General features: G+C 66.7%; 47 protein-coding genes (1 of these 47 running past the window's edge). 34 read left to right on the forward strand and 13 right to left on the reverse strand.

Features of this window, described 5'->3' with window-relative positions:
- The first annotated feature begins 79 nt into the window (after window positions 1-79).
- Window positions 80-4,822 (forward strand): zinc ribbon domain-containing protein, encoded by a 4,743-nt coding sequence (locus tag Rhe02_RS30950; RefSeq protein ID WP_203911951.1) that lies wholly within the window; start codon window positions 80-82, stop codon window positions 4,820-4,822.
- Here the strand turns inward: Rhe02_RS30950 and purE are convergent.
- From purE to Rhe02_RS30980, 6 genes are all read right to left on the reverse strand, one after another.
- On the reverse strand, window positions 4,819-5,286 hold the full coding sequence (purE, locus tag Rhe02_RS30955) for a 5-(carboxyamino)imidazole ribonucleotide mutase (protein WP_373320733.1): 468 nt from the start codon (window positions 5,284-5,286) through the stop codon (window positions 4,819-4,821). The genes Rhe02_RS30950 and purE overlap by 4 nt on opposite strands.
- A 23-nt stretch (window positions 5,287-5,309) precedes the next feature.
- Complete coding sequence (locus Rhe02_RS30960; protein WP_203911953.1) at window positions 5,310-6,431, reverse strand: 5-(carboxyamino)imidazole ribonucleotide synthase; 1,122 nt, start codon at window positions 6,429-6,431, stop codon at window positions 5,310-5,312.
- A 95-nt stretch (window positions 6,432-6,526) separates the two neighbouring features.
- On the reverse strand, window positions 6,527-8,701 hold the full coding sequence (locus Rhe02_RS30965; RefSeq protein ID WP_203911954.1) for a class II glutamine amidotransferase domain-containing protein: 2,175 nt from the start codon (window positions 8,699-8,701) through the stop codon (window positions 6,527-6,529).
- 29 nt (window positions 8,702-8,730) lie between these two features.
- Entirely contained in the window at window positions 8,731-10,776 is a 2,046-nt protein-coding gene (locus tag Rhe02_RS30970; RefSeq protein ID WP_203911955.1) for a thioredoxin domain-containing protein, read from the reverse strand.
- A gap of 99 nt (window positions 10,777-10,875) precedes the next feature.
- On the reverse strand, window positions 10,876-11,808 hold the full coding sequence (locus Rhe02_RS30975) for an SMP-30/gluconolactonase/LRE family protein (RefSeq protein ID WP_203911956.1): 933 nt from the start codon (window positions 11,806-11,808) through the stop codon (window positions 10,876-10,878).
- Between the two features lie 216 nt (window positions 11,809-12,024).
- Complete coding sequence (locus Rhe02_RS30980) at window positions 12,025-12,336, reverse strand: hypothetical protein (protein WP_203911957.1); 312 nt, start codon at window positions 12,334-12,336, stop codon at window positions 12,025-12,027.
- 247 nt (window positions 12,337-12,583) lie between these two features.
- Between Rhe02_RS30980 and Rhe02_RS30985 the strand changes: the two genes are divergently transcribed.
- Window positions 12,584-15,262, forward strand: a complete 2,679-nt coding sequence (locus tag Rhe02_RS30985; RefSeq protein ID WP_203911958.1) for a tetratricopeptide repeat protein — start codon at window positions 12,584-12,586, stop codon at window positions 15,260-15,262.
- Window positions 15,263-15,289: 27 nt separating this feature from the next.
- A complete protein-coding gene (locus Rhe02_RS30990; protein ID WP_203911959.1) occupies window positions 15,290-16,222 on the forward strand; it encodes an endonuclease/exonuclease/phosphatase family protein in 933 nt (310 codons plus the stop codon).
- A 4-nt stretch (window positions 16,223-16,226) separates the two neighbouring features.
- Here Rhe02_RS30990 and Rhe02_RS30995 read toward each other — a convergent pair whose 3' ends face one another.
- Complete coding sequence (locus tag Rhe02_RS30995) at window positions 16,227-16,979, reverse strand: endonuclease/exonuclease/phosphatase family protein (RefSeq protein WP_203911960.1); 753 nt, start codon at window positions 16,977-16,979, stop codon at window positions 16,227-16,229.
- 36 nt (window positions 16,980-17,015) lie between these two features.
- Between Rhe02_RS30995 and Rhe02_RS31000 the strand changes: the two genes are divergently transcribed.
- Both Rhe02_RS31000 and Rhe02_RS31005 read left to right on the forward strand, forming a co-directional pair.
- Window positions 17,016-17,693 (forward strand): hypothetical protein, encoded by a 678-nt coding sequence (locus Rhe02_RS31000; protein WP_203911961.1) that lies wholly within the window; start codon window positions 17,016-17,018, stop codon window positions 17,691-17,693.
- 78 nt (window positions 17,694-17,771) lie between these two features.
- Window positions 17,772-19,694: a VWA domain-containing protein gene (locus Rhe02_RS31005; RefSeq protein ID WP_203911962.1), complete on the forward strand. Its 1,923-nt coding sequence runs from the start codon at window positions 17,772-17,774 to the stop codon at window positions 19,692-19,694.
- Window positions 19,695-19,865: 171 nt separating this feature from the next.
- Here Rhe02_RS31005 and Rhe02_RS31010 read toward each other — a convergent pair whose 3' ends face one another.
- Complete coding sequence (locus tag Rhe02_RS31010; protein WP_203911963.1) at window positions 19,866-20,405, reverse strand: hypothetical protein; 540 nt, start codon at window positions 20,403-20,405, stop codon at window positions 19,866-19,868.
- Between the two features lie 114 nt (window positions 20,406-20,519).
- On the opposite strand from Rhe02_RS31010, the gene Rhe02_RS31015 reads away from it, so the two are divergent.
- Window positions 20,520-23,792: an AfsR/SARP family transcriptional regulator gene (locus Rhe02_RS31015; protein ID WP_203911964.1), complete on the forward strand. Its 3,273-nt coding sequence runs from the start codon at window positions 20,520-20,522 to the stop codon at window positions 23,790-23,792.
- Between the two features lie 11 nt (window positions 23,793-23,803).
- Here Rhe02_RS31015 and Rhe02_RS31020 read toward each other — a convergent pair whose 3' ends face one another.
- On the reverse strand, window positions 23,804-26,446 hold the full coding sequence (locus Rhe02_RS31020) for an MGH1-like glycoside hydrolase domain-containing protein (RefSeq protein WP_203911965.1): 2,643 nt from the start codon (window positions 26,444-26,446) through the stop codon (window positions 23,804-23,806).
- A gap of 53 nt (window positions 26,447-26,499) precedes the next feature.
- Entirely contained in the window at window positions 26,500-28,425 is a 1,926-nt protein-coding gene (locus Rhe02_RS31025; protein WP_203911966.1) for an FGLLP motif-containing membrane protein, read from the reverse strand.
- A 152-nt stretch (window positions 28,426-28,577) separates the two neighbouring features.
- On the opposite strand from Rhe02_RS31025, the gene Rhe02_RS31030 reads away from it, so the two are divergent.
- The 20 genes from Rhe02_RS31030 to Rhe02_RS31125 all read left to right on the forward strand — a co-directional run bounded on the left by Rhe02_RS31030 (window position 28,578) and on the right by Rhe02_RS31125 (window position 50,761).
- Window positions 28,578-29,267, forward strand: a complete 690-nt coding sequence (locus Rhe02_RS31030) for a DUF6518 family protein (protein WP_203911967.1) — start codon at window positions 28,578-28,580, stop codon at window positions 29,265-29,267.
- Window positions 29,268-29,319: 52 nt separating this feature from the next.
- Complete coding sequence (locus Rhe02_RS31035) at window positions 29,320-30,177, forward strand: LLM class F420-dependent oxidoreductase (protein WP_203911968.1); 858 nt, start codon at window positions 29,320-29,322, stop codon at window positions 30,175-30,177.
- A 503-nt stretch (window positions 30,178-30,680) separates the two neighbouring features.
- Window positions 30,681-31,799, forward strand: a complete 1,119-nt coding sequence (locus tag Rhe02_RS31040) for a SagB/ThcOx family dehydrogenase (protein ID WP_203911969.1) — start codon at window positions 30,681-30,683, stop codon at window positions 31,797-31,799.
- A 19-nt stretch (window positions 31,800-31,818) separates the two neighbouring features.
- The gene (locus Rhe02_RS31045) at window positions 31,819-32,916 is read left to right on the forward strand and encodes a SagB/ThcOx family dehydrogenase (protein WP_203911970.1); all 1,098 of its coding nucleotides are present in this window, start codon (window positions 31,819-31,821) and stop codon (window positions 32,914-32,916) included.
- Complete coding sequence (locus Rhe02_RS31050; RefSeq protein WP_203911971.1) at window positions 32,913-34,736, forward strand: S9 family peptidase; 1,824 nt, start codon at window positions 32,913-32,915, stop codon at window positions 34,734-34,736. The genes Rhe02_RS31045 and Rhe02_RS31050 overlap by 4 nt, the downstream gene beginning before the upstream one ends.
- 10 nt (window positions 34,737-34,746) lie before the next feature.
- Window positions 34,747-35,973 (forward strand): tetratricopeptide repeat protein, encoded by a 1,227-nt coding sequence (locus tag Rhe02_RS31055; RefSeq protein ID WP_203911972.1) that lies wholly within the window; start codon window positions 34,747-34,749, stop codon window positions 35,971-35,973.
- 8 nt (window positions 35,974-35,981) lie between these two features.
- Complete coding sequence (locus Rhe02_RS31060) at window positions 35,982-37,406, forward strand: MATE family efflux transporter (protein ID WP_203911973.1); 1,425 nt, start codon at window positions 35,982-35,984, stop codon at window positions 37,404-37,406.
- The gene (locus Rhe02_RS31065; protein ID WP_203911974.1) at window positions 37,345-37,929 is read left to right on the forward strand and encodes an O-methyltransferase; all 585 of its coding nucleotides are present in this window, start codon (window positions 37,345-37,347) and stop codon (window positions 37,927-37,929) included. Before Rhe02_RS31060 ends, Rhe02_RS31065 begins: the two co-directional genes overlap by 62 nt.
- Before the next feature lie 6 nt (window positions 37,930-37,935).
- Window positions 37,936-38,409, forward strand: coding sequence for a flavin reductase family protein (locus Rhe02_RS31070; RefSeq protein ID WP_203911975.1), 474 nt, complete (start codon window positions 37,936-37,938; stop codon window positions 38,407-38,409).
- Complete coding sequence (locus Rhe02_RS31075) at window positions 38,406-39,611, forward strand: tetratricopeptide repeat protein (RefSeq protein ID WP_203911976.1); 1,206 nt, start codon at window positions 38,406-38,408, stop codon at window positions 39,609-39,611. Before Rhe02_RS31070 ends, Rhe02_RS31075 begins: the two co-directional genes overlap by 4 nt.
- Before the next feature lie 71 nt (window positions 39,612-39,682).
- Complete coding sequence (locus Rhe02_RS31080; RefSeq protein WP_203911977.1) at window positions 39,683-41,632, forward strand: eCIS core domain-containing protein; 1,950 nt, start codon at window positions 39,683-39,685, stop codon at window positions 41,630-41,632.
- 81 nt (window positions 41,633-41,713) lie between these two features.
- The gene (locus Rhe02_RS31085) at window positions 41,714-42,862 is read left to right on the forward strand and encodes a Fic family protein (protein WP_203911978.1); all 1,149 of its coding nucleotides are present in this window, start codon (window positions 41,714-41,716) and stop codon (window positions 42,860-42,862) included.
- A 136-nt stretch (window positions 42,863-42,998) separates the two neighbouring features.
- Window positions 42,999-43,556 (forward strand): DUF4956 domain-containing protein, encoded by a 558-nt coding sequence (locus Rhe02_RS31090; protein ID WP_203911979.1) that lies wholly within the window; start codon window positions 42,999-43,001, stop codon window positions 43,554-43,556.
- A complete protein-coding gene (locus Rhe02_RS31095; protein ID WP_203911980.1) occupies window positions 43,553-44,326 on the forward strand; it encodes a polyphosphate polymerase domain-containing protein in 774 nt (257 codons plus the stop codon). The genes Rhe02_RS31090 and Rhe02_RS31095 overlap by 4 nt, the downstream gene beginning before the upstream one ends.
- A complete protein-coding gene (locus Rhe02_RS31100) occupies window positions 44,323-46,161 on the forward strand; it encodes a carbohydrate-binding domain-containing protein (protein ID WP_203911981.1) in 1,839 nt (612 codons plus the stop codon). Before Rhe02_RS31095 ends, Rhe02_RS31100 begins: the two co-directional genes overlap by 4 nt.
- A 70-nt stretch (window positions 46,162-46,231) precedes the next feature.
- Window positions 46,232-46,969, forward strand: a complete 738-nt coding sequence (locus Rhe02_RS31105) for a response regulator transcription factor (protein ID WP_203911982.1) — start codon at window positions 46,232-46,234, stop codon at window positions 46,967-46,969.
- Entirely contained in the window at window positions 46,947-48,425 is a 1,479-nt protein-coding gene (locus Rhe02_RS31110) for a sensor histidine kinase (protein WP_203911983.1), read from the forward strand. Before Rhe02_RS31105 ends, Rhe02_RS31110 begins: the two co-directional genes overlap by 23 nt.
- Window positions 48,426-48,459: 34 nt before the next feature.
- On the forward strand, window positions 48,460-49,401 hold the full coding sequence (locus Rhe02_RS31115; protein WP_239124162.1) for a phosphodiester glycosidase family protein: 942 nt from the start codon (window positions 48,460-48,462) through the stop codon (window positions 49,399-49,401).
- Between the two features lie 8 nt (window positions 49,402-49,409).
- The gene (locus Rhe02_RS31120) at window positions 49,410-50,483 is read left to right on the forward strand and encodes a bifunctional glycosyltransferase family 2/GtrA family protein (RefSeq protein WP_203911984.1); all 1,074 of its coding nucleotides are present in this window, start codon (window positions 49,410-49,412) and stop codon (window positions 50,481-50,483) included.
- Entirely contained in the window at window positions 50,480-50,761 is a 282-nt protein-coding gene (locus Rhe02_RS31125) for a hypothetical protein (RefSeq protein WP_203911985.1), read from the forward strand. Before Rhe02_RS31120 ends, Rhe02_RS31125 begins: the two co-directional genes overlap by 4 nt.
- 15 nt (window positions 50,762-50,776) lie before the next feature.
- Here Rhe02_RS31125 and Rhe02_RS31130 read toward each other — a convergent pair whose 3' ends face one another.
- Window positions 50,777-51,235 carry a pyridoxamine 5'-phosphate oxidase family protein gene (locus Rhe02_RS31130; protein ID WP_203911986.1) on the reverse strand — a complete coding sequence of 153 codons (459 nt, stop codon included), beginning with the start codon at window positions 51,233-51,235 and terminating at the stop codon, window positions 50,777-50,779.
- A 69-nt stretch (window positions 51,236-51,304) separates the two neighbouring features.
- On the opposite strand from Rhe02_RS31130, the gene Rhe02_RS31135 reads away from it, so the two are divergent.
- The 6 genes from Rhe02_RS31135 to Rhe02_RS31160 are packed head-to-tail and all read left to right on the forward strand — an operon-like array spanning window position 51,305 to window position 55,745.
- Complete coding sequence (locus Rhe02_RS31135) at window positions 51,305-51,814, forward strand: DUF4262 domain-containing protein (protein WP_203911987.1); 510 nt, start codon at window positions 51,305-51,307, stop codon at window positions 51,812-51,814.
- A gap of 56 nt (window positions 51,815-51,870) precedes the next feature.
- Window positions 51,871-52,797: a site-2 protease family protein gene (locus tag Rhe02_RS31140; RefSeq protein WP_203911988.1), complete on the forward strand. Its 927-nt coding sequence runs from the start codon at window positions 51,871-51,873 to the stop codon at window positions 52,795-52,797.
- Window positions 52,798-52,846: 49 nt separating this feature from the next.
- Window positions 52,847-53,176 (forward strand): hypothetical protein, encoded by a 330-nt coding sequence (locus tag Rhe02_RS31145; RefSeq protein WP_203911989.1) that lies wholly within the window; start codon window positions 52,847-52,849, stop codon window positions 53,174-53,176.
- Between the two features lie 12 nt (window positions 53,177-53,188).
- Window positions 53,189-54,457 (forward strand): DUF6973 domain-containing protein, encoded by a 1,269-nt coding sequence (locus Rhe02_RS31150; RefSeq protein WP_203911990.1) that lies wholly within the window; start codon window positions 53,189-53,191, stop codon window positions 54,455-54,457.
- Window positions 54,454-54,876, forward strand: a complete 423-nt coding sequence (locus Rhe02_RS31155) for a hypothetical protein (protein WP_203911991.1) — start codon at window positions 54,454-54,456, stop codon at window positions 54,874-54,876. Before Rhe02_RS31150 ends, Rhe02_RS31155 begins: the two co-directional genes overlap by 4 nt.
- Window positions 54,877-54,890: 14 nt before the next feature.
- A complete protein-coding gene (locus Rhe02_RS31160; RefSeq protein ID WP_203911992.1) occupies window positions 54,891-55,745 on the forward strand; it encodes a bifunctional 5,10-methylenetetrahydrofolate dehydrogenase/5,10-methenyltetrahydrofolate cyclohydrolase in 855 nt (284 codons plus the stop codon).
- Between the two features lie 46 nt (window positions 55,746-55,791).
- Here Rhe02_RS31160 and Rhe02_RS31165 read toward each other — a convergent pair whose 3' ends face one another.
- Window positions 55,792-56,040 (reverse strand): hypothetical protein, encoded by a 249-nt coding sequence (locus Rhe02_RS31165; RefSeq protein ID WP_203911993.1) that lies wholly within the window; start codon window positions 56,038-56,040, stop codon window positions 55,792-55,794.
- A 127-nt stretch (window positions 56,041-56,167) separates the two neighbouring features.
- On the opposite strand from Rhe02_RS31165, the gene Rhe02_RS31170 reads away from it, so the two are divergent.
- Both Rhe02_RS31170 and Rhe02_RS31175 read left to right on the forward strand, forming a co-directional pair.
- The gene (locus Rhe02_RS31170) at window positions 56,168-56,719 is read left to right on the forward strand and encodes a DUF6817 domain-containing protein (protein WP_203911994.1); all 552 of its coding nucleotides are present in this window, start codon (window positions 56,168-56,170) and stop codon (window positions 56,717-56,719) included.
- Complete coding sequence (locus tag Rhe02_RS31175; RefSeq protein WP_239124163.1) at window positions 56,707-57,495, forward strand: MOSC domain-containing protein; 789 nt, start codon at window positions 56,707-56,709, stop codon at window positions 57,493-57,495. The genes Rhe02_RS31170 and Rhe02_RS31175 overlap by 13 nt, the downstream gene beginning before the upstream one ends.
- Here the strand turns inward: Rhe02_RS31175 and Rhe02_RS31180 are convergent.
- Window positions 57,492-57,671, reverse strand: the final stretch of a protein-coding gene (locus tag Rhe02_RS31180; protein WP_203911995.1) for an SMP-30/gluconolactonase/LRE family protein. Its footprint extends 1,242 nt past the window's final position; 180 of the gene's 1,422 nt are visible here — the last part of the coding sequence; its start codon lies off the right edge, out of view; its stop codon occupies window positions 57,492-57,494. The two genes, Rhe02_RS31175 and Rhe02_RS31180, sit on opposite strands and share 4 nt — an antisense overlap.

Consider the following 57,671-nt stretch of genomic DNA (forward strand, 5'->3'; position numbering starts at 1 on the left):
CGCCAGAATTACAGTACTTGCGTCGCCCGCCATCCTCTAGGAGAGTCGATCTGAGAAGACTCTTTGGAGGGTGGCGGCCGTGGGTGACACAGTTGGCGACCAGAGTGTCACCACGCGGTGCAGTAATTGCGGCTCGCTGAGAGACCCTTCTGCTCGCTGCCCGAAGTGCGGCAACACACCTGAGGTGCTGCACGCCGAGATCGGCCGGATCAACAAGGCGATCTCGGACATGAAGCAGCGAGACATCCAGCTGCTCAGCGACATGAAGAAGAACAGCCAGCAGCTGCAAGCCGCGATGCATCAGCGCAATCTGCTGACCAATGCCGAGCGTGAGCGTCAGACGAAGACCGCGCCCAAGCAGCGGCCGTGGTCGCGCCGTTCTGATTCCAGCGCGACGACGGCAGCGCCGCCGTTCCCGCCTCCGCAGCAGCGGTTTCCCAAGCAGCCGAGGCCGCCGGGTGGGGCCCGCGTGGCGCCGCTTCCCGAGGATCAGCCAGAGGCTTCGCCGCGCCTGATCCAGAATGTGCTGCTGGCACTTGGGCCGCTGCTGCTGGCCGTGACCGCGGTCATTTTCGCGGTTTTCGAACAGCAGTCGGGTGCTCCGCCCGGTGCACGTCTGAGCGTGCTGGGCATCGTGACCATCGGTCTGCTGATCTTCCCGTCGATTCTGGTGCGGCGCGGCCTGTCCGCAACCGCGGAATCCCTTGCGGTGGTGGGGCTGAGCCTGGTACCCATCGACGGCTATATGGTCGCCCAGCTGCCTGCCTTCCAAGCGAGCGGATCAACCAAGGCCGTCGTCTACGGGCTCATCTTCGCGGCGAGCACTGTGGTCGCTTTCCTTTTCCACCAAGCCACCGCGCTCACCTCGGCCCGCTACGCCCTGGTCCTGTTCAGTCAGCCGATCCTGCCGCTGCTGGTCTACGACTACGTGGACACGCCGGCGGCGTGGGCTGTGGTGCTGGCCGTGGTCGCCGCGCAGAACGCTTTTATCGCGCGTGGTTTGGAGTTGTTCCACCGTCCTACACCGACCCCGGTCACCCGCAGCAACCATTGGCTGTGGGAGATCAGCTGGGTGTTGCACGGGGTGGCCATCGGCTCGGCCGCGGTTTACGCGCTGGCCGCGCTGCTCAAGCCGACCGATGTGGCTGGAGCGTCGCGTGCCGCGCTGGCGTTGCTCCTGGTCAGCGTTGTCGGGCTGTTCGGGGCCTTGATGCTGCGCCGCCGGCCGCTCGGCGATGTGGCCGCCGGGGCGCTCACCCTTGCGGTGATCGGTGCTGCGGCACGGGTTGCTCTTGTCGCCATCCCCGAGCAGGCCGCGCTTGTCGTGGCCGTCGTCGTTTTCGGCACGGGTGTCGCCGTCCGGGCTTTGCCGCACGCCTCGCGCCGCGGGCCGCAGCTTGCCTCGGCCGCGGCGGTCGCGGTGCTGAGCATTTTCGTCATCGCCGATGTGCTGCGCGCCGCGATGGCGCCGATTCTGGTCGCGATGCCTATGTGGAAGGCCGATCTGGCGCACTGGGACGCCAATCTCGCCGCCCGCGCCGAGTCGCATTGGCAGCTGGTGGCGACCATCGGCCTGCTGGCTGGAGCCGCCGCGCTCGCTTTGCCGCCCGCGTTTCGCCGCGAAAGCGCGGTCGCCGGGGCGCTGCTGACCGGCCTGGCCGCTCCGGTGTCGCTCGGGCTGGGCTGGGTGGCGAGCATCTGGGTGCTCACGCTGGTGGCGATCGCGCTTCTCGCCGTGGGCATCGGGGTCGGCTCGCTCCAGAGTGGACAGTCTGTCGGCTGGGCGGTCACCACCAACCACGCCGCCACCGCCCACATCGCCGCCAGCGTGCTGGCCGGGATGGCCGCGCTGGCGGTCGCGCTGGCCGCGCCCTGGTCCACCGCTGGTGTGCTGGCCGCTTTCACCGTCGCCGGAGTGCTGCTGGCCCAGGCTCAAAAGCGTCTTCCCCAGACGCCGGAGACGATCAGGCTCGGCGATACGGCCACGGGTGCGGCCGCCTTTGCCGCACCGGGCGCGGTTTCCACCGGGATTATGACGCTTTTCGATGGGGTACCAGCATCGGCCGCGCTGACAGCCGGATTCCTTGCCGCGAGCGCGACTCTGGCGATGGTGGCGGTGCGGTTGGTGGCCCATCGCCGTATCGGCACCCCGCTCGCCGTCGGCACCGGGCTCGGCGCGCTGGTCATCACGGGCGCTGCCTTCGGCGTCGACAACGCCGACCTGCTCGACGCCGGGGTGGGCGCGCTTTTGCTGGTGGCCGCCGTGCTTTTGGCGCTCGCTCCGTCCATAGACGAGGGTCGCCGGGCCGACCGGCTCCTCGACGGGGCCGATATCGCCGCCGCCGCGGTGACCGCAGCGGCCATCGGCTCGCTTGCCCGCGCGGCCGAGCTCTACTCTCCAGATCTGTGGCTGGTCATGGCCGCCACCGCGGTTCTCGTGGTGGCCCTTGGCATCCGGATGCTTCCCGAGGCGTGGCGTCGTGGCCCCGCGGTGGGGGCGGGCCTGACCGGCGGTGTGCTCGGGCTGGTGGCGGGCTATCCCGCGCTCGCCGGGGGGATTCAGGCCCTCACCGCGCCCGGCGACCTGTGGGGCACGATGGCGCCGGAAAGGACGGTGACGGTCCCGTTCGGCTGGCAGGCACCGGCCGCGCTGATCCTGCTCGCCATCGCCGCCATGGTGGCGTTGCCAAGGCCGCGCAACTACGACGCGGCCGCGGCCGCGGTGGTGCTGGCGACCGTGGGCGCCCCCGCCTCGTTCGGGTGGCCTTGGGGTGCGACCATCCTGCTCGGTCTGGCCATCGCGACCTGTTACGCGGTCGCGGCCACCGTCGCTGTCGACACGCGTGCGGGCTATGCGCGACTCGCCGTGGCAGTCATCGTCGCGCTGCACGCCCTGGCCGCCAGCCTGGCCATGATGTGGACGACGGCGGCCGCGCTGGCCACGATCGGCTTGGTGAGCGCCGCTGTGGCGGGCCTGGCCGCATCGATTTCCAAGATGTCCATTGTGGAGGGTGGGCTGCCCCCGTCACATCTTGACGTGGTGGGCGGCACCGGCGTGCTCGCCGCGCTGCTGACCGCGCCCACGGCGGTGGCGGTCTACGTCGCCAGCACCGGCAGCCCGGCCGATGCCGCTTACACCGCGACGATTCTGGCCACCGCGGCCAGCCTCGCCATCCTCGCGTTCTGGCGCGAGTCGATGGCTGCCTATCTCGGCTGGGCCACCGTCGGGGTGGCCGTTTCCACCACCCTGGTCGCCGCCTTCGCCCTGGTGACTGGGCGGCCCGCCGGGGTCTACGCCGCGGCTTCCGTGCTGCTGGTGGTGGTTGCCGAATTGCTGCGCGCCAGCGTCAAACCGCTGCTTCAGGACAGGCCGGCCCGCGACGCCGGACGCCGGCTGTGGCGGTCCAGCCTTGACCAGAGCCAGGCACGGCTGTGGCCCACCCATCCCGGTTCGATGGCCGCGGCGCTCGCGGCGGCGCCCGCGCTCATCGCGATCGGCTCGCTGGCGCCGGCGCTACGCGCCGCGCTGATCACGCCCTACGACACGCTGAACGCGGTCTGGAAAGGCCCGCCACCGCCGCTGGACTTCACCGTCGACGGGGTCGCCGTGCTGACGGCGCTGCTGCTCACCATCGCGGCCTCGCTGGCCGCGGTCGGCTTCGGCGGGGGAATCACGCGGGCGGTCTCGGTCGTGGTGCCGGGCATCGCATTGACCATCCTGATCACGCCGGTCAGCCTCGGGATGCCTTGGCCCGCAAGCGTGATGGCCGGGTTGCTGGTCTTCACGGTCTGCATGCTCAGTGTGGCGCTGACCGAGCCGCCGATCGACGACGAGTCCACCAACGGCGTCCGCGCGCTTCGGGTGGCGGTGCTCATCATCGGCCTCATCGGCGGTGGCGCCGGGCTCGCCGGAGCGCTCGCCACCCCGGGCATGACCATCTTCACCTTCGGCGGAGCGGTGCTGGTCGGCCTGACCGCGGCGCTTTACGGCCGCCGGCAGCGCGCTCGCATCCTCGGCTGGCTCGGCGGCGCGGTCGCGGCTGAGCTGCTCGTGCTCAGCGTGAGCCTGCGGATCGGCGCGAAGCCGGAGTGGGCCGCCTTCGCCGTACTCGCGGTGGGCACGGCCCTGCTCGCCGCTGCCGCCCTGCTCCCCCGCTTCACCCGGCCCGGGTCCATTCCGGAGGCCAGCGCGATGGAGTGGGCCGGTTACACGGCCGGCGTTATCGCCCTCGCGCTTGCGGTTCGCTCGCCGGTCCACGTCGCGGGATTGCTGGCTTCCTTCGGCGCGGTGCTGGGCATGACCGCGACCCGCCCGAGCCGCACCGTGCAGCAGCGCCGCACCCTGTTCTGGGCCGCCGCGGCCGCCGAGATCACCGCCTGGTGGCTCATGTTGCGCAGCAACGACATCACCTTCGACATCATCGAGGTCTACAGCGTTCCCTTTGCGCTGCTTGCGCTCTGGGTCGGCCTGATCGAGCTCAAGCAGCGGCCACAGCTGGGCAGCTGGGCCGCCTACGGCCCGGCCCTGATCGCCGGATTCGGGCCGACGGTGGTGATGGCGCTGGCCAACGAGGGCCCGTGGTGGCGCGAAATCGTGCTGCTGCTCGCGGGAAGCGCGGTGCTCACCTTCGGCTCCCAGAACCAGCAGCGGGCACCGGTCACCATCGGCTCGGTGGTGCTGACCATCACCGCGTTCCACGCGCTGACCCTGGTCGACTGGACCTGGCTGGCCGTGGGCATCACCGGTGTGGTGCTGGTGATCCTCGGCGCGAGCAGTGAGCGCCGCCGCCGCGCGGTGGAACGCTACAACCGCTTCCGCTAAAGGGAAGCCTGCAGCTTGGCGTCCTTGTCGGCGACCATCTCCACCAGGGAGGCCTGATAGGCCTCCATCCTGGCCAGCAGGTCGGCGTCGTGTGCGCCCAAAATCCTCACCGCGAGCAGACCGGCGTTACGCGCGCCACCGATCGATACCGTCGCCACCGGTATCCCTGCGGGCATCTGGACGATGGATAGCAGCGAGTCCATCCCGTCCAGATGTTTGAGCGGCACGGGAACACCGATGACCGGAAGCGCCGTGGCGGAAGCCATCATGCCCGGCAGCGCGGCCGCCCCACCTGCGCCCGCAATGATCACTTTGAGCCCGCGCCGGGCCGCCTCGGCACCGTAGTCCAGCATCAGCTGCGGGGTGCGATGCGCGGAGATGACGCGCACCTCGTAGGGCACGCCGAAGTCGGCCAGGATCTCAGCCGCCCCTTGCATCGTGGCCCAGTCGGAGTCGGAACCCATTACCACGCCGACGATCGTCACAGCTACTCTCCAAATTGGATCCAATGCGCCGCGCGCGCGGCCCGCGCCCGGCAGTCTGCCATGTCGTCACCGAGCGCCGTGACATGGCCGATCTTGCGCCCCGGGCGCACCTGCTTGCCATAGAAATGCACCTTGACCGCCGGCTCCGCGGCCATCAGGTGATGCAGCCGCTCATCGATGCCCATACCGCCAACCGGCCCGCCTAGCACGTTGGCCATGGCCACTGCGGGCGCGGCGAGCCGGGTGTCGCCGAGCGGATAGTCGAGCACCGCCCGCAGATGCTGCTCGAACTGGGAGGTGCGCGCACCCTCGATGGTCCAGTGACCCGAGTTGTGCGGACGCATCGCCAGCTCGTTGACGACTATGCCGTCGTCGGTCTCGAAGAGCTCCACCGCGAGCAATCCCACCACATCCAGCTCCTTGGCGAGCTGGATGGCGAGCTGCTGTGCTTGAACCGCAAGCCTTTGCGGCAGGTTCGGGGCCGGGGCGAGGACCTCCACGCAGATCCCGTCGCGCTGCACCGTCTCGACCACCGGATAGACAGCCACCTGCCCGAAGGGCGAACGGGCCACCTGGACGGCCAGCTCCCGGCGCAGATTCACCCGCTCCTCCGCGATCAGCTCGACGTCGGGCAAGCTCATGTCGGCTTCGGTGACCATGAATACGCCGCGCCCGTCGTAGCCGCCACGAACGGTCTTCACCACGGCGGGCAGCCCGAAGGCAGCCAGATCGGCTGGACCGGCAATCGGGCTCCAGCGCGGCACGGGCACCCCCAGCTCACTGAGCCGCTGCCGCATGGCGCGCTTGTCCTGCGCGTAAAGCAGAGCCTCCGCGCTGGGAAAGATCTTGACGCCCTCGGCGGAAAGCGCCCGGATGTAGTCGCCCGGCACATGCTCGTGGTCGAACGTGACGACGTCGCACTCCTTGGCGAACGAACGCAGCGCGGCCAAGTCCAGATGACTGCCGAGCCGGGTCTCCGGCGTCACCAGCGCCGCTGAGTCGTCGGCCTGCTCGCTGAGCACATGCAGCGACTGCCCCAGGCCTATTGCCGCCTGATGGGTCATGCGGGCCAGCTGCCCGCCACCGATCATGCCGACCACGGGCAGCCCGCTGCGGCTCCTCACCTGCGACCCCCACCAGCGACATGGTGGAGCGGCAATGAGCGCGAAGCTCCGGTTCTTTTCATGTCAGTCATCGCAGCCCATCGTAGGCCGTACTCTTATCTGCGCTTCGCGGGCTGGCGGCGACCGCCTTTGCGGCCCGGCTGCTGTGCGCCCTGCCGCGAGCCGGCCATGGTCGCCACGAGCAGCGGTGTGCGCTCGTCACCCTGCCCGAATGGGTTGTCCGCGCACAGTTTCGCCAGCAGCTCGGGCGCCGGCTCGGCCGAGCCGTCCCACCCGTACTGGGTCACTCCCGTCGCGTCCACGCCGACGATCGCACATCCGCCCAGGGCTTGGGCGACCTCGTCCGGCAGCAATCTGCGTAGCGCGCTGACGATCTCCGCGGCGCTGCGGTCGCCGTCGACCGGCTGCGGGATCACGGCCAGATTGCCGGGCGGGCAAGCGTTTTCGCGCGGCGGGCTCACCGCGACGGCGGCGACGCCGCTGACCCGGTCGTACCAGGAGCGCTTTCCCAAGCGGGCACAGGCCACCGCTAGCCCCATCCGCATTCCGCCCGCCTCATCGATGGCCACCTGCATGCTCCACGGGTCGGGATGCCTGGTGCCGTTGGCCGCCTTGGCCAGCAGCCCGGCCAGGCGGCCGGGGGTGATGGTCCACACCGGGATGGCCCGGCCCGCGGCGACGGCCATCGATTTGGCGACGATCATCAGGTACCACGGATGGCGCATCGCCAGTCTGGTCGGCTTCGCCGCCGTGTTGACGAATTCGGCTACATACCAAGCGATTTTCTCGGCGATCCGCTCCTGCGGCCCCAGCTGCTCGGTCCCGATCAGGTGGCGTTGCCAGCGCCCGGCCACAATCGCCTCCGGCGCGGGACGGCTCGCCGGCACCGCCACACGCTCCGGGCGAACCACGACACTGAGCCATCTTTCAAGCACATAGTGCCGCCACAGCCGGTCGAGGTCCGGATCGCTGGCCCGGCCTAGCCGGCACAGCCGGGCGAGGGCCGCGTCATCGCGCGTCCCGTGTTTCGGGTAGAGCAGCGTGGTGGCCAGCTCGGGACGTAAGCGCTGCAACACCTCGGGCAGGGCCGGCTCAAGCCCATCGGCCCGGACAGCCGCCCGCATCGAAGCGTGCGGCAGGGTGCGCTCCGCGAGCGCCTGCAACTCCGCGCGGGCGTTCGGGTCGGACCCGTCCAATTCCCGATAGGGAAAACGAAGGGTCAAGCCATAGCGGGCCGCGATCCGGTCGCTGAGCCGGCTCAGATGCGCGGCCGGGCCACGCCAGCCGATCGCGGTGAGCAGCGTGTCCACCTCGCCGCCGCAGGCCCGCGCCATCGCCCAAAGCAGGTAGGCGGCCAGACCCGGCACCGGCTCGCCCAGGTCGATCATAAAACCATCAACATCAATTTCATCTGTGTACAGCGGCAGCGCTCGATGCCGGATAGATGCCTCCGAAATGGGGCCCAGCAACGCTTCGTGCGCTCGTTCCTGCCCAGGCATGTAGGACGAATAGACCGGAACGGCACGATGCGTTTCCCGTTCGGCCAGGGCCGCCCCGAGCATGGCCGCGGTCGGCAACGCCACGTCCTGCTGACCCGCCCCGAGCATGACCACCCCGGTCCGCTCATCCCCAAGCGCACCAAGCAAAGCCATCCTGCCCGAAGCGCGACTCGGCTTGGCCGCCAGCGGCGGATGCGCCCTGATGGCCCAGCCATCGGCCTGCCCGCCCGATCCGGCGTGCCGCGACACCTCCACCACCTGGCCGGGCAACACCCGCCTGATGCCCTCGAAGAACGTCGCTGCCACCTCATCGCACGCCCCGGTGGCCAGGAACCGGGCCACCGCCGCGTCGTTCGGCTTGGCCGCAATGCCCGCCGCGAGCAGGGCCGTCGGCTCGCTCGCCACCATCACCGCACCCCGCGATCGGGCGTAGTACAGCGGCGGCCCATCCAGATTGCGTGCGAGCACCAGACCATCGGAATCGGCCAGAATCAGCGCATACGGATTCGGGCCGCTAATCAGAGCTTGGGGACCTTGTCTCTGGTACCGGGAAAGCAAGCTCGAAAGCTCGGCCATGCCATCGACGATGATCGCATTCCCATCGGCCTCGAACACCTTGGGCATCCCGGCTCTGACCAGCAGCCGCGCCGGGCCATGCCCGACGATGACCTCACCATCCCCGCGCGGCGCCAGCGCTTCGCTGAGGGCGGCGAGGGTTTGGGTGGTGGTGCGATCGGAGCCGAAACTGAGCAGTGCGGCAAGGCCAGCCATGAGCAAGCAGCCTAGCCACGTTTGTCCGATTAGCCGCTTACATCACCCGAACGTCGGAGCATTGTCGTGAGTTCGACACTTGTCGTCACCGGACGATCGCAGACGAACCCGCGGCACACATAGGCGGCCGCCTGCCCGTCCCGCAACGGCCTGCCCTCCAGCAGCGGAACCCCCACCCGATCGGGCTCCCCCACCACGAGCACCGCCCCCGGTGGCGCAGCCCAAAGCGCAGCCCGCACCAGCGCCTGCGCCCCTTCCCCCGCCGCACCTCCGCCTGCCGGGCCTGCCGGGCTGGCGGGTGGCGGCACGGCGATGGCTATTTCCACCGGGCCGTTGACCAAGGCTTCCGCGGCTGCTGCGGAGTAGCCGGCGAACCTCGGATGCTTGGCGATCAGCTCACCCACCGTGCCGAGCGCTCGCTCCGCGATCTGACGATGCTCCACGCTGCCGGTCAGCGCGGAGTAGGCAATCAATGCGGTCACCAGACTCGACAGCCCCGACGGGGTCGCGTTGTCGGTCGGGTCCGCCGGACGGGTGACAAGCTTTTGGGCGTCATCGGCTGTGTCGAAGAACCCGCCGGCGCCGTTTTCGAACCTTGCCGTGGCCGTGTCGAGCAGACTTCCGGCCAGCTCCAGCCACTGTCCCTGCCCGGTCAGCTGATGCAGCGCACAGAAGGCCTCGGCCACGCAGCCGTAGTCCTCCAGCACCCCGGCCGGCTCACCCGCCTTGCCGTCCCTGGACACCCGGCGGATCCGGCCCTCGCCGAAGTGCAGATCTCGCAACAGCTCGCCCGCCTTGACCGCGGCATCGGCCAGCTCCTGACGCTGAGTCAGCCTCGCGTTCTCCACCAGCGCGGTGATCGCCAAGCCGTTCCACGCCGCGACCACCTTGTCGTCGCGGGCCGGTTGCGGCCTTTCCGATCGCGCCCGGGCAAGCTTCTCGCGGATGGTCTGCCACCTGTGCTTCAGCTCTTCGCTGGCGTCATCGATGTCCCGCTTGAGCTGCAACACGCTCAGACCGTGCTCGAAGGTCCCCTCTTGGGTCACGCCCAACAGATCGGCTGCCCAATCTGCGTCGGGCTGACCCAGTACCCCCAAAAGCTGCTCTTTGTTCCAGGCGTAGGTAAGGCCTTCCACGCCATCGGTGTCCGCATCGAGCGCCGACGCGAAGCCGCCTTCGGCTGTTCGCATGTCGCGCAGCAGGAAATCAGCTGTTTCCCCGGCCACCCGAGCGGCCATCGGATCGTCGGTCAGCCGCCACAGCTCGGTATAGTTTCTGAGCAGCAAAGCGTTGTCATACAACATCTTTTCGAAGTGCGGCACGGTCCAGGTGGCGTCCACGGTGTAGCGGTGAAAACCGCCACCCACCTGATCGAAGAGCCCGCCCCGCGCCATCGCCTCACAGGTATGCCGGGCGATCTCAAGCGACCCCCCATCACCGGCCCGAAGCTGTTGGCGCAGCAGGAAATGCAACACCATGTGCGGCGGGAACTTCGGCGCGCCACCGAACCCGCCGTTCACCTGATCGTGCCCACGCGCCACCAACGCCGCCGCCGCGTCCAACAGGCCCGAAGTAATCTCGGCTTCGCCGCGCAAGGGTGTTCCGGCTATCGCCTCCACCACCTGAATCCCTTGCGCCACCACGTCTTCACGCTGATCCCGCCACGCCTGGCCGATGGCGCGCAGCAGCCCCGAAAACTGCTCCTTCGGGTAATAGGTGCCGCAGAAGAACGGCTCCCCCGCAGGGGTGGCGAAGACCGTCATCGGCCACCCGCCCTGACCGGTCATCGCCTGGGTCGCCTGCATATAAACCGCGTCCACATCGGGCCGCTCCTCGCGATCAACCTTGATCGCCACGAAACCCTCATTGACGAGCCGTCCAACCGCCTCGTCTTCAAACGACTCATGCGCCATCACATGACACCAGTGGCAAGCGGCGTATCCCACACTGATCAGCACGGGCACATCGCGGCGTTTGGCCTCCGCGAACGCTTCCTCTTCCCACTGCCACCAATCCACCGGGTTGTTGGCATGTTGCAAGAGGTAGGGCGAGGTCGCGCTACCGAGTCGGTTCACCAGATCACTCTCTCACACCGGTCCCCGTTGGAGCGTGTTGAACGATCGACGTCCCGCCAACCTGGCGCGGCGGGCGGGACGTCGTTGTCACGGGGTTGGTTAGAACTTCGGGATCCCGATCACCTCGAATGTGGTGGCGGGCGGGGTCGCGCCGAATTTGGCGTTGGGCAGGTACAGCCGGCGGCCGAAGGCCGCGACGGTGGTGGGCACTTGGAAGCGGGGATCGGTGGCGGTGCCGACGAGGCGGCCTAAGTGACCGCTGTCGGACATGCGGAACTTCGCCACTTGGTTGAGCTGGTTCTGTACCACGTAAAGCGAGTTGCCGAGCAGCAGTAACCCGTCGCCCGCGGTGAGCGCAGCGCCGCCGAGGTCGACTCGGGTGGCCACGCCAGTGGTCGGCTCGACGCGGAAAAGCGACGCCGTGTTGGATTGGACGACTAATAGCGCCCGCCCGTCGGGGGTGCGGGTGATGCCATTGACGTTGAAGCCGGCCTGGTAGACGAGATCGCCGCTGAGCGGCAGTGCCGTGAAGCCGCCTGGCAGCGAGCCGTGGCGGCCCAGCCTGAGCACATACAAGAACGGCTTCATCGAGTCAGTGAAGTAGGCCGCGCGCGGGGTCACCACGACGTCGTTGATGAACGTGGGTGCGGTCTGGAATGTGTAAGCGGCAAGGACGCTGCCGTCGCGGGCACTCACGACGCGGCCGTTGCCCGCAGGGCCTCCGGCAACAAATAGCCTGCCGCGGTCGTCGATTTTCATACCCACCGAGGGGGTACCAGGTGCAGCCGCGGGAAGCAGGGCGCCTCGCCCGGTGACCAGGCTGGCGCGGTAGATCGAGCCGTTGGCAAGTGATCCGCAGTAGACCACCGGGCGGTCGCCGATGGCGATGCCCTCGGGGTTGAAGTTGTCAGGCAGCGGGATCAACGTTGGGAAGCGATCGTCGCCTTCATTGGCCTGGGTACTTCCGGGCGTGACCAGCACGGTCCCCACGGCCGTGGCAGCGAGGCCGGTCAATGCTTGGCGTCGGTTCATCTGGCAGTCCTTCCAATTGACTCGGTGCGCGTGCATCTCACACCCGAGACTGCCATATATGTAAATTCTTCGCTAATGGCGGGGCCGCGCGAAATCCCGCCGCCGCTAGATCCGTGGTCAGAGCACATGCCAGCAACGACACGATGCTTGCGTGAAGGCCCAACTGCCGTGGAGCGTTCGTATCAACACCGATACGAACGCTCCATGGCTCATGGCCTAGCCGACGATGGCCGAGTAGCTGTCGATGACGTAGTTGCTGCTGGGACAGGACTTTACGGACTGCTGGCTGCTGCCGGCCGACCAGATCCGGGGGCCGTCGTGGGTGGTGATGAGGTCTGTGCGCTGGTCGAGGCACTTGAGCCGGACCTTGATGTAGTTCGATCCGCTTGAGCACCAGGCGTATCCGGTGATGCCGGACTTGGATTTGGCCGGCACACAGTTGGCGGCGGACGCGCCCTGTGCGGAGGTGAGGACCACGGCGCTGGTCGCGACGGCGAGGAGTCCACTAAGGACAAACGATCGCTTCATGAAGCGAGAACCTGCCAGAGGGGCCGTCGGCGCGGCAAATGAGCGATGTAGTTGCTGAAGGTTGACATATGGGGTGTTTGGGAACAAAGCCGCGCGTGCTGTGTCCCAACTTGGCGGCGTCGGGGCAGCGTACGGGACTGTGGCTGTCCCAACACGACAAGATGTCGCCACCGATCGGCGGCCGTAACCGTGTGAAGTGTGGATGCTTCGATGCGGAGGCACCCGCGGCAGCTCAACGGGAGGGTCTATGAACGACACGGGGGCCACTGACGACTTCGCGGCCGCGTTGCGGTCGGTCAAGGTGAGGGCGGGTTTGAACCTGCGCGACTGGGCCAGGGTGTGCTATCTCAGCAGGGCCTCGCTGCACCGCTACTGCCGGGGACAGGCGGTGCCGTCCGACTACGTGGTGGTCCAGCGGCTGGCCGAGGCGGCCTCGGCGAGCAAGGAGGAAACCGTTACCCTGCACCACCTTTGGGTCGTCGCCCGGCGTCACGTGGAGGGCACGGCCCCGATCGCGACCGGATCGGCCGGGCCGGTCACCCTTCCCGCCGCTCCGGCGGGATTCCGCGCCCGCACGGCCGAGCTTTGCAGGCTCACCGAGCTCGCCGACCGCACACCGGTCAGGGAGAGCTCGATGGCGGTCATCACCGGCATGGCCGGCATCGGCAAAACCGCACTGGCCACGCATTGGGCGGCCAGGCAGGTCGGTGCGTTCTCGGGCGGCGCGCTCTACGTCACCATGTGTGGCGACCACGACCACGGCACACCGGCCAGGGTTCGGGCGTTTCAGCATCTTCTGCTCGCCTTCGGCGTCTCGCGAAACGCGATGCCGGAGGTCGAGGAGGACGCCGCCGCGACATTGCGCCAGCTGACAGCGGACAAACGAGTCCTGATCGTCATCGATAACGTGCAAAGCATCGATGATGCACGTCGCTTGGCCGGCTGCTTCACCGCGGGTCTCATCGTGATCACCAGCCGGCACACGTTGGCCGGGTTGACCGCCAGCCACAACGCCATGCCGCTGCCGCTGCCGGCTCTCGACCCTGAACAGTCGGTGGAAGTGATCACCGCACTGACCGGGCCGCAGCGGCTGGAAGCCGACCCGGGAGGCGTCCAGCGGCTGGTGGCGCACTGTGCCGGCCTTCCGCTTGCCCTGCGCATCATCGCTGCCGATCTGGTACATCACCCGCAGCGCACCATTGCCGAGCAGAACCGGCTGCTGGACATGCATCGCCTCACCGCGCTAGAGAACTTCGGCGATTCCCAGCACAGCGTCCGTGCCGCGTTCGACGTCTCGTATCACCTGCAGGACGGTCCGGCGCGCCGCCTCTTTCGGCTCCTGGCGGTCATTCCGGGCGAGGATTTCACCGCGACGGCCGCGGCCGCGCTGGCAGGGCAACCGCTCGGCGTCGCCGACGATCTTCTCCACCGGCTGACAGACGCTCATCTGGTGGAAAGCGGCTGCCCCGGCCGCTATCGCCTGCATGACCTGGCAAAGTCTTATGCCGCAGACCTTTCCGCCACCGAAGACGCACCAGCCACCCGTGGTGAAGCATTTCAAAATCTTCTCGACTGGTACCTGGCAATAGCGCACCAGGCCTCATCGGTGCTCTGCCCGGAGCAGACCGAGCTGGCGATCAGGGCCACCGGCCGCTCACCGATCACATCGTCCTCCGCCGATCGCGAGCAGGCGCTGGCGCAACTCGACACCGAACGGCACAACCTCATCGCGGCCGCGACCAGGCCGGCAGGCGAAACCCAGCCCACCACGGCCTGGCACCTGGCCCTTCTCCTGCGCGGCTATCTGCTCGGCCGCGGCACCTTCGCCGAAGGCATAGCGGTCTTCAGCGCAGCCGCCCGGCAGGCCCGACCGATCGCCGCGCAAGCCTTCGCCGCTTTGTGTCTGGCCGATGTCCATCGCGTACACGCGCGTTACGACGCCGCGGAGGATCACTACCGGGTGGCCCTGCGCAGGTGTGACGAGATCGACTGGCCGCAGCTGCGGGCAGCGTGCATAGCGAACCTCGGCGCCGTCCTGCTGGGTCGCGGACGGCCCGGCGACGCTTCGGCCTGCTTCGCCGAGGAGCTGGAATTGGTGCGCCACATCGGTTACGCGGCCGGGACCATCGCCGCCGCCGTCAACCTCGCCGGTTGTCTGCATCAGCTGGGGCACCTTGCCCAGGCCCTGGAACTCTTCCTGCACACGCACAAGCTGGCCCGCCAGCAGCGGTCGCCGGTCAACGAGGCGACGGCCATGTACAGCGCCGGTTACACCGCGCTCGATCTGGGCCTGACCGATCAAGCGCACGACTGCCTCACCAGCGCACTAGCCACCTACCAGCAACTCGGCCGCGACACGGACACCGTCCACACCATCGCGTTGCTTGCCGCCTGCAGCCGGGATCGTGGCCACCTCGCGCAGGCGCTGAAGATGGCGGCCAAGGCCCGCGCCATGCTCGACCGGTCGTCACCGGTCGTCAGCCCCACCGCCGCGATCGCGGTGGAGTCGGTGTCGGGCACTGTCCACCATCGCCTTTCCCGACACCACCAAGCGATCGCCAGTCTCACCAAAGCTATCCAGCTAGCCCAACGCCACAACGTCACCTATCAGCGCGCCGAAAACCATGCGCTGCTTGCCGAAACCCATCTCGCCGCCGGTAATTTCGATGAGGCGGCCCACCATGCGGCGAAGGCCGCTCAGCTGGCCCGCCGCAACGGGTATCGGGTGATCGGGGCACAGGCACAGGCCACCCAGGGCGCCATCGCCATACCGCAGGGATCCCCCTTCGCGCTGTCGCAGCTGCAGGCGGCACACAACATCTTCCTTCAGACCGGTTACCGGCGAGGGCTGGCGCTGACATCGCCCCGGATCGACCTTGTCCACAAAGCGGTCCCAGCCCTGGTGACGCCGCATGGGACCGTCTAAAAACGACAACTGGTTTAAAGTCGCGGCATGGCCGACATCACCACCCCGGACGTGTGGGACCTAAAAGCCAACCCGGCGACCTTGGAAGCCCTTGAGCAGGCGTGGAAGGCGCAGGCCGGGATGCTCGACGAAGCACAGGACACCGTCGATCGCGCCGCCAACCGGGTGGTTGACGGGGAATTCTGGACGGGGCAGACCGCCGACGCTTTCGACAAGCATCGCCTCACCCTCACCACCGACCTCGGCGAGAGCGGCAAGCTGGCGGAGCGGGTGTCGCGCGCGCTCGGGCATTGCGCGGCGGTGCTGCGCCGCAACCAGGGCCTGCTCGACGACGAGCGGCACAGGCTGGCCGACGTCCCGGTCTTGGCCAATGCCGGCCAGCTGACCTTTCAACCCCGCGACGACAGCCAGGCGACTTTGGTCAACAACGCCATCAGCGCCGCCCGTGATATCCGGTCGCGTGTGGATAGTGAGCTGCGATCGCAGGCTGCGATCTTCAAGGAGGCGGTGGGGCCACTACGCGCCTGGCAGACCACCTGGAACAAGCGCACCTTGCGCGTGCTCAACTGGAACATCCAGGGCGGCGGTGGCGGCAACCATTATATGACCGACCAGGGCACGCAGTCCGACGACATTCCCGACCTCGCCGAGCGGATCATCAACGGCGACGTGGACGTGGCCACGCTTCAGGAGGTCTGGAAGAGCCACGCGGAGGAGCTTCAGGAGGAGCTGAACAAGCGGGCCGCGCCGGGCGAGCACTGGGAGGTCCACTTCGGCAAGGCCGACCGCGGCTGGCACCTCAGCGACGGCCTTTTCCCGGGCCGCGAGGACGCTGGGAACGCGGTGGTGGTGCGCACCCGCCCCGGCGTTTCCACCAGCGGCGAGACCGTCATTCCGCTCAGTGGTGAGAACTCCGAGGAGGGGCGCGCGGCAACCAAGGTCCACATTCAGGTGGACTGAGCGGCTACCAGTCGGGGATGGTCACATCGACCACCTGACCGTCGTGATCGGACTCATCTCGGCCCCATCGGGTGGCTTCGGTGGAGCCGACACCACGCGGAATCACGTAGTCGATCGGCAGGTGGCTCGCCGAGGTGCCGCCCTGGCCGTCGTGAAGGTCGCCGGCGTGCACGTCGAAACCGTGCTGCCCGTACTGATTGAGCGACTTTCCGAAGGGCGTGTCGACGCCGGTGGGCGAGTTGTTGAAGTCGCCCGTCACCAAGGTGGCGTTGGCGTCATTGCCGGTCTGGCCAAACATCTTGTCCAGCTGCCCCGCCCGATTGGCTTCGCCTTCAGGGTTTGCGCCCGTGCTCAGGTGGGCGGTGAGGACGTCCAGGCCGCCCCGGGCCGCCTGCAGCATGCGGTCGGCGTTCTCACCATCGGTCTGGTGGAACAGCATCACCGCCGTCTTGAGCCGCTCGATGTCGGAGTCGAGCGTGTTGGCGAAGGCCGGCAACACCGTGTCCATCACGATTTTGCATTCGTAGTGGGCCGACCAGCACTGTCCGCCTCCCTCCGTGTCGCCGAACACCAACTCCGGCTGCGGAATGCTCCAGCTGCCGACCGACCCTCCGATCGCCGTGGTGTAACTGCTCCAGCCCAGCGTCTCCGACGCCTCGCCGAAACTCTTTGCTCCCCCGCCGACCGCGTCCCGTGCCCGGGAAAGCTCCCCGAGAAGCTTGTCGACCTCTGGAAAATCCATTTTGGTCTCGGTCATCCCGAAAATCTACACCGGTCGTGGTTGAATTCGAAGGTGCCTGTTACCGACATGGTCCGGCGCCTGCCCGACATCGCCACCCTCAAGAATCGCTGTCGATCGATGGCTGTACTGGACGCCATTCTGAGTCCGGAGTGGGAGTTTCGTTACTACTCCTACAACCGGCGCTGGAGTGACGGGCAGGAGATGGCGTCGATGCGCAATGGATCGGGCGACGACTATTTCATCGTGTTCACGCCGGAAGGCGCGTTCATCCGGGGCTTCGCGCATGAGTCATCGATGTCACCGTGGCGGCAAGAACCCCGCGCGCTGTGGCCAGGCCTGCTGAACAATCTTCCCGACGCGCTCCGGGCGCAGGCCGACGAGCCCGCGTTCGGCATGGAGGGTCTGCTTCTGGCCACTTTCTGCCTGTGGCGGCAACCGCAGGACGATCGCTGGCGCATCGGCGACATCGACTATTCGGCGGCCGACCCGGAGGACCTCGACCCCGATGGCGCAGATTGGCTGCTGGGCATCCTCACCGACGCTTCGCCCGACACGTACCTGAACTACGCGGCGGAGTATTTCGAGATCGAGGCGGATCCGCAGGCGGTGGCACACGTGTACAGCTGCGTGCCGCTCACCGACGAAGTGGTGCTCGCGCTGAACCCCGGAATAGACCTGGGTGCCCTCGCAAGTGACCTTGACGAGATCGGATATCCCGTCGTCGCCTGACACATTCATATGCAAAAATTTGAAACCAATTGATGGTCACCTCTGTTGGCTCGTGCATGGCTGTTGTAGCGTCCTCGCATGGCTCAGGAAGGCGAGCAGTACGGACAGGGAGATCCGCCGTCGCCGTTCGTGCAGGAGTGGCCCGAACGGCCGTTGGTATCGGCCGCCCAGCCCCCCGAAGCACCCTCGAGCCCAGAGCCGGCACCTGGTGAGCCGGCACACCGCCGCCCTGCCGACAGACTGCCGCGCGGGATCCGCCATATCGCGGGCGCGCTCGCCCTCGTGCTGCTCGGCGCCGGAATCTACTTCGGAATTGATAGATGGATTATCGGCGATGGACAACAATCCGCCGCTCCCACCGGATGCGCGGGCCAGCGGCTGCTGCGGCTCGCCGTGGCGCCGGAAGTGGTGCCGCTGGTCGAATGGGCCGCATCGGATGTCGACGGCGCTACCTGCCCGACCGTGGCGATAACGCCGCTAGAGCCCGGGCAGACGGGCTCAATCCTGACCGGTGGCAAGCTCGACGGTATGGTGCCGGCCTCATCGGCCTTACTGCGCCTGGCACCTTCGCCGCAAGCGTCTGCCGGGCCGTCGGCCGCGTCGGCCGCGCCCGCCTCAGCTTCGCCTGACGTGCTGCTCGTCGACAAGGCGGCATCGCTGGTTCGCAGTCCCATCGTGGTCGCCGTGCCCAAGCCCGCGGCCGGTGCGTTCGGCTGGCCGCAACGCCAGGCGGGCTGGGCCGAGCTCGCCACGGCGACCGTCGGGGGCAAGCTCCGCTTCAGCATGGGCAACCCGATGCGTGACGCCGCCGGGCTGCTCGCAATGCTCAGCGTGCACGCCGCGATGGGTAAGACCACGCCGGACCAGGGCATCGCCCAGATGCGGGCACTGACCTTGCGCAGCCGTCTGGCTGACGCCAGCGCCGACCCGGCCGTGCTGCTGCAACGACTGGAGTCGCTGTCCGACCCGGCGGCCGCGGCGAAGGACATCGGCGCCTTTCCCGTTACTGAGCAGGCGGTCTGGGCGTACCAGACGAAGAAGCCAGGGATATCGCTCGCCGCCATATATCCAGATGGGCTGATGGAAGCCGATTATCCGCTGGTACTGGCGCCAGCCGCCGCGTCCGACCGCCACTTCAAGGACCTCGCCACCCGACTGGTCGAACGCTTTCACTCGGGCTCCTTTGCCGCCACGGTGCGCGAGCACGGATTCCGGCCGGTGTCAGACACGATGCCCACAGCAACGCCGACGAACCCTCCGCTCGCCGACGGGCTGCTGGCGAGATACCCGGCCGCTGCGGCCACCCCCTCCGATCCCATCCTCGTCACCAGCCGCGCCGCGCAGTGGGCCAGGTACGAGCGAAAAGAATTCCAGGTCCTCATCCTTCTCGACGCATCCGCATCAATGAATGACCAGGTAAGGGATCGCAGCGGATCGCTGACCACCAAAGCAGCATTGCTGCGCACGGCCGGCGTGCAGGCCGCAGAGCTGTTCGGCCTCGACACAAGTGTGGGCGTATGGCTTTTCGCGACTCCGGCACCCAACATCCCGCCCTACGTCGAAGCCGTCTCGCTCGGTCCTTTGGACGCGCCTCTGCGCGGCATCCCGCGTCGCGAAGCGGTGCGTCGCATGGCACAGAGCTATACCGCGTATGAAAAGGCCGGCACTCCGCTGTATGAAACCGTGCTGCGCGGAGTGGACGCGATGCGGAAACTGAGCAAGCCCGGCACCGTGACCATGGTGGTGGCGCTCACCGACGGACGAGACCAGGACACCGCGTTCGCCATGCCGCGCACCGAGTTCCTGTCCCGCCTCAGCACCATTCGCGATCCCCAGCGGCCGGTTCCGGTGTTCTGTATCGGGTACGGAGCCGATGCCGACATGGCGGCGCTGAACGAAATCTCCCGAGCCACCGGCGGGCGGGCCGCCGCCTCAAACGACCCCGCCGACCTGGCCAGCGCGATGGCCCAGATCTTCCTCGCCGCACACGCGGCCCAATGACCGGCAGCCGGCTCATGACCGGATCTGGCGCGCTGCTAACGAAAACCGACACGAGAGCAACCGCTCCCCCACCACCACAGACGACGAAGAGGACCAACCACTTCCGCTGCTTGTTGGTTGGGGCAAGCGGCTGGTCTCGTGTTCAGTCAGCACGCTGAGCCGTGCAGCAGCCTAGTAGGCGCCGGTTGGACAATTCGGAACGATGTAGCCGTCTCGCCACTTACCTATGAGATCCCCAGCGATGTTCTCCAGCCCGCAGCCGTTGCCGGAGCCAGCGCCTTCGATAGGTTTGAACAGGTAGCTGAATGCTCCGTGACCGGCCTCGTGCACACGGAGATACTTGATCGGCTGACCGTTGTTGAACTCGTTCACCACGACATCTGACGACGCGGCCGGGCCGCCGTAGTCGTCACCGCTGTTCGGTATGGCGAACCACACGGACGAGCCCCAGAGCTGGTACTCGACGTAGATCGATATACCGTCGTTCGTCCAGTCGTGGACGTTGACATAGAAGTAGCCAAAGGTTGCCGCGGTCTGCAGGGTTTGCGGTGAGTAGTAGTCGTGTGGATAGCACACCTGAACCCGTCCGAGCGAGCCGGCCGAAATCCAGCTGTCGTGGCAGTCGACGACCGCATGTGCGGGCGTGGCGACCAGGCCGGTGCTGAGTGCCGCCACCGCGCTCACCACGAGCGCCATGAAGCGTTTCTTCACGTTGGAATCTCCTCTCGTTTCTTGCCCCGTAAATCTCAGCGTCCGGCATCGCTCTATACAGCACCTCATACGGGCTGCCGCCGACGAGCCGCGCAGCTACAGTGACATAAGGCGATGCATCGAAGTGGGGGGTTGGCGGTGCGGGTGGTGGTACTTGGCCGCGTGGGCATGGCAAAGGGTGCTTACCGACCCGAGATCGGCCGGGCGCAGACCCGTGCCATCCTGGCGTTGCTCGCCATCAATGTCGGCGAGCCCGTCAGCGCCGCAGGGCTCACGCGAGCATTGTGGGGCGGCACAGAACCGTCGACCGCGCGGGCGCAGATACACAACGCGATCTCTGCTCTGCGCCGTGTTTGCGCTGACATCGGGGCGAAGGACGTCATTGTCAGTGGACGTTACGGCTACCAGCTGTTGTTGCCGGCCGAGGACGTCGACCTGGGCCAGTTCCGCTGGTCGGTTCGTCAGGCCAAAGAGTTGAAGGCTCACGACGCGGTCACGGCGGCGAGAGTTCTGCGTGAGGGGTTGCAGCTGTGGCATGGAGAGCCCCTGGCCGACGCGGCGGCCGCGTTTGTGGACGCCGCCCGCCTACGGTTGGCGGAGGAGCGCCTGGTCGCCATCGAAGAACTGGCCGATCTTGAGCTGTCGCTGGACAATCCGGCTGCGGTGACGAGTGAGCTGATGTCTGTCGTGGCAGCACATCCCTTTCGCGAGGGTGCCCGGCGGCGGCTCATGCTGGCGTTGCACAGATCCGGTCGGCATGCCGAGGCCCTGCAGAGTTATCGAACGTACCGCGATCTGCTTGCCGATCAGGAGGGACTCGATCCCGGGGCCGAGATCAGCGAGTTGGAGATCGAAATCATTCGTGGCATCCGCGGGCGGCCACTTGACGGTTCGGCAACGGCCGCGGAAATCAGCGAACTACCGGCCGTCGGCGGCCAGAAGTGGGTCGCTCCGGCACAGGTGCCCGGCGGGGTCGGTGTGTTTGTGGGCCGTCAGGGCTATCTCGACCAGCTGGACATCGTCGCTGCGGCCACAGCGCACCAGGCGGGTCGTGTCATTTTGGTATCGGGTACAGCCGGTATCGGCAAGACGACGTTGGCGACCGTCTGGGCCCATCGGATGGCCGATCAGTTCCCCGACGGCCAGCTGTTCATCGATCTGCACGGCTTCGCCCCGGGTAGTCCGATGCCGGCGACTGTGGCGTTGGCGCGGTTCTTGCGTGCGCTGGGACAGCCGCCCGATGCGATACCGACAGACCTCGATGGGGCCACCGCGATGTTCCGCAGCCTGCTCGCCGACCGTCGTGTCCTCATCGTCCTGGACAACGCCAGCGAAGCCGAGCAGGTGCGTCCGTTGCTGCCCGGCAGCGGTGGCTGCCTTGTGGTGGTGACGAGCCGCGACAACCTGACCGGGCTGTCCACCAGCGATGGTCTAAGCCGCGTCGTGCTCGACGTGCTCACGAGCAAGGAATCGAATGACCTGTTCGTGGCATTGCTCGGTCGGGACAGGGTCGATTCCCAGGCGACGGCGATGCTGGCGCTCTCGGACGCTTGTGGACAGGTGCCGCTCGCGATCCGTATGGTCGCGGCAAATCTGGCCGACGCCCCAGGACGAAGCGCTGCTGATTATCTAGCCGACCTGACGGCAGGGGAAAAACTGGACCTGATGCAGCTCGTCGGCGACGGCCACGCTTCGGTGCGGGCCGCGTTCGACCTGTCCTACCGGACGTTGCCCGCGCGGATTCGGCGGCTTTTCCGGATGCTCAGTGTGGTGCCGGGCGGAAACTTCAGCGCCGCCCTTGCGGTGGCGATCGCCGGTACCGCAGATGAGCAAGTCATACCTGACCTGTCCATGCTGGTGCGCAAAAGTTTGCTTTACGAGGTAACCCCCCGTCGATATGCCTTCTACGATCTCGTGCGGCTATATGCCAAAGCACTGTCCGAAAAGGACAGTGCGCTGATCGAGGCCGCCGATCGGATGTACCGACACTATCTAGACGAGCTCGAGGGCGCCGCACAGCTGCTGTATCCACAAATGCTGCGGCTAAGCGAGCTCGGCGATCAGGCTCCGCCGGAACCGACGTTTGTCGATGGGCCGGCGGCCCTGGCATGGCTCGACACCGAGCTTCCCAATCTCACCGCAGCCACCCTCCACGCCGCGGCCGAGGGTCCCCGGCCGATGGCATGGTTAATCTCCGATGCCATGCGCGGATATTTCTGGTCCAATCGTCAACTCACGGAGTGGCTCGCGATCGCCGACGCAGGGCTGCGCGCAGCGGCCCGCGAAAGCGACGCGGCGGGCATGGCCGCCAACCACATCGGCCTCGGCAGCGCCTACCGTTGCATGGGCAGATACGGCGACAGTGTCGAGCAGTTCGAAAGCGCACTCATCGCCAGCCGCGGCATCCCATGGCCGCAGGCGGAGGCGACCGCACTGTCGCACCTCGCGGTGAGCTACGCCGAGGTGGGGCACACCCTGCTTGCCAGGGACAGGCTTACGGATGCCCTCGCCGTCAACCGGCAGCTGGACCGGCCGGCCAGCGAGGCCGTCGTGCTGGGAAACCTTGGCAGCCTCCGGGTCAGAACCGGAGAGCTGGGCCAAAGTCTTCGCGACTTCAACGGTGCATTGACGTTGTACCGCGAAATCCGCTCGTCGGGCGGAGAAGCAATTGTCATGACCAACCTAGGGCTTGTGCATTTCTATCTCGGCCGATTCGGCCTCGCCTCGCAACACCTCACGGCCGGCCTCACCCTGCACCGCCAGATCGGCGATCGCTACGGACAGGCCCTGGCTCTGTGCAACCTGGCCTATCTCCGCAGCGAGCAAGGCAGACACCACGATGCTTTGGAGCACGCCAGCGAGGCAATGACCATCGTCCAGGCGACGGGCGATCGGCAGACCGAGGCATATGCGCTCATCACCATGGGACACATCCGGCTCGCACTCAACGCGCCGCACCATGCGTCGCAGTACTACACCCAGGGGATGCGGCTGTCGCAAGCGACCGGTCAACGGCTACCGGAGCTCGAGGCGCGGATCGGAGTCGCACAAGCGAATCTCCGGCAGGATGAGATCGACGCGAGCCTCGACCTCGCAAACCAGGCGCTACGCGATGCGACCGAGTTCTCCTATGAGCTGCTCGCCGGTCAGACCAAAACCCTGCTGGCGGAGATCCACCTCGCGGCCGCACGCTTCGACGATGCTCGACGATGGGCGCTCGATGCACTCGCCGTGCATCGCAAGACCGAGCACCGGCCCGGGGAGGCGCGGACCCACCATCTCCTCGGCCAGATCTACCGTGCCAACGGTGAGCCGTCCGCCGCCTCGCTGTCGACGGCCCAGGCTCTGTTCGCCGAAATCGGAATCCCGCAGCCGGTCAATGCGTAAAACACCCGGCGTTACCGGTGGTGTGGGCGGCGATCCGGGCGGCGGCCCAGGATCAGGTCGGCGACCAGTGCTGTCCAGCCGGTCTGGTGGCTGGCTCCTAGCCCGGCTCCGTTGTCGCCGTGGAAATATTCCGGGAAGATGATCCGGTCGCGCCAGTCCGGGTGGGTCTGGAACAGTTCAGTGCCGCCGTAGACGGGCCGGCGGCCGTCCTGGTCGCGCAGGAAGATGTCGATGATCCGCTCGGATACGTCGTCGGCGATGTCGGCGAGATTGTGCCTCGATCCGCTGCCGGTCGGGTATTCGAAGGTGGCTGACTCGCCCAGATAGGCGCCGAATTCGCGTAGCGCGCCGATCAGAAGGTAGTTGACCGGCATCCAGATCGGGCCGCGCCAGTTGGAGTTGCCGCCGAAGTCACCGATCGTCGATTCAGCCGGCTCGTAGTCGACACTGAATTCGCGGCCGCCGAGGGTGACCACGAACGGCTCCTGAGCGTGGACCCGCGAGATGCTGCGCAGGCCGTAAGGGCTGAGGAACTCCGCCTCGTCGAGCATTCGAGACAGGATCGGGGCCAGCTGGGGCTGGGTCACCACCGACAGCAGCAGGCGGAATTCGCCGGTGTGGTCTGTCCGGTGCTCGCCCACCACCGTCGCGTAGTCGGGTCTGTGGGTGACGAACCATTTGATTCGCGCTTGGAGCTCGGGCAGCTTGGCGACTTCGCTTTTGAGCAGGCTCGTGGTGGCGACGAGCGGGATCAGGCCGACCACGGAGAAGACCCGCATCGGCACGGCCGGCTCGTTGCCGACCTGAATCGTGTCGCAGTAGAACTCGTCTTTTTCGTTCCAAAGATTGTGCGCTGCGGAGGCGATGTATGCGAAGTGTTCAAAGAACTTTGTCGCGACATCCTCGTAGGCGTGGTCGCGCGCGGCCAGCCGCATGGCCATCTCGAGCAGGTTGACGGCGTACATCGCCATCCAGCCGGTGCCGTCGGACTGCTCGAGGCGGCCGTCGACCGGCAGCCGCGCCGACCTGTCGAAGGGCCCGATGTTGTCCAGGCCAAGGAATCCGCCCTCAAAGACGTTGTTGCCGTTGGTGTCCTTGCGGTTGACCCACCAGGTGAAGTTGAGCATCAGCTTGTGCATGATGCGCTTCAGGAATTCCAGGTCCTGGCCGCCGTCGAGGTCGAAGACGCGCAGCGCGGCCCAGGCGTGCACAGGCGGATTGACGTCGCTGAATGACCATTCATAGGCGGGAATCTGGCCCTCGGGATGCATGTACCAGTCGCGCACCAGCAGCAGCAGTTGCTGTTTGGCGAAAGCCGGGTCGATCCGCGCGATCGCGACGCAGTGGAAGGCCAGGTCCCAGGCGGCGAACCAGGGATACTCCCAGGGATCGGGCATCGAAATGACGTCGGCGGAGTGCATGTGCCACCAGGCGGCGTTGCGTCCGTGGAGGCGTTCCGGCGGCGGTGGCGGGCTGGTCCGGTCGCCCCGCATCCACAGCGCGACATCGTAGTGGTAGTACTGCTTTCCCCACATCAATCCGGCCATCGCGGTGCGAACCACGGCAGCTTCCTCGGCGGTGGTGCCGGCGGGCGTCAGCTCGGCGTAGAACTCGTCGGCTTCCGCCAGCCGGCCGGCCATCACGCTCGCGAAGCCATCGCCGAGGTCGAGACCTGTGTTGGCGTTGGCTTGGGCCAGGCGCAGCCGGATCTGACGGGACTCGCCCGCGGGCACCTCGAAGACGTAATGAAGTGCTGCCTTCGTTCCAGTCATGGCCGGGTTGACGGTATCGGCGCCGTGCACCACATGATCATTTATGCCATCTTTGGGGTACGCGGAACGCCCCGCCGAGTCCCAAAGCCGTTCACTGTTGGTCTCGTTGTCACAGAACAGCGCGGTGGGAGCGCCGTCGCCGACGAGCTCAAGCGTGCCCAGCCACTTATGCTCGGCGATCAGGCGGCCGCCCCGCCCGGAGATCGAAGGCACCGCTTCATGGCCGGGCTTGCCCCACGCCCACGTGTTGCGGAACCACAGTGTCGGCAGGACGTGAAGGGTCGCCGCCTCCGGTCCCCGGTTGGCGACGGTGACCGTCATACACATGTCGTAAGGCGACGCCTTCGCGTAGTCGACGGCGACCGACCAGTACCGGTCGTCGGCGAACACTCCGGTGTCCAGCAGTTCGTACTCCGGCTCGTGCCGGTTGCGGTGGCGGTTGACCTCGACCAGATCCTGGTAGGGGAAGGCGGCCTGGGGATAGTGGTATCGCCAGCTCATCCGCGAATGCGTGGGGGTCGAATCCTCGTACCACCAATAATCCTTGGCGTCCTCACCGTGGTTGCCGGAGTTGCCGTCCAGGCCGAACATCCGCTCCTTGAGGATTGGATCTTTGCCGTTCCACAGCGCGAGCGCGAAACAGAACGTCTGCTTGTCGTCGCAGATGCCCGCCATCCCGTCCTCGTTCCAGCGGTAGGTCCGGGACCGGGCATGATCATGCGGGAAGAACGACCACGCCTCGCCGTGCGCGCTGTAATCTTCGCGCACGGTGCCCCAAGCCCGCTCGGACAGGTAGGGCCCCCAGGCCCGCCACGGCAGCTCGCCGGCGTCGGCCTGGGCAAGACGAATCTTCTCCGCATTCAGATGAGAATCTGTCGACATCAGTCCATCATCGGCGATAGCGCGCCGAACTCGGATCAAAACCGTCGTTCTCGCTACACCACGATGGTGATGACCACCAGCCCCGCCAGGATCAGACCGGTGATGACGCCCATCCGGATCAGGCGCGCGCGGGTGACCACCGAGGCGGGGGCGGTGGGCGGAGCGGCCGTAAGCAAGGCACCCGGCTCGCCTCCGGCGAGTTCGGGTTCGGGCGCGGATTCGGGTTCGGGTACGGCCAGGCGACCCGGCCGCCCGGAAAGGGTGAACCAGCCCCGGAAGGCGAAGGACAATGCCGCGAAGGCGATGAAGATGCCCAGTGCCCGCGCCAGCGTGGGTATCCATTCCGGGCTGCCCACCGCCGCCTCACGGTTGAGGATCAGCGCGTGCAGGAACAGGAAGCTGGCCACCGTGTACCCGCCGACCCAACCCCAACGCGACCACCGTGGCGCGGCCGATTCCTGCCAGCGCCGCAGCCGGCCGCCATCCATTCCGCGCAGCGGCAACAGTCCAAACACGACAGTCTGCACCCCCAGCACGAACAGGCTGCAGTAGATGGCGTCCTCCAGCTTGAGGACCAGATCGGCCTGCGGCAGCGAGGCGCTCGCGTGCACATCGTTGAGACGCCAGAAGGCGAAGCCGGCCAGGGCCAGGGTCACCGCGACACCGATCAGGATTCCTGCTGCCTCAACGTTTTCCCGTGGCTTGCGGGCTTGCGGGTCGTTGCGCGGATCGAAGGTGCCGATGAGGCCGTAGGTGTAGCCGGGAACGAAAGCCGCCAGCCGGGAAACCGCCGCCAGCGCGAAGGCCAGGCCGAGCCCGGCCGGCACGGCGCGGAAAGGCCCGCTCTGCTTCATTCGCCACCGCACATACCACTCCTTGGGCAGGGCGTAGGCCAGAGTCACGACGGGCACCGTGACGGCAAGCGCGGCGAGCACCATCGCTGTGCTGCCATTGAAACCGGCTCGCGGATCCACGAACGTCATCAGCAGCGCGGCCATCACGATGAAGACCAGGAAGCGAGCGGCCTGACCGAGTTGCACCGTCAGGCCCGGCCGGCGCAGCCGGGCGAACCAGCCACTGATTTCCGCCTCATTGTTCTTTATGGTCTCGTTGACCACCTCGGCCGGGAAACCCACCAGCACCACGACCAGCAGCATGAGCACCATCAATGTCGCGGCGAGCGCGATCGGATCCCACGGCAGGTCGGAGGGAGCTGGAACCGCGCGCACGAACGGGGCATCGAGCAGATCGGGCTGCGCCTGCGGCACAGTGCCCGCGGCGCCCACGATCCTGGGCGAGATGCCGTTCCAGACCAGCGCCATGCGCCAGGTCCTGCCCCCGCACGAGATCTTGATCTCGTTGAGCCCGTCGGTGAACGGCAACACAGCCTCGTACCGGGAAACGAAGGGCTGCCCCGGATTCACCGCCCAGTCGGCGGATTGCGGCGTGCCCTTGAAGGTCAGGCTCGGCTGCTCGCACGGATAGGCCATCCCGTCCTGCGCCAGCACCATGCCCACGTGCTTGTCGCCGCGCCCACCGACGAATCCGGCGTGGAAGTTGCCCTCGGCCAGCTTGCCCGACCAGGTGCCAACGCTGTCGAGCCGGCCTTGCCCGCACCGCACCATCACGCGGTGGTTGACATCGAAGCTGGGCGGCGAGTCCATGAGCAGAATCAGCCGGGCGGTGAACGAGTTGGTGTTGTAGTAGTTCACCCGATAGTCGAAGCTGTTGCCGAGCTGTACCTGCTGAAAGTCGGGCCGGTAGAGGAAGCGCGTCCGGTCGATGGTGATTTCGATGTCGGGTGCCGTGCCATCGTCTCGCAACGCGCAGGCCGGAGCGTTGTCCACCACGATGAACGGATCGGGCGCAGTGCCCCAGACGTCCACCGTGCTTCCCGCCGCCGCGCCCTGGGCAACGCTTCCTTGCGTGCCGAGAACCACACCGAATACCACCGCTAACAGGACAGCCCGCCTCCACATAGCTTGATGCTAAATACTTCATCGTGAACCTAGTCCTACTCCGTTGAGCCGACAAAGAACGGACGTTCACCTGGTCACGGAGGCGGTTCGGCTGATGACTGACCGTGCCCTCCTCCTAATAGGACACGAATTTCAGCGAATAAAGTCGGTGGGTGCGAAAATTCATCGCGTTGGGAATCACGTTGGGGGCAGCGGCGTTTCTTCCCGACCTCATGTCCGACGCGGCGGCTCCATATGCGACGCCGCTGGTGAGCTCGGGATTTGCCTGGGGAGTTGTGGCGCTGTACGCCGGGCACACAGCCAAGACTCCGCGATCGGCCGCAGTTACCGCGAGTGCCGTGCTGATCTTGGCGACGATCGTCTACTACGGGCTCATCCTGTTCGTCAGTCAGCGCTGGATGATCAGCGCCGAGAACTCCGAAGACGGCTTACCGTCCTATGCCGGTCTGCACGGGCTGGTGCGAACGTTCGCGCTCTGGATGATCTGCGGGGCGGCCGGCGGCGCCGTCATCGGGTCGCTCGGCCATGCCATGCGCGTCGGTCAGACGCGGCTCGGATCGGTGGCGGCCGGGCTGGCCGCGGGTTTGCTTGCCGGCCAAGCCTGCTTCACCCTGGTCTTCGTCAGGTCGATCTGGTCCGGCCCGCTGGATGCTTTCGATCTGTCGAAGCTGGTGCCGTCCCTGGCACAGATCCTGCTGACGGCTACCGTCATGGCACTTTTGCTCGCGCCGCACTGGCGGGCGATGTCCATCCGCTGGTTCGGTCTCGCCGCGGCCGCCTCGTTGACCGTGAGCATTCTGATCTGGTACCTGATCACCTGGGCCCGCGCCGCGCTCTACTAACCCGCGGCCGGGTCTGGCGTGACACATGTGGATGGCTCACTAAGCTGTCAGAGTGACTGAAACCCTCAAATTCGCCCTATACGGTCTGCATCGCGGCAGCAGTGTCGATCCGCAGATCATGGCAAGGCGCGCCCGCGCGGCGGAGGCGGCGGGCTTCGAGGCGCTTTGGGTGGGCGATCATATTGCGCTTCCCTTCGACGCCCCGGATCCGGCCGACGAACCGCGGCTGGAGACGATCGTCGCGTTGACCTATCTGGCCGCGGTGACCAGCCGGGTGCGCCTGGGCGCGGCGGTGCTGGTGCTTCCGCAGCGCCAGCCGGTGCTGCTGGCCAAGCAGATCGCGTCGCTGGACGTGCTCGCGGGGGGCCGGTTGACCGTGGGGATCGGCGTCGGGTACGTGGAGCAGGAGCTGAGCGCGCTGGGCGTGCCCATGGCCGGCCGCGGTGAACGCGCGGACGAGTACCTCGAGGCCATGCGCGTCCTGTGGGACGAGCCGCCACCCGTCTTCGATGGCAGCCAGGTCAGCTTCGCCGGCATCCTGCAGCGGCCCCGGCCGGTGCAGCGGCCACATCCGCCGATCGTGGTCGGCGGCGAGTCCCCGGCCGCGTACCGGCGCGCGGTGCGCAGCGGCAACGGCTGGTACGGGTGGGAGCTAGATCTTGACAAGACGGCCGAGGCGATCTCGCGATTGAGCGCGGCCGCCGAGCGCTACGGCCGGCCGGAGAATCTAGGCCCGCTCGAAATCACGATCACTCCCCCGGGCATGGTCGACGTGGCGACCGCTCGCCGCTATGCCGAGCTCGGCGTGCACCGGCTCGCCTTCCAGCCGCCCACCATGGCGGGCAACGCCATCGACGAGCTGATCTCCGAAGTGGGCGAAACCCTTGTGGGCAAAGTAGATCCATATTAGATTGATCTGTGTGATTAGAATCACATTGACTACTTTAAGTTTTCGAATCTCTCGTACACAGCGATCTCCATCTATTCATGCAGAAACGCTAGGTTACCTTCATCTATGACGATGATGTTACACAACGGACATAATCCACTAGCCCTCCAGTGATTCTCCAAGGTGGCTCTAGGTAATCGGCCGATATATTCACGTCCTTGACGGTCTGGGAACGCCAAGACAAGTATTTCCAACGGCTGGCCAATAACCTGTCGCTGCTCTTGGGGGAGAGGAGGTTGAACGGAAATGGCTGAGACCCTGTTGGAGACCACCTCTGAGGAGGTCGTCGAAACCCTCGACGTGGTTGAGGAGACGTCTGCTTACGACGTCATGCTGCTCCAGTCAAGCGCCTACTGAGTAGTGGTCGCGTAGTAACAACAGCATCATGGCGTGGCCGATGCCTTCCATCCATCCACGCCATGGTGCGCCCTCAAGGCCCAGGAATCCTTTCTGGAGGAGCAGTCATGGTCGTCAGGCTCAATCCCGCCGTGCGCCTCATTCCGCCCTCGGAGGTGATCGGTGACCACTGGATGGCGGAGAACCTCCTGGAACGAAAGCGCTACAAGGTTTCCCGGCGGACAGCCGCCACCCTGGCGGCCGCCTGCCGCCCACAGGATCCGGAAATGCTGGCCAAGCGGCTGGCGGAAGTGGACACCAGCGGCGAATCGGTGTGGGTGTGGGAAAAGCTGATCGCGTCGCTGTGTGAACGCGGGCTTATCGTTGACGCCGCAACAATCGACGACGATCCGCAACTCGCCTGGTTCGTCAATCTGAGAAAGAGCTGGAGCCGATTCGGCTGGCACGAGGCAGCCGAATACCACGCGCTCTCCTTCGACTATCCGTGCATGGACTACTCCGAGGCGGCGGCCTTCCTGGCGGATCAGGCGCGCATGCGCGGTTACCAGGCCGATGAGCCGGACACAGATCGGTTCAAGCTTGAGTACCTGGATCGGCCGGGTGTTTCGCTTCCCGAACCGGAGACCGACATTCCGACGATGAGCGCCCGCACCGCCTGGGCCGACCATCCCGAGCCCGCCGTTGTCGACTTCGAGTCACTGTCCAAAGTGGTCTCATTGTCGTTCGGCGCGATCGGCGCGATCATCCCCAGAACCGACTCGGCACCGTTGCTCCGCCGCAGCAGCCCGTCCGGAGGCGGGCGCAACCCCTCCGAGGGCTATGTCATCGTGCGCGACGTACCCGGCCTCGAACCGGGTTGGTACCACATCACCATGAGGCCGTTCAGCCTGCGCCGCCTCGACGGGCCGCAGACCGACGAGCAGAGCCTCATGCGCCTGTTCCCGGAGACCCTCGAGCGGTTCCCCTTCCCCATCAAGGCCCTGGTCGTCATCACGAGCATGTTCGAGCGCAACATGTACCGCTACCGCGAACCGCGGACCTTCCGGACCGTGCACATGGATGCCGGCCACATCGCCAGCTCCATGCGGATCTCGGCACGCTCGCTGGGCCTGGTCGGCGGCATCTTCTACTGCGACATCGCCACCGCAATCGAGCAAGCGCTGGGCCTCGACGGGATGGCTGAGGGGTACATGCTCACGGTGGCCCTCGCCGACGGTATCGCCTGAGCGCGGAAAGGGTTACACAATGTCTTCGGCTGGACATGACGAAGCCCCATGGCCGGTGGGCATGCGGGTGCGCCCGGCGGTCGATCCGGCCTCGCCGGACGTCGAGGTCGCCGACACCGTTACCGGAAAACGGTTCCGGTGGGCGCCTGAGTCGCTGGCGCGCTTCATCCTCGACGGCGGGGTGTCCCGGCGCGATCTCGCCGGGGACGGCGACTCGTGGCAGAAGGTGTTCAACGCCAACACGCGAACCCATTTGGTGCCTGGCTGGCGGCACTGGCAGGATCGCGGATGGCACCCCTCCGACCAGTACTACGCCGCGTCGCGGCGGTGGGACTTTGTCGACGCCACCGACATCGACGGCGCTATCCGCACCGATGCCGTGCGCCGGTATCTGAGCACCGATGGCCCGCCCGCGGAGGAGGCGAAGCCCACCGGGCCGCGCATCCCGCTCGGACAGCCGAAGGAACCGGGCGACATGCAAGTCTCACAGCTACTGGTCACCCGGCGCAGCGGGCGCGCCTACCTGCCCAAGCCGGTGCCGTTGGAGCGGCTTTCCGGTCTGCTCTGGTATGCCCTGGCGGAGGTGCGCAAGCGGCGCGAGGCCACCAGTGCCGACGAGCCTATGTCCTATTTGGACAGTTATGGATCTGCGTGGGACTTCTACCTATGCGTGTACAACGTGGACGGGCTCGAGGCGGGCGTCTACCGGTACGAGATACTCACCCACGAGCTGATCGGCATCCGCCCGGGCGACCATCGAGACGCGATGATCGATGCCTTGCAGGGCATGCACTCCCCCGCCACCGCCGCGTGGACCCTGGGATTTGTGGCCGACTTTCCCCGGTACCAGTGGAGGTATAGGCATGAGCATGGCCTGCGCCGGCTCTACCTCGAATCGGGCATCCTGGCGCAGGAGGTCATCATCCTGGGCATGTCCTACGGCCTGAGCACGCTGGTCACCCCTGCCCAGAAGGATCGGCCATATCTGGACCTGCACAGGCTTTCCGAGTCGCGCTACTCACCGGTCTACACCCTGACCATGGGCTTTTCGCGCGGCTCGTCCGGGGTGGACTTCGCCGACGAGTCCCGTGACCGCACGCACACGGGGCTGTCATGAGCCTGCTTCTTCGGCGCGCGCTACTGGCGCAGGAACGCAACACCTTTCCGCGCCTGTCACCGGACGGTCAGCGGATCGTCTTCATCCGCACCGACGACGCCGGGCAGGAGCTGTGGCTGCGTGCGAACGACGGAAGCGAACACCAGCTCGCGGCGCATCACGGCGAGATGATCACGGATCTGCGCTGGACCGCCGACGGTAGCGTGCTGCTCTACCGATGCACCGAACGCGGGCGGGAGAGCTGGCGGCTGACCGGGATGAGGATGGGCAGCCTGGAACGGATTCGCCTGCCCGCTTCCGGGCCGGTCGCGGAGTATTGGCTGGCGCACCACGATTCCGCCGTGGTCGTCTACACCAGCCGTGGCGACCTGATCCGCGCCGACCTCGCCGATCGCGACGCGCAGCCGGTCGTGATCGCCAAGAATCCCGGCTATCACCGATGGCTGGTGGACGGCCAGGCCCGGCCGCGCGGCGGCACCCGCCTCACCGAGGACGGGTCGGCCCACGTGTTGCTCGGCGACGACCTCGACTCCGCCCGAAGCGTGCTCAAGCTGGAGGTGGAGGAGGTCATCGACCTGTCCATCCAGGGGTTCAGCCGTGACGGGGAAAGGCTTTTCCTGCTCACCAGCTACGGTGCCGCCACGCGGCGGCTGATCGCGATCGACTCGTCAAGCGCGGCTGTGCACACCGTTTACGAGCACGCTCAGCTCGACATCGAAAGCTATCCGATCGCGGGCGAGGGGGTCTGGTTCGATCCCCGGACAGGCGAGCCGGACGTGTGCACGGTGATGGATCAGCGGTTGCACTACCACGCGCTCTCCCCGGAAATGGCCACGGCCGTGCGGCCGCTGGCGGCGACCCCGCACGACTCGGCTGTGATCATCGATCGCAGCGCCGATGACCGTACCTGGCTCATCGTCTATGTACGAGACAACGGCCCGATCTCCTACCACGCCTTCGATCCGGCGAGCGGCAAGTCGGAGCCGCTGTTCGACAATCGCCCGGATCTGGCCGGGCACCGCCTGCCGAAGCTCGAAGACTTTCACTACGTGGCCGGCGACGGCCGGCCGCTGAGCGGATACCTGATGCGCCCCTTGGACTGCGACGGCCCGCTGCCCACGGTGGTGATGGTCCACGGCGGCCCGGCCGGGCGCGACCTGTGGCGCTTCTATGCCGACGCGCAATATCTGGCGTCGCTGGGCTACCTGTCGCTGCACATCAACTATCGCGGATCCCGCGGCTTCGGCATCGACTTTCGCCAATCGGGCAATGGCGAATGGGGCGGCCGGATGCAGGAGGATCTATACGATGCGGTGTCGGTCGCCATCAGCCGCGGGTTGGTCGATGGCGATCGGGTGGCCTTCCTGGGCGCCTCCTACGGCGGCTACGCGGCGCTGCTCGGGTCCACCGCCCGGCCGGACCTGGTCCGGTGCGCCATCGCCATCAGCGCGCCCTGCGACCTGGTGTCGTTTGTTCAGAAACCGCCACCGTATTGGCAGCCACTGTCCATTTTGCTCAGACGCCAGATCTCCCAGCTCAGTGACGGCCGCCAGCTCAACGACCAGGAGCTCGCGCGCAGGTCACCTATCCACACGCTGTCCAAGTCCTCCTCGCCGATCCTGCTGGCGCACGGCATCCGCGATCCGCGGGTGCCCGAGGCCGAGGTGGACCGCTTTGTCGCCAAGGCTCAGGCCATGGGTGTTCCGGTCCGCTATCTGCGCTTCGCCGATGAGGGCCACCACGTGAAGTCCAATGCCAATCGGGCCGTTCTGTTCCGGGCCATCGAGGAGTTTCTGGAGGCACACCTTGCCATCCGCTAAGTTGCAGCTAATGCGGCGCTACACGCGCAACGATCCGCGCGGCATCTTCCCAAAGGTGACCGGCCTTCCCGGCATCGAACACAACCGGATGGCGATCTTCTGGCGCCCGATCATCGACATGACCGACAGCGAGGTCGCGCCGATGCGGTTGCGTATGGTGCAACCGGTTTCGGCCTGGCTGGCCGAGCCGGAGGAGGAGCGCTGGTCGTGGTTTGCCATGATCGGGGTGGCCGGCCTGCGCTCTCAGGCGTTGCGTCATGCGGGCTTGACCCAGTACGACTGCCGCGAACCGACCGGCCTGGCCGAAGAGTTCCGCACCCCACAGTGGAACAGGCTGCTGGACGCGATCGCCCGCTTCGATCAGCTTCCCTACTCTGCTCGGTCGCTGGTGGTCTTCCAATTGGCCCAGCTGTCCTACTGCGAGTACGTCTTCAAGATCGCTGGCGTGGTGCAACCCAATGGTGATCCGGCGCACGACCGCTACGCCTACGAGGTGGGCCGCGTCCACGCCCGGTTCCCGGGCCACGCCGCCAAGGCGCTGCCGGTCTTCGAAAAGCTGGCCACCATCGGCAAGGATCCGCTCATCGCGCTGGCCTCCTGCGCGCAGGGGATCGGGCACACCATCCGCAGCAACACCGAAATCGAGCTGGCGCAACGCTTTGACGGCTACGGGCAGCAGATCCTGCTCGGGCTGCCCGACACCTGGCACGCCTGGCTGGTGCGCAGCCGCTTCCATCGGGCGGTCGCCCTGTTGCGCCTCGCCGAGAAGCAGTTCGAGCAGATGCGACACGAGCTCGATCTGGCGCTCGAATTCAGCGAGAAGCTCTTTCCCGGTACAGAGGAAGGAACCACCGACAAGACGGTGGCTTTGGAAAACAAGCGCATTTTGACCGAGTCACAAATCAAGTCGGTATCCCGGGCGCGGGGCAAGGAGTCGGCGGAACAGGTCCGCAAGCTGTGTGAGCGGCTGGATCGGCTGGACCCGTATTGCATCGAGGCCCGTCTGGTGGTGGCCGACGGCTACGCCGCCATCGGCGACTACGAGGAAGCGGCGTTGCGCTACACGCGCGCGGGCGACCTTGGCACCGTGTCCGGTGCCGTGGGATGGTTCCGCGCCGGTCAGGTCTACGACTTTCTCGGCGACCGCGCCAGCGCCCTCAACGCGATGGGCCGCTGCCTTGAGCTCGATGCTTCGGCCATCGAGGCAGCGCAATATCTTGAATCTGTCCGGTACTAGGGGGAAAGATGACCGAGCAAACCCGGGCGCCAAGCCGCCAGATCGCGGCATTGGGGCTGCCGATGCTGGTGGGCGCGCTGTCCGCGTCGCTGGCCGGGGTGGTCGACACCGCCATGATGGGCCGCTTCGGCGCACCTGAATTGGCTTCGGTGGCGGCATCGTCGGCCGTGTTCGACATCTTCAGCGGCATCGTCCTGGCTTCGGTGACGGGCCATCAGATTATGGCCGCGCGTTTCGCCGGCCGTGAGGACCCGGCCGGGATCCTGCGTTCGCTTCGCACCACCGCCTGGTTCTCCGGCGGGATCGCGGTCGTGCTTACCTTCGGCTGTCTTTTCGCCGGTGGCTGGCTCACCGGGCTGGTCGCGGGCGGCGATCCGCAACTACGCGAAATAGGGGCGGACTATCTGGCGGCTCGGGCGCCGACCCTGCTGCTGTTGGCGGCTTTCGTCATGATGACCGCAATCTTCAACGCCTACAAGAAGCCGAAGTACGGAATGTGGGCGGGCATAGTCATCAACGCCCTGAACATCCTGCTCGACTATCTGCTCATCTATGGCCCGGGGCCGTTTCCGCGTCTGGGCGCGGCCGGAAACGGCTTGGCCACCACCCTTTCCTGGGCGGTGGGCGTGGGCTGCCTGCTGGTGGCCACCCGCCATTTCGGTCTGCTCCAGCTGCTTCGCACCCCCGCTTCCCGGATCCCCATCGATTTCGTTACCTCGATTCCGAAGCTGGGCTGGCCCGCCATCGTCTCCACTGGTCTGGACTATCTCAGCGTGGCCATCTTCTTCGCCATCATCGGTGGGCTCGGCGCCATTTCGCTGGCCGGTGGCAGGATCGCCTTCGAGGTGATGATTTTCCTCTTCGGCGTCGCCAGCGCGTTCGCCGCCGCGGCCCGCATCCTCATCGGACGCGCGGTGGGTGCGCAACAGGTCGGCGAGGCAAAGGTGTTCTGGCGCAAGGGCCAGCTCACGCTGCTGGTTCCGGCCGCCATCCTGACCGCCTTCATAGCCGTCTTCCCCAGCCTGGTGGCGCGGGTGTTCACCGGCTTCCCCGAGACCGTTGACGCGGCCGCGGATGCGCTGCTCCTGGTCGCGCTGGCGCTGCCGCTGATGGCGTGGACGCTGGGCAACGTGAGCGTGCTGCGGGCGCTGGGTCACACCAACCTTGACATGTACGCCAATCTGGCCGCGGCCCTGCTGATCCAGCTGCCGGTCAGCTGGCTGCTGGCCGAGGTCGGAGGTTTGGGCCTGGGCGGCGCTTTCCTTGGCGTGCTTGGTTACTGGCTCGTCCGAGCCGCGATAACGGAGCTTCTCTCCCGCCGGTCGATGCAGGCACTGGTACCACAAAATCTCGAAAGAACGGATAGCCAAAATGGAAGACTTTCCCATAGAGATACCGCCGATAGCGGCCAAGGCGCAGGCAATCGCCGATAGGGGCCAATGGAAACTGTCCTCCGAGCCGCGCACCGGCGCGCTGTTGCGCACCCTCGCCGCGAGCAAACCAGGCGGGCGAATCCTCGAAGTGGGATGCGGGCTGGGCGTCGGCTCGGGCTGGATTCTGGCCGGGATGGACGAGGACGCCCGGCTGATCGGCCTAGAGGTGCACGCGAAGATAGCCAACATCTGCCGGGACCTGCTCGCGGTCGACAGCCGTGCCGAGGTCATCACCACCGATGCCACCAAGTGGCTGGAGGAATATACCGGGCCCCCCTTCGACATGATCTTTGTCGACACCACCGACGCCAAGTTCAACCGTCGCGACGTGCTGCTCGCCCACATGGCGCCGGGCGCCCTGCTCATCGGCGATGACTTGCTGCCCAACGACACCTGGACAGAGCAGCACCCCGAGCGGGTGGACAGGTTCCGCAACGAGATAGTCACCGAGCCCGATCTCGTGGTGACCCTGATGGACTGGGCTTCCGGTCTGATGGTCGGCACCTACCGCAAGGCAGGATAAACTGCCATGACTTCGATGGTGACGCTGGCGGAGCTGGACACGGCGAGCTTTCGCGCGGCCATGGCCCACTTTCCCACCGGCGTCACCCTGATCGCGCAGGGCACCCCGCCCGACCTTGAGGTGATGACCGCGAACTCGTTCATGTCGGTGTCGCTGCAACCGATGCTCGTGCTGATCAGCGTCCAGCTGGGCAGCCGGATGCGGTTGCGGCTGGATCAGACGGACACCTTCGCGGTCCATGTGCTTCATGCCGATCAGCAGGAGCTGGCCGCCGTCTTCGCCCGGCATGACCGCCCGAGCGGGCTGGAGGCGGCCCGGCTGCTCACCGAGCCGGTCGCCAGCTTCGAATGCGTGCAGCATGCCCGTCACCGAGCCGGTGACCACGTGCTCTATCTCGGGCGGGTCACGGCTATCCGGGTGTCACCCGAACCCGCGCCGTCGTTGCTGTTTCATCGCGGCATGTTCGGGAGTACCACATGAGTCAGCCAGAGCTGCAACGGTTCTACACCAGAAGCGACCCGCGCGGGCTGTTCCCCTATCTGAGTGGTTCGCCAAATCTGGAGCACAACCGGCTGGCCGTGTTCTGGCGGCCGCTCATCGACATGACCGACAGCGAGGCCTCACCCACCCGGCTGCGAATGATCGCGCCGGTGTCGTCGTGGCTGGCCGATCCGGCGCAGGAACGCTGGCCATGGTTTTCCATGATTGGGATACCGGGCCTGCGTCACCAGGTCCTGCGTCACGCCGGGCTACGCCACTACGACTGCGCCGATCCCACCGCCCTGCCCGAAGCCCTGCGCACGCCGGCCTGGTCCACCCTGATCCAGGAGGTCAACCGGTTCGACATGCTCGGCCCCGCCCGGCGGGCGCTGGTGCTTTTCGCGCTGGCTCAGCTCTCCTACTGCATCTACGCCCTTAAGCTCGCCGGCGAGGTCGAGCCCGACGGCAGGTCCGATCATGATCACTATGTGTACCATGTGGCCCGGCTGCACGCACGCACCCCCGGTCAGGTCGCCCGAGCCCTGGACCTGTTCGGCGCGTTGAGCATCACCTCCCGCGATCCGATGCTGGTGGCAGCCGCCTGTTTCCAGGGCATCGGCCACAGCCTGCGCGACGCCAAAAACCTCACCCTGGCAAGAAATTTCGCGCAGCGCGGGGCAGCCCAGCGGTTGCCCGACACCTGGCACGGCTGGCTGGTCGGCAGCCGATTCCGCCGGGCGACCGCGCTGCTGCGCCTGGCGGAAGGGCGGCTGGACTGGATGCGGCACGACATGGAAACCGCGCTGGCCTTCAACGAACGCCTTCTCGCCGCCGCGACCGAGCCCTCCGATCGGATGGTGGCGGTGGAGAACACGCGTTACCTGCTCGAGCTGCGGATCCAAGCCCGCGACGGGGTGCTTGCCAGGTGCGGCGAGCTGATCCAGCTCGACCCCTACTGCGTGGAGGCCAGGCTCATCGCCGGCGACGGTCATCTTGCGGCACAGGATTACGCCTCGGCCGCGCGGTGGTACAGCCATGCCGGTGAGCTGGGCACCGGCTCGGGAGCGGTCGGCTGGTTCCGCGCCGCGCAGTGCCACGACTTTCTGGGCGAGCGCGGCGAAGCGCTCAACGCGATGGGAAGGTGTCTCGAGCTCGACTCGACCGCGGTCGAAGCGCGCAACTACCTGGCCGCCCATCATTAGTTCGGCGGTCGCCCGCCCGGGTGTCCGGTTCTCGACTGACGTCATGGTCAGCGAGGGTTAGCGTGCGGTGGATGGAGCACGTGGCCGCCCAGGCGGAGCCGGAGAGGGCCGCACCGTCGTTTAAGGACTCCGGCCGCCCGCTGGAGGCGGATCTGCGCGAGCCGATGGAACGCAGCTTCGGCTTCGACTTCGCCGGCGTGCGCATCCATCGCGAACCTTCCGACGAAGCGGCCCGTACAGTCGGCACCGACATCGGCATGCCCGAGAACCCGCGCACCCCCGGCGGGGTGGCCCTGCTCGCACACGAACTCGCCCATGTGGTCCAGCAGAGCCGGGGCGGTGGAACAGCCGCCCTAGCGGCCGACGCTCCGGCCGCCGAGCGGGCTGCCGGAGCCGCCTCCCGGGCGGTGCTCAACGGCGAACCTGTGGGAACCCTTGGCGGGACAAGGAAAGGAATCGCCTGGGAGACCGAGGAAGAGCGACGGCTGCGGCGCGCCAACGAGATCAACGCGATCAACAATCCTTGGATCGCCTACGGCCTCGACCCGGGCAAGCTCGATCGGGAATACCGGGCCGCATTGGCGACGGCCCGGCAGACCGGCTATTGGCAGGACGCCGCCGAGAAGCTCAACGGCATGAACCATGAGGCCATCCAGTCACGGCTGGCCGAGCTGACCGACAAAGAAGTCACCTTCATGCACCAAGGGGCGCTTGACAATCCGCGGGTCGGCGGCGGCTCCAACATCGCCAAACTGAGCGCGGCCGGCGTGCCCCGGGCTTCCACCATCGCGCCCGCCCCCGCGCCGAAACCAGCGGTTGTCAACACCGCCAAGCCAAACCTCGCCCAGCCGATGTCCGACGACGTTGTCAGAGGACTGTCCGGGACGGACAAACTGCTGGCGGCATACGAACGCGCCAAAATCGCCAACGCCACCGTCAAGGAGATCGAACAGCTCATCAGCCCGCAGGCACTGGTCATGGCGCTGGCCACGATGGTCGGGATCTGGCTGCTGAACCAGTGGAATCCGGGCGGCTGGGCCGCCGACATCGGCATCGGCATCACCGCGCTCTTCGTGGGCATGGTGCTCTTCGACGCCATCAAGCACCTGATCGCCTTCGCGGACGCGGTCAACGCCAAGAACGAAGCCGATCTGCAGCTGTGCGGCCAGCACTTCGCTAAGGCGATCGCGGAGATCGGCGTACAGACGCTCGTGCTGATCATCACGCACAGCATGAAGTCGAAGGCCGGCGGCAACCCGCCGCCCGGCGCCACCCCATACGAGGCGGCGCCGGTGAAAGGCTGGGCCGACATGGTCACCCCGCAGGGGAAGATCATCCGGATGCCGGTGACAAGCGTGCCGGTCAAGGCGATCACCCCGGCCACGGTCATCTCCCCGGAGCTGGCCCTGGAGCTGGGGGTCAAGGGCTCTACCGCGCTGATGTCGGTGGCCACCGGCCCGAAGGGCACCCCTTCCGGCGGCGGGGGCGGGGGCGGCTCGGGGCCGGGCGGAGGCAAGCCTCCACAGCAGACAGAGGCCGAGCGGCTACAAGCCAAATACGGCAACCGCACCACCACCTCCTACCCGCCGGAGGAATGGGCCCACATCGAGCGGCTGGAGAACCAGTTCCCCAAGCTCAAGGAGGCCCAGCTGCGCCCGAAACGGCGTCCGCGCATCGGCGCCGAGCACGTCTTCGAGGAGCGGATGGAGACCACTCAAGGCAACTACACGCTGACCGGCTACTCAGAGATGCCGAGCGCCAAGGATCCATCGAAAATGGTGTCGATCCAGCTGATCGAGATCGACGGGATCACGCTCGACGGCTGGGTACAGGAAATCAAGATCGAGCAATCGGTCGGCAAGGCCGAACAGATAGTCGCCGAGTTGCGCGTCGACGCCTTCTTCGCCCGCGAGTTCGGCTTGCGCGGTGTGAAGTACTCGATCTCACCCCCCGCGGTCGCCGACGAGGTCGAGCTACTAGTCAGCAACGAACGCCTAACCAACGTCTTCCGCGCCAAGTAAGGGGAATTGTTCCCCAAACATATCGTCTAGGCGCTTTGTGATGTCCTAATGTCTCTATCATTAGGACATCAGGACATCGCGATGATCTATAGCGAGCCCGCCCTGGCGAGTCAGGACCGGGTTGTTCTGGATGAGGTGCTCGAAATGCGTCGCGAACTCGCCTCGGTTCTGCGGACACCCCGGCGCTGGGAGGGCGGCCTCCGCCGCACCATGCTGGCACGGGCCATCCGCGGCTCCAACAGCATCGAAGGCTACGCGGTCGAGGAAGACGATGCCGCTGCCGCATTGGACAACGAAGCTCCGTTGAGCGCCAATGAACTGACCTTTGCCGAAATCCGGGGTTATCGGCAGGCGCTTGGCTACGTTCTGCAAATGGCTAGGGATCCATACTTCTCGACCGATGTCTCGGCCATCAGGGGCATGCACTACATGATGCTTGCTCACGACCTTGAGAAGAGCCCGGGTCAGTACCGCAAGGGACCGATCTACGTACACGATGAGAAGAGTGATGCACGTGTTTACGAAGGACCGGCGGTGGAACGAGTTCCGGAACTCATGGACGAGCTGGTGGCCAGCCTGCGCGAGGGCTCAAGCCTCCATCCATTGGTCCAAGGAGCAATGGCCCATCTGAACCTGGTCATGATCCACCCGTTTCGAGACGGCAATTGCCGGATGGCACGCGCGCTTCAGACCCTGACCATCTCCCGCAAGGAAATCGTCGAGCCGCCTTTTTCGAGTATCGAAGAATGGTTGGGGCACAACACCGAGGATTACTATCGGGTTCTGGCCATCACAGGCAAAGGATTGTGGCAGCCCCGCGCGGACGCCAGCCTCTGGGTCTCGTTCAACCTGCGCGCCCACCACATGCAAGCCCAGACCGTCGCTCGCCGTGTCGATGAAGCAAAGGCGATCTGGATAGAACTGGACGACCTTATCGGGTCGCATCACCTGCCCGAGCGAGTCGCAGATCTGCTTTACGAAGCCATTCTCGGGTACCGCCTCCGCCGTTCCGGATATATCAAGGCGGCACAAATCGAGGAACGCACGGCCTCGCGGGACCTGATGCGCCTGGTGGAGCTTGGATTACTCCGTCCGCAAGGCGAGACACGCGGCCGCCACTACGTCGCCGGTGACAGTCTTCGGCAGCTACGTGATGATTGCCGCAAGCGGCGCAGAGGACTGCACGATCCTTATCCGTGGATGCGATCGAAATTGGCCGAGCCGCAGTAGGCGTTCACAGGGCAGGCACAGGGAGTTCAAAAGCTGCGGCTAAGTAGGGCCAGCAAGCTGCGATGCATGACACGAGATGGCCAAGGCTTGCCCCCTTGGCGACTCGCCCTACGTCGCATCGTCAAGGACTGATCCCGTGAACCAGCTTCTCGCCATAGCCGCCGACCTCGTCGCCATCGCAGTGCTCGCTTTCGGGGTGTACTTTCCCCGCCACCACCGCCGCGATCTCGTCGTCGCCTTCACCGGCGTCAACATCGGCGTGCTCGCCGTCGCGACGGTGCTGGGCTCCTCGACCGTCGGACTGGGTCTGGGTCTCGGCCTGTTCGGGGTGCTGTCCATCATCCGGCTGCGTTCCGACGAGATCGCCCAGCATGAGATCGCCTATTACTTCGCCTCGCTCGCGCTCGGGCTGCTCGCCGGGCTTGCCGGGAAGCTTACGGTGGTCACCGGCGGGTTGATGCTGCTGATGGTCGTGGCGCTGGTGGTCGGCGATCATCCTCGGCTGTTCCGCCGGTATAGGCAGCAGACCATGCGCCTCGATGTGGCTTACTCCGACGAGGCCGCGCTCTGGTCGCATCTCGAGACGCTCCTCAAAGCACGCGTCGTCAACCTTTCCATCAAACACGTGGATTTGGTCAACGACACCACTGTGGCGGAGGTCCGTTACGTTGTCGCCGCCGCGGTGACGCGATGAGGCCGAGCGAGGTGATCGATCGCCTCCACCCCATCGGGCTTGATGAGCTGAACCGCCGCGCCTCGCTCTTCACCCGGCTGGACCGCAAGTACCTGCTTCCCGTGAGCGAGCTTGGGTTGCTGCTGTCCGCGTTGGCCGACCGGGTCCAGGTGCTGCAGATCGGCCCGCGCCGTGAGTTCGCCTATCAGTCGTCCTATTTCGACAGTTCAGAGCTGAGTTGCTACCTGGATTCCGCTCACCGCAGACGCCATCGGTTCAAAGTTCGCGTCCGCAGTTACCTCGACTCCGGCCTGAGCTTCCTCGAGGTGAAGACGCGGGGTCCGCGAGGTGACACGGTGAAGGACCGGGTGGCCTACCACGGCACGGGCGGCTTCGACGACGACGCACGCCAGTACGCCGAAGCCGTGCTGGCCGGTCACGGAATCCGCCGCCGGCTGACCGGATTCCAGCCTGTGCTGACCACGAGGTACAGCCGTACCACCCTCTTCGTCCCGGCTACCGCAAGCCGGGTGACAGTGGATACCGCGATCGAGTGGACACTGCCCGGCGGGCCGACCGTCGCCGCGCCGGAAACAGTTTTCGTGGAGACCAAGTCGAACAGCGCCACCCATGAGGTAGACCGGCTGCTCTGGTCGCACCGGCACCGGCCCTGTTCGGTCTCCAAGTACGGCACCGGGCTCGCCGCCCTGCGCCCCGACCTCCCCTCCCATCATTGGCGGCCGGTTCTGCGACGCCATTTCCCGAGCCTGAAGGAAGAAACATCATCATGAGAAGCCGCCTCAAACTGGTTTCCGGCACAGCCGCACTGATCCTCGCCGCCGCCTCGCTCACCGCCTGCACAGCCGAAAGCGAGTCCCCGAGCACCACGGCCACCACCACCGCGGCGGGCGAGGTCAGCACCGAGCAGAACGCGGCGGCTGTGCTGGCCGCCAACAAGAAGGACCACGCGCAAGACGGTGACGCCAGCCGGAGCCCATCCGAAGCCGCCACCATCTCCTTGACCGGTGACACAGCCACCAGCACCAGCGGCAGTGTCAAGGTGAACGGCTCGGCCGTGACGATCACCGCGAGCGGCACCTATCGGCTCACCGGAAAGCTTGCCAACGGCCAGGTTCTCGTCAACGCGCCCGACGGCAAGGTGAAGCTGGTCTTCGACGGCGTCGACATCACCAGCTCGACGGGCGCGGCGGTCGCCGTGACCGAGGCCGACGAGGTCATCGTCGTCCTCGCCGATGGCAGCCAGAACACGTTGCGCGACACCGATTCCTATGCCGATGGCGCTGAGGTCAACGCCGCCCTGTTCAGCGCGGCCGACCTGACCATCACCGGCACCGGCGCGCTTTCCGTGCACGGCAATGGCAATGACGCGATCGCCAGCCAGGATGGTCTGGTGGTGCAGGCGGGCATCATCACCGTCGACGCGGTCGACGACGGCCTTCGCGGCAAGGACTATCTGGTCGTCAAGGGCGGCACCATCACCGTGACAGCCGGCGGCGACGGCCTCAAGGCGGACAACGCCGAGGCGGCCGATTCCGGCTACATCTCGGTCTCCGGCGGGGAGGTGAAAGTCACCGCCGCGGGTGATGGTGCCGACGCGGCCACCGATCTCGTGGTCACCAACGGCGGCCTGACCATCGTCACCGGCGGCGGCAACGGCAAGGCCGTCACTGGCGACGTGTCCGCCAAGGGGCTCAAGTCCGGAGTCATCACCGTTCTGGAGGGTGGCAAGGCGACTATCGACGCGTCGGACGACGCGGTCCACGGCGATGGCGCGGTGCGGGTCAACGGGGCCACGCTCGCCATCGCCAGTGGCGACGACGCCGTTCACGCCGAGGGCACCCTACGCATCGACAGCGGCAAGATTGACATCACGGCGTCGAATGAGGGCCTCGAAGCCAAGGACATCGTGATCAACGGCGGTGAGGTCAGCATCGTCTCCCGCGACGACGGCATGAACGCCGCCAATGGCTCCGGCCAGCAGGCCGGCGGCCAAGCCATGCCGAACCAGGGCGGGCAGGGCCAACCCGGGCAGGGCCAGGCACCGGGACAGGGCGGCCCGGGCGGTGGGGAACAGGTGGCCGACGTCTCGCTCACCGTCACCGGCGGTCAGGTGGTCATCCAGGCCGGCGGGGACGGATTCGACTCCAACGGCGTCGCCACGATCTCCGGCGGAACGGTCATCGTCAATGGGCCCACCGCCAGCAACAATGGCGCTCTAGATGTCAACGGATCGTTCACCATCACTGGCGGCGTGCTGTTGGCCGCGGGCAGCGCGGGCATGGCGGTCTCCCCCGCCGCGCAATCCGGTCAGGGCTGGCTGTCGGCCACGTTGACGGCAGCGGTGCCGGCCGGAACCACCCTGCACGTGGTGGACTCCGCCGGGAAGGTCGTCGCTACCTTCGTCACCTCGAAGACGGTGCAGAACGTGGTGTATTCCGCCCCGGCGATCAAGACGGGCGAGGAATACAAGGTCTACGCGGGAGGCAGCGCCGCGGGCACCTCGATCGGCGGGCTCGCCGCTTCCGGCTCGCTTGGCCAGGCCACCCTCGCCGCCACCGTGAAGGCCGGGGTCGCCGCGGCTGGACGCGGCCCGGGCCGGCGCTGACCGGGCCGCGCACAGGTGGTACACAGAAATGGAAAAGCTGGCTCACAGCGTGGTTGCCGATGATCGGACTATGACAGTGGTGAACGCGGATGCTCGCTCGCAGCTTCGCCGGCCCGATGGCAGCCCGATGCGGGTGCTCGTGGTCGACGACGAGCCGACGCTGGCGGAGCTGCTCGCGATGGCGCTGCGCTACGAGGGCTGGGAGGTGCGCAGCGCCGCCGACGGCCTGAGCGCCGTGCGCACAGCGCGTGAGTTCCGGCCCGACGCCGTGGTCCTCGACATGATGCTGCCCGATATCGATGGCCTTGAGGTGTTGCGGCGCCTGCGCGGCGAGACGCCCGACGTGCCGGTGCTTTTCCTGACCGCCAAGGATTCCGTGGAGGACAGGGTGACCGGGCTCACCGCGGGTGGGGATGACTACGTGACGAAGCCGTTCAGCTTGGAGGAGGTGGTGGCGCGGCTGCGCGGGCTGATGCGCCGCGCCAGCCGCACCGAGCTGCGCGCCGAGTCGTCGCTGACCGTGGGCGACCTCACCCTTGATGAGGACAGCCATGAGGTTCGCCGCGGCGGCGACCTCATCGAGCTGACCGCGACCGAATTCGAGCTGCTTCGCTATCTGATGCGCAACCCGCGCCGGGTGCTGTCCAAGAGCCAGATCCTGGACAGGGTGTGGAATTACGACTTCGGTGGCCAGGCCAACGTTGTCGAGCTCTACATCTCTTACCTTCGCAAGAAAATCGACGCCGGTCGCCAGCCGATGATCCATACGTTGCGCGGAGCGGGGTATGTCCTCAAGCCCGCCGACTGACCTCCCGCGCGGTCCCGCGCGCTGGTCCTTGCGCACCAAGCTGGTCGCGGCGATGGTCACGTTGTTGGCCGTCGCCTTCCTCGTGGTGGGGGTCACCACCGTCGTCACCCTCAACAACGCCCTCTACGACCGGATCGACAGTCAGCTCAGGTCGGCCGCCGGGCGGGTGCCCACCAACGACGACCAGCAAACCAACTGCGCCATGCCGCGTCACAACGAATTCCCGCTGGGTCAAGCTATCGGCACCGTCAGCGTGCGCGTCTGCGACGGGCGGATCACCAATGCCGACATCCTGGTCGAAAAAGGCCAACAGGAACCAGACCTAACCCCTTTCACTTCAACATTTTTGGGGGTACCAGGCGGAGCCGCCCCCCGCACCTACGATCTCGGCGAGCTGGGTCCATATCGGATGGTCGGGCATACCAAGCCCGACGGCGCTGTCCTCATCACCGGTCTGCCGCTGGCGGAGACGCAACAGACCCTCTACCTTCTGGTCGCGGTGATAGCCGGCGTCACCGTGCTCGCCCTGATCTCGGTGGGCTTCGCGGGCGCCTTCATCGTGCGGCGCACCCTGGCCCCGCTGTCGCGGATAGCGTCCACCGCCACCCGCGTCTCGCAACTGCGCCTCGATCGCGGTGAAGTCGAGCTGGCGCAACGGGTAGCCGATCCGGACACCGACCCGCGTACCGAGGTGGGCCAGGTGGGCGCGGCGCTCAACCGCATGCTGGACCACGTGGGCAGCGCGCTCGAGTCGCGTCATGCCAGCGAAATGCAGGTGCGGCAGTTCGTGGCCGACGCGAGTCACGAGCTGCGCACGCCGCTGGCGGCGATCCGTGGCTACGCGGAGCTGAGCCGCCGCAGCCGCGAGCCGGTGCCACCGGAGCTGGCACACATGCTGCGCCGGGTCGAGTCCGAGGCGCAGCGCATGACGGCGCTCGTCGAGGATCTGCTGTTGCTGGCGCGCATCGATGCCGGCCGGAAACTCGCGCACGGGCCGGTCGACCTCTCCATGCTCGTGGTCGATGCGGTCAGCGATGCCCATGCCGCCGGCCCGAAACACCTGTGGCAGCTGGATCTGCCCGAGGAGCCGGTCATCGTCACCGGCGACAAGACCCGGCTGCATCAGGTGATCGCCAACCTGCTCGCGAATGCGAGAACCCATACCCCGGAAGGCACTTCGGTCACCGTTGGCGTCACCACGCAAGGCGAGCGGGCCACCCTCACCGTCACCGACACCGGCCCCGGCATTCCGGCCGAGCTGCTGCCCACCATCTTCGAGCGCTTCGCGCGTGGCGACAGCTCGCGCTCACGCCAGGACGGAAGCACCGGCCTGGGTCTGGCGATCGTGCAAGCGGTCGTCACCGCCCAGGGCGGCACCATCGCCGTGGACAGCGCGCCGGGCCGCACCGAGTTCACGGTTCGGTTGCCCCTGAACAAGAACATGGCTCAGTCATAGGCCACGCACAGGAGTGCTGGCTTAACTGCTTTTTGTGAGCAGACAAAAGCAACCATCGATCAGCCGCCGAAAGCTACTCGCGGGCGGGATTGGCGCCTTGGCCACCCTCGGCGGGGCCGCCGGGTGGGCCCTCGACCGTTATGTGATCGACCACGTCGAGGTCGCGAATGCTTCGAACCTGGTCGCGCCCAAGGCCTCGGTGGCCCAGGCCGACACCTCGGGCACCGCCACGGCCACCACCTACACGAGCCAGACCGCCGACTTGCGGCTGACGCGAGCCGAAACCGGTTCGGGCAACAGCAAAGTGACCTACTTCGTGGCCGACGTCAAGGTGAGCGACGCGACGATTCTGCGCTCGGCCTTCGCCAACGACGAGTTCGGCGAGAACATCATCGCCAACACCTCCGATATCGCGGCCGGGGCTGGTGCGGTTTTCGCCATCAATGGCGACTACTACGGGTTCCGGGACACCGGCATCGTCATCCGCAACGGGGTGGCTTTCCGCGACTCCGGGGCGCGCCAGGGATTGGCCTTCTACGCCGACGGCTCGGCCAAGCTCTACGACGAGACCACCACCAGCGCGGCCGCGCTGGTGGACGCGGGTGTCTGGAACACGCTGTCGTTCGGCCCGGGACTGGTCGAAAACGGCGCTGTCATCGGCGGAATCGACTCCGTCGAGATCGACACCAACTTCGGCAACCACTCGGTGCAGGGCAACCAGCCGCGGACGGCGGTCGGGCTGGTGGACAACAATCACCTCCTCTTCATCGTGGTGGACGGCCGCAGCAACGGTTACAGCCGTGGCGTTTCCATGACCGAGCTGGCCCAGCTGTTCGTCGACCGAGGGGCTCGGGTCGCCTACAACCTCGATGGCGGTGGCTCGTCGACGATGGTCTTCAACGGCTCGCTGGTCAACAATCCCCTGGGCCGCGGGCAGGAACGGGGCACCAGCGACATTCTCTATCTCGCGGGCTGAGGCTGGCGATGATAGTTCTTATTCCGGCCTACGAGCCGGACCGAAGGCTCGTCGAGCTGGTGGGCCGGCTGAAGCACTATCGGGTGGTGGTCGTCGACGACGGCAGCGGCCCGGCCTATGCGGCCCTGTTCGCGCGGGCGCTTCGGCTCGGCGCAGAGCTGATCACGCTGGACCGCAATCAGGGCAAGGGAAACGCGCTGAAGGCGGGCTTCGCCCATGCCCTGGCCAACCATCCCGGGCACGACGTGGTCTGCGCTGACAGCGACGGCCAGCACCGCCCCGAGGACATCGACGCGGTCGCCGATCGGCTCGCCACGACCGGCGCCGACATCGTGCTCGGCGCGCGCCGGTTCACCGGCGAGGTGCCCGCGCGCAGCCGATTCGGCAACACCCTGACCCGCAGGGCCTTCGCCCTCGCCACCGGCCGGCCGCTGATCGACACCCAGACCGGGTTGCGTGGTCACCCCGCCCGCACCCTCGCCTGGCTCGGCTCCATCGCGGGCGACCGGTTCGAGTACGAGCTGCGCGTGCTATTGCGGGCCGCGCGGGAGGCCCGGCGCATCGAAGAGGTGGAGATCGCCACGATCTACCTGGAGCACAATGCCTCCTCCCACTTCCGCCCGATCCGCGACTCGGCTCGCATCTACGGCCCGCTGCTCAGCTTCGCCGCCTCGTCGCTGATCGGCTTCACCATCGACGCCATCGTTCTGCTCGTCCTGGCGGGCCTCACCGGCAACCTGGCCCTTTCCGCCGTGGGAGCACGCCTCATCAGCGCCTCGGCCAACTACGCCATGAACTACGCGTGGATTTTCCCCGTCGGCGCGCCGCGCACCCACCGGCGGAGCGGGCCGATGCGGTCGGCTTGGCGCTATGCGGTGCTGGCTGCCGTGATGCTGGGCGCGAATATTGTGTTGCTGCAATCGCTTTCGGCGCTCACCGGATCGGTGGTGGTGGCCAAGCTCGGCACCGAGTTGCTGCTTTTCTCCGCCGGCTACCTCGTCCAGCGCCATCTGGTTTTTGCCGACCGGCTACCCGGAAAGGGTTGCGTTTCAGCAGGTCATGAGCAAGACTCTCCGGCGTGACCAGCTGGACACCACCCCTGCAGCTCGATGCCCGCTCCGACAGGTGCCACCTGACCCTGGAGGGGGTCACCTACGGAAACGGCGAAACCCTTCAGGAAGCCGGAAACGATCTCTTGGTACGCCTGCACGACCTCGCGCTCGGGTTGCGTCGCGGTGACCATCGCGCCGCGGTCGGCCCGTGGCGCGCCGACCCCCGGGTCTACGGCTTCCTGTGGGAGCTGGGCGAGATAGCCGCCCGCGGCGGCGATCTGCGCGAACGGGTGTTCGGCGGGGAGTGAACCCGTCAGTCCTAATTAGACAGCCCACTGCCCCGCGAGCATGATGTTCCGCTCAGCCAGCTCGTTGACCTCACGCCAGGCTTGGATCGACACCGGCGTGACCCGGAAATAGAGATAGCGCGCCCGCAACGTGCGCGGGTCGAAGCCGGTCTTGGCCGCGAAGGCGTCGCCCAGCTCAAGCGAGATCTCGCTGGAGGCCAACACCTGCACCGCACCCTCAATCAGCACCACGTCGCGGGTCAGGCCCACGCCTATGCGGGCCTGGCCGGTGGCCTCGAGGTTGCGCGCGGTCGGGTTGCTGGCCGCGGTGGAGAAGTAAAGGCTGCCGCCTTCCCACAGGAACGACAGCGGCACCAGGTAGGGCAGGCCGGTGGCCGGATCGGCCGTGGCCACCCAGGCGTCAACCTCGTTCTCCAGGCGGGCAAGGGTGTCTGTCTTGCGCTGCTGAGCGCTTCTGGCAGGAGCAGGCGTCACCGGCCAAGTCTGGCACAGTGACACGCGTCGAGAGAATTTGTGTCGCACCCGGCCCCTATCCTCGGCCACATGAAAATCGGGGAAATAGCTTGGCTTGACCAGCATCAAGCTCACGTGACAGCGATGGTCCGCCAACATGGCTGGTTCATCCAATACGTCTCCGGCCGCATGTGCGACCGGCCCGGCTGCGACTGCGGCGACGCCGAGGAGGACGAGCTCGCTTTCGCCTACACGATCGGCCTTTTCGGGCTCAATCATCCGGAGCTGCTGATCCTGGGGGTCCCGCCGCAGACGGCCAGCGGTGTTCTCAACGATCTGGGGCGGCGGGTGAAGGCGGGCCAGGCCCTGCTGCCCGGCAGCATCATCACGTTCCAGCAGTGGCCCCACCGCATCGTGCCCGAGCAGGTCCCCAATCCAGCGGAGATCGTGCTCGGCGCCAATGGCTACTACCGCATGGCCCCGGGCACCTCGGTGCCGGTCCTGCAACTGAGCTACGACGATGAGCAAGGCCGCTTCCCCTGGCAGGAGGGCTATTCTGCGCCGGGCCTGCAGCCCCGGCCGGGTGAATTCCGGGCTTGACGCGCCTTGTGACGAGCGGGGTGGCCCCATACTCGGCGTGGGGCTAGCCTCTTCGCATGAGCGACGATCCGTTGGACAGGTTGGCCGCGGAGGAAGACTGGCGTCAGCGAGCCAAATCGGTCGAGGCCGAGGTCGCGAAGTCGCAGCGCAAGGCCCGGTTAAGCCGCCAGTTCAGCCGCGGGCCGCGGCTGCGTTCGGTCGGCCCCGCTCCGGTCAGGCGACGCGGCCGGATCTCCTGGCTTTTCCTCGCGCTGATCGCCGTGTTCCTCGTCACCGGCACGGCCCTGTGGGCCGGTGCCGGGCCGGTAAAGTTCACGGTCTTCCTCTTCGTGCTCTCCGGCTGGCTGATCACCCTGTGCCTGCATGAGTTCTCGCACGCGCTCACGGCCCACCGCGGTGGCGACGACACCATCGTGGCCAAGGGCTATCTGCGGCTGGATCCGCGGTCCTATGGGCATCCGCTGCTGACAGTGGTTCTCCCGCTGATATTCCTCATCCTCGGTGGCCTGCCGCTCCCGGGCGGGGCGGTGCAGATCGAGACCCACCGGCTGCGCAACAGGTTGCGCGACGCTCTGGTGTCGGCGGCCGGTCCCGCCGTGAACATTGCGGCGGCGATAGTTCTGCTGGCCATCGTGGGGATCTTCGGCCCATGGGCGATCTTCAGTCTCGCCGAGCCGCAGGCCGCCTTCTGGTCCGCGCTGACCTTCCTTGCCTATCTTCAGGTGGCGACCGCCATCCTCAACCTGATTCCGATCCCCGGCCTGGACGGATACGGAATCATCGAGCCCTACCTTCCCAGCTCGACCCGGTACACCGGAAATAAGATCAAGCCCTTCGGGGTGCTCGGGCTCTTCGTCCTGCTGATGATTCCCCCGGTGGGACAGGCTTTTGGCGAGTTCTGCGGGCTCTTTGTCGACCTGGCGGGCGCGCCGATCAACGGCGACTTCTACGGCGCAATCCTGTTCCGTTTCTGGAAGCTCTAGGCGATATCATTGGTCCTCGATCCACTGCAGACAGACCGGGGGAGATCTCATGGGTGGTGACGGCACCGACGTCAAACCACAATCGCTTGACGGCAGCGCGAATATCCTGCTGGAGCTGTCGGCGTTGTTGCAGGCCGGGCGTCCCGAGCTGGCGCTGACCGGCAAGACCGCGGCGCCGGCGGCGCACGAAGAGGTGGCCGGCAAGACCAAGGATTTCGCACAGTTCGCGCACGATCAATACGAAGATGTGGTGGCCCTGCTCGCGGCCCTGTCGATGAAGCTGAAGTCGGCCTCGAGTGCCTACACCGGCATGGATCAGGCGACCAAACAGAAGCTCGACGACTTCCTGGCCAACTCGACCTATAAAGCCGCCGGCTGAGCGGGCGCTGCGATGACTTTTCGCGACGAGGTGAAGTTCATCGAGCAGATGCGGCCCGAGATGGTCGATGTCGCAGCCGAGGACTGCAAACGCGTGGTAAGGCTTGTCGACTCGGCATTGCCCACATTGGACGAGGTCAAGCAGAAGACCGAGTGGAGCGGTGAGGGCAAGGAGCTGCTGGACAGGCGGCTGCGCGAAGCCGACACGCTGCTGGAGGCCCTGCGCTACGGCTACGACAAGGCGGGCCGGGCGCTCGACGACTACGTCACCGCGCAGACCGAGGCGAAGAGGCTTGTCGGCGAGGGCGTGCGGGTGGAGAACGCGCTCGGCGAGCTGATCAAGCACATCGAGGATCCTGACGGCCAGCCCATGAAAAAGTGGGAGGACCTGCGTGGCACGCAGAACCCTTTCGACTGGATAGGCGAGTGGGGCGAGGGCGACGACATCGACAAGGTTCGCGGTGAGGCCGACCGGTTGTTCAACGAGGCCAGCGACTATTACGGCCGCGCCAAGAAGACCGAGGGCGACTCGCGCGGTCTGGTGGTCGCGGCGCTCGATTCGGCGCGCAAGAATCTGCCCGACTTCCTCGCCAACAGCGGCAACGCGCAGGACATCATCTATGGCACGCCGGGATTGCAGGACGAGATCTACCAGGCGGCCAAGGACCCCAACGCGCGCCGCCCAGGGGCCGCGATCCTTGGCGAATATCAGGTGGAGGACGACCCCAACACCAAGATGTTCCCGGATGCGCCGCTGAGCTGGTTCACCGATCAGAAGGAGCTGCGCGAGTCCGAGGCGAGAATCCTGCAAGAGCTGCAGGACCAATACGGCGCGCTCGGCCTGAAGAAGTTCGAGGACATCAAGAACGAGGCCTTCGCCGAGGCCGACCGGCGGTTCCCCAGCGATGACCAGAACGACGACCAGAACGACGCGTTCCGGCACGCCTACTGGAATGCGCGGCTGACCCAGGAATTCGGCGAGGACTGGGCCAAACGCTTCACCACCGCGCACGAGTCGATCCCCGGCAACCCGGCCGCCCGCGAGGCGATGGACCTGCACAACAACGAGGTCGGCCGCTCGGTCGCCACGGCCAACTCGGGCGCCTCGGCCGAGGAACTCGCCAACAAGATCCAGGAGGCGGTCAGCCGAGGCCGCACGGTGGTGATCGGCAGCGACGGGCAGCTCGACTACAGCGACCAGGTCCGGCCGGAAGACACCGGACAGCCCTCGGACACGACCTTGCCCGGCCATCCGCAGCCGGGGAGGAATACCGGATCATGATGCGCAGACGAAGCCTGCTGGCGGCGGCACTGTTCGCGACCGCCGCCATGACCGCCAGCTGCACAGACTCGACCGAAGGAAAGCCATTGTCGCCCGTTTCGGACAAGGACCTCGACGCCAAGATCGCCGACCTGCGCGCCAGCGGCAAGTCGGCCCCGCTGGCGACGCTGACCAGCTTCGGATGGCAGGAGGTGTTCTGCTACTACGAGGGCACCTCGGCCAACGAGATCAATGCGGAGGTTGGGCCCAATGTTTTTGAACCTGGGACCTACCCGATGGTTTCGGGGGCTATCGCGGTTTTCACCAAGGATGGCAAGGTCGTCAAGGCCCTGGTGATCCCCGAGCTGAACTTCAAGAAGGGCAAGCAGCCCGCGGGTGTGATAGTGGAAAAGGGCTTCGAGTTGGTGGCCCCGGCATAGGGCATGATGGGGCGATGCGTTTGCTGCCAGGCCAACCCGTTGCCGACCAAATCTTCGCCGACGTCACCCAGCGAGTAGATGCCCTGCGCCACAAGGGTTTTGTGCCCGGTCTGGCCACCATCCTGGTGGGCGATGACGGGGCGAGCGCGGGCTACATCCGCCTCAAGCAAAGCCGTGCGGAGCAGCTCGGCTTCACCTCACCCCACCTGCACCTGCCCGCCACCGCCAGCCAGCGTGAGCTGCACGAGGCGATCGCTGAATTCAACGCCGATCCCGCGGTGCACGCCATGCTCGTCCAGTACCCGATTCCGGCCGGGCTCGACTACGACGAAGCGCTGCTGACGGTGGATCCGGCCAAGGACGTCGACGGCATGCACCCGGTAAACCTGGGCCGCCTCGCGCTGGGCCTGCCCGGGCCCAGGCCCTGCACCCCGGCGGGAATCGAAGCGCTGCTTGCCTTTTACGACATCCCGGTGGCCGGCCGTGAAGTGGTCATCCTCGGCCGTGGCGCGACCATTGGCCGGCCGCTGGCCATGATGCTGGCGCAGAAGCGCCCGACCGCCAACGCCGCGGTGACCGTGGTGCACACCGGGGTCGCGGATTGGCCGCGCTACACCAGCCGCGCCGACATTCTCGTTGCCGCGGCCGGAGTCCCCGGCATCATTCAACCCGAGCACGTCAAGCCGGGCGCGGTCGTCATCGGGGCGGGCGTTCGTTACGAAGGCAAGCGGCTACTGCCTGATGTGGACGAGTCCTGCGAAGCGGTCGCCGGAGCGATCACGCCGCGCGTAGGCGGAGTCGGCCCGCTCACCGTGGCGATGCTGTTTCACAACGCGATCGCCGCCGCTGAACGGGCAACACTCGGCTAGGGACAAAAGCCGGCCGGGCCCCGCATGGCGCCCGGCCGGTAGGTAATCAGTCTTCGGTTTCCAAGCGAGCCGGCATTTCGCCCAGCAGGGTGAACTCGAACTCGCCACGCGGTGCGCCTGCGTCCTCGGTGGAGGAAACATCGTAGGACTCGAGCTGGAAGCCCAGACCAAGCGTGTCTGCGGCCCGGATGTGCTCCACGGCCTCTTCGATGCTCGACAGATAGCTCTTGTAAATGACGGTGTGCCCGGACTCGGTAACGTCGAGGGTCACTTCTGGGGTAGAAAGGTCGGTCACAGCACCCGATGGTATGGAGAACTGGCGTCATCGCGTGTCGGCGCGCCGAAGACGGTGCATGACTTTTTCGTCACGACTTTTTCACACGGCCTTGCCCCGACCGGCGAAAGCTGGCTTGACTGGGCATATGTCGGTTGAGCGGGCGGAGGAATTTCTTCGCGAACGGGGCGCGGGAATGCTCGAACATCCTGGTGGCACGCTATACGAGCACCTGGTAAGGGTGTCGGCGACGCTGGCCCGGTGGCAGGCCGACCCGGCGATCCAGGCCGCCGGGCTGTGTCACGCCTGCTACGGCACGGACGGCTTCGATGTCTCGTTGATGCGCTTGGACGAACGGCCCGTGCTCGGCGCTCTGATCGGGCAACCCGCAGAGGAACTGGTCTACCTGTACGGCAGCTGCGATCGCGCCGCCGTCTACCCGCAGTTCCGCTCGGACGGTCCGGTCATCTTCCGTGACCGGTTCACCGGCGAGACGCATTGTCCGTCCGAAAAGGACTGTCGTGCCTTCATGGAGCTGACCGCCGCCAACGAGCTGGACGTGCTCGCTCGCGACTCCGCGCTGGCCGCCAAGCACAGCGCGGGCCTGTTCCGGCTGTTCAAGCAGGCGCGCGGCTACCTGTCCGACGCCGCGTGGCAGGCTTGCGAGGAGCAGCTCGGGAGTGCGCCGTGGGAAAGGTGAGCGCGCTGTTCCGGTACCCGGTGAAATCCATGCTGGGAGAAAGACTCGCCGAGTCCCCGGTGACCCGGCGCGGTCTCGCGGGCGACCGCGCCTTCGCGCTGATCGACCGCGACACCGGCAAGGTGGTCAGCGCCAAGAATCCAAGGCTGTGGCGCGATCTGCTGACGATGTCGGCCACCATGGCGCATCGGGTGGCCATCATCGAAACCGCCGAAGGCACCGTGCGCAGCAGCGACGAAAACGTGGACGAGGTGCTGTCGAAACTGATCGGCCGCGCGGTGCACCTGACCGATGTTCCGCCACCGGATGGCAGCTTCGACCGGGCCCGCCCAGACGAGGTGCTGCAAGCCGGGATCGATGCCGTGGTGGGCGTGGACGTCGGTCACGTCAAGCAGGGCACCTTCTTCGACTTCGCCGACCTGCACCTGATCACGACGGCCACCTTGCGCCGGACCGGAGCGGAGGTCAGGCGCTTCCGGCCGAACATCGTCGTCGATGTCCCGGGCGAGGGCTTCGTGGAAAACGATTGGACCGGCCGCGATTGGCGCATCGGCGCCGAGCTCGTCATCCGCGTCGTGGTACCCACTCCGCGCTGCGCCGTGCCGACGCTCGCCCACGGTGGGCTGCCGCGCGATCCGGGCGTGCTTCGCTTCCTCACCAAGCACAATCGCATCGTCCCGCTCGAATCCCTTGGCCCGCAACCATGTGCCGGGATCTACGCGCAGGTGGTCCAGCCAGGCCCGGTCGCGGAGGGCGACCTGATGCGCCCGGCCTAAGCGGTGTCGCAGATCCTCACCAGGCCGGTCAGCGTCGCCGCGTAGGCGCAGCCGTTCGGGCCCAGGGCGATGGCCGAATAGTGGTTGTTCCATGGCATGCCGGTGCCGGTGAGCACGCGGAACGCCGTCTTGCCGGTGTGCATGTCGATCGCGGTCAGGGTCCAGGCGGCGACGAC

It is taken from the genome of Rhizocola hellebori (assembly GCF_016862955.1).
In the GTDB taxonomy this organism is placed as follows: domain Bacteria; phylum Actinomycetota; class Actinomycetes; order Mycobacteriales; family Micromonosporaceae; genus Rhizocola; species Rhizocola hellebori.

Coding starts and splice junctions, on each gene's coding strand:
- Rhe02_RS31160 (WP_203911992.1), top strand. CDS start 54,891: ATGCGTTTGCTGCCAGGCCAACCCGTTGCCGACCAAATCTTCGCCGAC.
- Rhe02_RS31095 (WP_203911980.1), top strand. CDS start 43,553: ATGAGGCCGAGCGAGGTGATCGATCGCCTCCACCCCATCGGGCTTGAT.
- Rhe02_RS31140 (WP_203911988.1), top strand. CDS start 51,871: ATGAGCGACGATCCGTTGGACAGGTTGGCCGCGGAGGAAGACTGGCGT.
- Rhe02_RS30965 (WP_203911954.1), bottom strand. CDS start 8,701: ATGGCTGGCCTTGCCGCACTGCTCAGTTTCGGCTCCGATCGCACCACC.
- Rhe02_RS31120 (WP_203911984.1), top strand. CDS start 49,410: ATGATAGTTCTTATTCCGGCCTACGAGCCGGACCGAAGGCTCGTCGAG.
- Rhe02_RS31060 (WP_203911973.1), top strand. CDS start 35,982: ATGACCGAGCAAACCCGGGCGCCAAGCCGCCAGATCGCGGCATTGGGG.
- purE (WP_373320733.1), bottom strand. CDS start 5,286: ATGGGTTCCGACTCCGACTGGGCCACGATGCAAGGGGCGGCTGAGATC.
- Rhe02_RS31005 (WP_203911962.1), top strand. CDS start 17,772: ATGGCTCAGGAAGGCGAGCAGTACGGACAGGGAGATCCGCCGTCGCCG.
- Rhe02_RS31040 (WP_203911969.1), top strand. CDS start 30,681: ATGGTCGTCAGGCTCAATCCCGCCGTGCGCCTCATTCCGCCCTCGGAG.
- Rhe02_RS31015 (WP_203911964.1), top strand. CDS start 20,520: ATGCATCGAAGTGGGGGGTTGGCGGTGCGGGTGGTGGTACTTGGCCGC.
- Rhe02_RS31085 (WP_203911978.1), top strand. CDS start 41,714: ATGATCTATAGCGAGCCCGCCCTGGCGAGTCAGGACCGGGTTGTTCTG.
- Rhe02_RS31155 (WP_203911991.1), top strand. CDS start 54,454: ATGATGCGCAGACGAAGCCTGCTGGCGGCGGCACTGTTCGCGACCGCC.
- Rhe02_RS31065 (WP_203911974.1), top strand. CDS start 37,345: ATGGAAGACTTTCCCATAGAGATACCGCCGATAGCGGCCAAGGCGCAG.
- Rhe02_RS31100 (WP_203911981.1), top strand. CDS start 44,323: ATGAGAAGCCGCCTCAAACTGGTTTCCGGCACAGCCGCACTGATCCTC.
- Rhe02_RS31075 (WP_203911976.1), top strand. CDS start 38,406: ATGAGTCAGCCAGAGCTGCAACGGTTCTACACCAGAAGCGACCCGCGC.
- Rhe02_RS31020 (WP_203911965.1), bottom strand. CDS start 26,446: ATGTCGACAGATTCTCATCTGAATGCGGAGAAGATTCGTCTTGCCCAG.
- Rhe02_RS30975 (WP_203911956.1), bottom strand. CDS start 11,808: ATGAACCGACGCCAAGCATTGACCGGCCTCGCTGCCACGGCCGTGGGG.
- Rhe02_RS30985 (WP_203911958.1), top strand. CDS start 12,584: ATGAACGACACGGGGGCCACTGACGACTTCGCGGCCGCGTTGCGGTCG.
- Rhe02_RS31105 (WP_203911982.1), top strand. CDS start 46,232: ATGACAGTGGTGAACGCGGATGCTCGCTCGCAGCTTCGCCGGCCCGAT.
- Rhe02_RS31080 (WP_203911977.1), top strand. CDS start 39,683: ATGGAGCACGTGGCCGCCCAGGCGGAGCCGGAGAGGGCCGCACCGTCG.
- Rhe02_RS31045 (WP_203911970.1), top strand. CDS start 31,819: ATGTCTTCGGCTGGACATGACGAAGCCCCATGGCCGGTGGGCATGCGG.
- Rhe02_RS31145 (WP_203911989.1), top strand. CDS start 52,847: ATGGGTGGTGACGGCACCGACGTCAAACCACAATCGCTTGACGGCAGC.
- Rhe02_RS30990 (WP_203911959.1), top strand. CDS start 15,290: ATGGCCGACATCACCACCCCGGACGTGTGGGACCTAAAAGCCAACCCG.
- Rhe02_RS31025 (WP_203911966.1), bottom strand. CDS start 28,425: ATGTGGAGGCGGGCTGTCCTGTTAGCGGTGGTATTCGGTGTGGTTCTC.
- Rhe02_RS31170 (WP_203911994.1), top strand. CDS start 56,168: ATGTCGGTTGAGCGGGCGGAGGAATTTCTTCGCGAACGGGGCGCGGGA.
- Rhe02_RS31050 (WP_203911971.1), top strand. CDS start 32,913: ATGAGCCTGCTTCTTCGGCGCGCGCTACTGGCGCAGGAACGCAACACC.
- Rhe02_RS31135 (WP_203911987.1), top strand. CDS start 51,305: ATGAAAATCGGGGAAATAGCTTGGCTTGACCAGCATCAAGCTCACGTG.
- Rhe02_RS31150 (WP_203911990.1), top strand. CDS start 53,189: ATGACTTTTCGCGACGAGGTGAAGTTCATCGAGCAGATGCGGCCCGAG.
- Rhe02_RS31070 (WP_203911975.1), top strand. CDS start 37,936: ATGACTTCGATGGTGACGCTGGCGGAGCTGGACACGGCGAGCTTTCGC.
- Rhe02_RS30995 (WP_203911960.1), bottom strand. CDS start 16,979: ATGACCGAGACCAAAATGGATTTTCCAGAGGTCGACAAGCTTCTCGGG.
- Rhe02_RS31110 (WP_203911983.1), top strand. CDS start 46,947: ATGTCCTCAAGCCCGCCGACTGACCTCCCGCGCGGTCCCGCGCGCTGG.
- Rhe02_RS31055 (WP_203911972.1), top strand. CDS start 34,747: ATGCGGCGCTACACGCGCAACGATCCGCGCGGCATCTTCCCAAAGGTG.
- Rhe02_RS30980 (WP_203911957.1), bottom strand. CDS start 12,336: ATGAAGCGATCGTTTGTCCTTAGTGGACTCCTCGCCGTCGCGACCAGC.